Here is a 57,671-nt window from a genome sequence, read left to right as displayed (position 1 = left end):
TTCGGATCATGTTCGCCGCGCAGCGGAGTTTGCGAATACGACGTCGCTCGCGGCCGATACCAGCATGGCGGAGGTCGAGCAGATGAGAGTCACGATGGACGACATCTTCGCAAGCTCGGACAAGATCGTGGAAATTACGGCGCTTATCGAAGGAATCGCTTTTCAGACCAACATTCTGGCGCTGAATGCAGCCGTCGAGGCAGCGCGTGCAGGCGAGCACGGGTGGGGTTTCGCGGTTGTCGCCGGAGAAGTCCGCAGCCTCGCACAGCGTGCAGCTATCGCGGCGAAGGAGATCAAGGTTCTGATCCGAACCTCGTCTGACGCCGTTTTAGGTGGGGCGGAGAATGCAGACCGCGTCGTGCAGGCCATGACGGAGGTCCGGGGGGCAATCAAACGTGTGGTCGAAATCAACGGCAACATCTTCGATGCTTCAGAAGAGCAGCTTGGGGGAATCGGGCAGGTCAACGAAGCGGTGAGCCGCATGGGGCAGGCAATTCGCAGGAATGCGGCGGTCGTTCGGCAGGCTGCGGAAGCGGCAGCCTCGCTAAAGGAGCAGGTGGCCGCCCAGCGGCATGCGATTGCCGTATTCGAGGTTCGTTCGCGAACGGACGGTGTATTCGCGCAACAGTAGTGAAGGTAGACATTGATCAATTGCACGAGCAACGGATTGAAAAATGCGGCGACGATGGGGTGGACGCGACGCGTTCCGGCCGCACAGGAACCGAGGCGACGTCCGTTGCCCGATCCTTATCGCGTGGCCGAAATTGTCACTAGATGGTCCGGTTTCGCCACGGGAATCTGGATCGATCGCAGCTACCATCGTTCTCGTTTGGTTGGCGGCGATGGCGCATTGCTTCGCGACGCAGATCCTGCCGTGTGCAGGCGCGTTCGAATCAGTCCTCGGCGCAGCACATGACAACAAGGGCGCACTGGCCCCGATCGAAGACCAGTTCTGACGCAGGGGATGGCACGGTGACTGCAACAAATCTGATCGAGCAATACGGCCCACGCGAGTCGATGGAATACGACGTGGTGATCGTAGGCGGCGGTCCGGCTGGCCTGTCTGCAGCGATCCGCCTGAAGCAGCTGGCGCAGGAAAAAGGCGCCGAGATCGGCGTGTGCGTCCTGGAAAAAGGCTCGGAAATCGGGGCGCATATCCTCTCGGGCGCGGTCATGGACCCGCGCGCACTCGGCGAACTGATCCCCGACTGGAAGGAACAGGGTGCGCCGGTGACCGTCGAGGTCACGGAAGACCGCTTCCTGTTCCTATCGGAAACCGGCGCGAAAGCGGTGCCCAACTGGGCATTGCCGGACAACTTCAAGAACCACGGCAACTACGTCATCAGCCTCGCGAACGTCACGCGCTGGTTGGGCCAGCAGGCCGAGGCGCTCGGCGTGGAAATCTTCCCGGGCTTCCCGGCCGCCGAAGTCCTCTACAACGAAGACGGCTCGGTCAAGGGCGTCGCCACCGGCAACATGGGCATCGGCAAGGATGGCGAGCCGACCGGGAGCTTCCAGCTCGGCATGGAGTTGCACGCGAAGTACACGCTCTTTTGCGAGGGCGCGCGCGGGCATCTGGGCCGGCAGCTCACCGAAAAGCTCAAGCTCGGCGAGAACGCGGACCCGCAGGTCTACGGCATCGGCATCAAGGAACTGTGGGAAATCGATCCGGCGAAGCACCAGCCTGGACTCGTGGTCCACACCGCAGGCTGGCCGCTCGACGCCCACACCTATGGCGGCTCGTTCCTCTATCACATCGACAACAACCAGGTGATGGTCGGTTTTGTCGTCGGCCTCGCGTACACGAACCCGTACCTGTCGCCGTTCGAGGAGTTCCAGCGCTACAAGACGCACCCCAAGATCCGCAAGTACCTCGAAGGCGGCAAGCGTGTCTCGTACGGCGCGCGCGCACTCACGGCGGGCGGCCTGATGTCGCTGCCGAAGCTCACGTTCCCCGGCGGCGCGCTGGTGGGCGACGATGCGGGCTTCCTGAACGCCTCGCGCATCAAGGGCAGCCACGCGGCGATCAAGACCGGCATGCTGGCCGCCGAGGCGGCGTTCGAAGCCGTGCAGGCAGGCCGCCAGCACGACGAACTCACGGCTTACCCCGAAGCGTTCAGGCAGTCGTGGCTGCACGAGGAGCTGTACAAGGCGCGCAACTTCAAGCAGTGGATGGCCAAGGGCCTGTATTTCGGCACGCTGATGGTCGGTATCGAGCAGAAACTCTTCGGCGGCAAGGTGCCCTGGACGCTGCATCACCAGCATCGCGACAACGAGATGCTGAAGCCCGCGTCGCAGTGCAAGCCGATCGAGTATCCGAAGCCCGACGGCAAGCTCACGTTCGACCGCCTGTCCTCGGTGTTCATTTCCAATACGAACCACGAGGAAAACCAGCCCGCGCACCTGACGTTGAAGGACCCGGGCGTGCCGGTGAACGTGAACCTGCGCACCTATGCGGGCCCGGAGGCGCGTTTCTGCCCGGCTGCGGTGTACGAGTTCGTGAAGAACGACGACGGCAGCGACCGTCTGCAGATCAACGCGCAGAACTGCGTGCACTGCAAGACCTGCGATATCAAGGACCCGACGCAGAACATCGTATGGGTCACGCCCGAAGGCGGCGGCGGTCCGAACTACCCGAACATGTAATTCGCCGCAGCATGCGCCTGTTATCAGGGCGCTCCGGCAACCAACCGAAGGACAAACCATGCAGAGAGAAGTCGTTGTAGTCGGCGGTGTGCGTACCGCCATCGGAAAGTTCGGCGGCAGCCTGAAGGACTTCGCACCGACCGAACTCGGCTCGATCGTCGTGCGTGAAGTGCTCGCGCGCGCGCAGGTGGCGGGTAATGAAGTCGGTCACGTCGTGTTCGGCAACGTCATCGCAACGGAACCGAAAGATCTCTATCTGTCCCGCGTCGCCGCGCTGAACGGCGGCGTGCCCGAAGCGACGCCGGCCTTCAATGTGAACCGGCTCTGCGGATCGGGCCTGCAGGCCATCGTGTCCGCCGCGCAGACGATCCTGCTCGGCGACGCCGATGTTGCGATCGGCGCCGGTGCGGAGAGCATGAGCCGGGCTCCGTACATCACGCCCGATGCGCGCTTCGGCGCGCGCATGGGCGACGCGCGCCTGATCGACATGATGCTGGGCGCACTGCACGATCCGTTCGAGTCGATGCACATGGGCGTCACGGCGGAGAACGTCGCGCAGAAATACGGCATTACGCGCGAGCAACAGGATGCGCTCGCAATCGAATCGCACCGTCGTGCCGCGCGTGCGATCGCCGAAGGCCGCTTCAAGGAGCAGATCGTTCCGCTGACCCGGAGGGTGAAAGGGAAGGAAGTCGTCTTCGATACCGATGAGCATGTACGCGCGGACGTCACCCTGGCCGAACTCGCGGGGATGCGCCCCGTGTTCCAGAAAGAGCAGGGCACGGTGACGGCTGGCAACGCATCCGGGCTCAACGATGCGGCGGCGGCTGTCCTGCTGATGGAACGCAAGACGGCTGAGGCGCGCGGGCTCAAGCCGCTCGCGCGGCTCGTGTCATACGCGCATGCGGGCGTCGATCCGCGCTACATGGGCATCGGTCCCGTGCCCGCCACGCGCATCGCGCTCGAACGTGCCGGGCTCGCGATCGGCGACATCGACGTGATCGAAGCGAATGAGGCATTCGCGGCGCAGGCCTGCGCGGTAACGCAGGAGCTGGGGCTCGATCCCGCCAAAGTGAATCCGAACGGCTCCGGTATCTCGCTCGGCCATCCGATCGGCGCGACTGGCGCGCTGATCACCGTGAAGGCGCTCGCAGAGTTGCAGCGCATTCACGCTCGCCACGCGCTCGTGACAATGTGCATCGGCGGCGGACAGGGCATCGCAGCGATCTTCGAAAACCTTCAATAAGTGGCACGCAACATAGCGATTGCAACGAAACGCGAACATGGAAATTAAAACGGTAGGGATCGTCGGCGCGGGCACGATGGGCAATGGGATTGCGCAGACTGCCGCCGTCGCCGGACTGAAAGTCGTTCTGATCGATGTGACCGACGCGGCACTGAAGAAAGGTGTCGCGGCGATCGAAGTTAGCCTCGGACGGTTGTTGGCGAAGGAAAAACTCGATGCAGCAACGCGCAATGCCGCACTCGCGTGCATCGAGACCTCGACCGACTATCAGCGTCTTTCCGCCGTCGATCTCGTGATCGAAGCCGCGACCGAAAACGTCGAACTCAAGCACCGGATCCTGAAGCAGATCGAGACGGTAGCCCGCCCCGATGCCATCATCGCGACAAACACGTCGTCGATCTCGGTCACGGCCCTCGCGGCAACGCTCGCCGACGCATCGCGCTTCATCGGCATGCATTTCTTCAACCCGGTGCCACTCATGCCGCTCGTGGAGATCATCCGCGGGTTGCAAACGAGTGACGCCACCGTCCAGGTGATTCGCGCGCTCACGCAACGCTTCGACAAGTCGCCGATCGGTGTGCGGAACTCGCCGGGATTCGTCGTTAACCGGATCCTCGTGCCGATGATCAACGAGGCGTTCTTCGTGCTGGCCGAAGGCGTGGCGAGCGCCGAGGAGATCGACGCAGGCATGAAGCTCGGCGCGAACCACCCGATTGGCCCGCTCGCACTCGCGGACCTGGTCGGGCTCGACGTCTGTCTGTCCGTGATGGAGGTGTTTCTGAAGGACTTCGGCGACGCGAAATATCGTCCGTGTCCGTTGCTGCGCGAACTCGTGGCGGCGGGCCGGCTCGGCCGCAAGACGGGTCAGGGCGTCTACCGCTACGAATGAGTGGTGAGCAATGCAGGTCCGGCGCTCGACCTGCCCAGGACACGCTATCCCTAGTCGGGATCTACACAAAAAATAACGATAGCGACTAGATCGGCTCCTCATGCGAAGCAGAGGGGCCGACGTATTCATAGCGCGCAGTATTCACGCGCGAGATACGCACCTCGACCGGCGCCTGGTTATAAGAGTACGCAATGCGCCGTACTTCGAGTAACGGCGTGCCCGGCGCCACTTCGAGCAATGCACTTTCTGCGTCATTGGCCACGGCGACGCGCAATCGCTCTTCCGTCTCGACCACATTGATGTGGAACGCGTCCTGGTAGAAGTTGTAAAGCGTGCTGGGCCGCTCGCGCAGCGCCGTTTCATTGAGCCCGGGAAAACGCTCTTCGGCGACCGTGATGCTGTCGATCATGACGGGCTCGCCGTGCAACGCCAGGCGATTCACGAACGAGTAAACCCGCGCGTGCGGCTCGATGCCAAGCATCGCCGCGACTTCCCGCGAGGCCTTTCCTTTCATGAAAGAAACGAGGCTCACCGTGGGATATGTCTTCTCGCCGTCCTGGCGCACGACCCGGAAGAAACGGAAGAAGTACCGGTCGCGCTGATGCTGCGCGACAAACGTGCCGAGTCCCTGATGGCGCACGAGGATGTTGTCCGCCACCAGTTCGTCGATCGCCTTGCGCAGCGTCCCGATGGAAACGCCAAAGCGTTCCGACAAGCGCCTTTCGGAAGGTATCGCTTCGCCGCCCTTCCATTCTTTCGCTGACAGGGCGGCGAGGATCCCGTTCTTCACTTCCTTGTATCGGGTTCCCCCGATGATGGGCGTGCCCGCGACGCCCGTTTCATGGGCCGTGCCGTTCTTCAACGTGTTCATTGAGGTGTGCTCCTTTCCGGCGCTTTTCTGACTTTGTCACGATCTTACTTCATCTGGCTCGTTTAACACATATAGATGATATGGTTGACATGCATGAATGTGGTCACTATTATTCGCAACATGGCCCACGCGCCAGCCCCCCCGTGAACAAAACTGGAGACACTCAAATGAGCCAGGCAGCTCAAGCATCGCAGCAGGCTGATTCAACGGCGGCCCATGCCGATCCGGCAGGCAGGACGATCCACATCGTGCTGCACGAGGCCAAGGACACAGTTGGTGTCGCGGTCGTCGAGGGCATCAAGGCGGGCACGCAATTGAACGCGTGGATCATGGACGAAGACGAAATCGTGGTCGTCGCGGCGAAGCAGGACATTCCCATCGGTCACAAGGTGGCGCTCAAGGACATGGCCGTGGGCGACACCGTCTACAAGTACGGCGTCGATATCGGCAAGGTGGTGGTCCCGATCAGGGCCGGTGAGCACGCTCACGTTCACAACATCAAGACGAAGCGCTGGTAAGCCCTGGCCCGCACCGGTCACCGCCGGCCCGAACCAGCCCGCACCGGGTCGTGCCGGCGGCGGCGATTGAGCTTGCCCGTTGAACTCCTTCCAATCAGAGAGACATCATGAGCGTGATTGACCAGAACACCACTTTCCGCGGCTATCGCCGCTCGAACGGCCGCGTCGGCGTGCGTAACCACGTCATCATTCTTCCCGTCGACGATCTTTCGAATGCCGCCGCGCAGGCGGTCGAGAACAACATTAAAGGCACCATGGCGCTGCCGCATCCGTACGGCCGCCTCCAGTTCGGCGCGGACCTCGATTTGCATTTCCGCACGTTGATCGGCGCGGGGTGCAATCCGAACGTCGCCGGCGTGATCGTCATCGGCATCGAGGAAGGCTGGACGAAGCGCGTGGTGGACGGCATTGCGAAGTCGGGCAAGCCGGTGATGGGCTTCGGCATCGAACTGCATGGCGACCACGACACGATCCTGCGCGCCTCCAAGGCAGCGAAGGAAATGGTGCAGTGGGCGACGACGCTCGATCGCGAAGAGTGTCCGATCTCCGACCTGTGGGTGTCCACCAAGTGCGGCGAGTCGGATACGACGTCGGGATGCGGCTCGAACCCGACGGTCGGCAATGCGTTCGACAAGCTCTACGGGCTGGGCACGACGCTCGTGTTCGGCGAGACGTCCGAGTTGACAGGGGGTGAACAGCTCGTATCGGCGCGCTGTGCAAACGATCAGGTGCGCGAGCGATTCGAGTTCATGTTCGGCCGCTATCAGGACATGATTAACCGCTGGAAGACCGATGACCTCTGCGAGTCGCAGCCGACGAAGGGCAACATCGCGGGCGGCCTGACGACGATCGAGGAGAAAGCGCTCGGCAACATCCAGAAGATCGGCAAGAAATGCCGCGTGGACGGCGTGCTCGACAAGGCTGAGGAGCCGACGCATTCAGGGTTGTGGTTCATGGATTCGTCGTCCGCGGCAGCGGAGATGGTGACGCTTTGCGCGGCTTCGGGTTTTGCCGTGCACCTCTTCCCGACGGGGCAAGGCAACGTGATCGGCAATCCCATCCTGCCGGTGATCAAGATCTGCGCGAACCCGCGCACGGTGCGCACGATGAGCGAGCATATCGATGTCGACGTATCGGGCCTGCTGCAGCGTGAGCAGAACCTCGACCAGGCGGGCGACAAGCTGCTCGAAGCGATGCTCGCGACGGCGAACGGCCGCTGGACCTCGGCGGAAACGCTGGGCCATCGCGAGTTCGTGCTCACGCGTCTGTTCGAAAGCGCCTGATCGCGCAGGTATTACCCCGGAAGCCCGCTCGTGCAGCGGGCTTTGCGAACGCAGTTTCGCTACAGCTTCGCGCACCGCTGCGCAAAAGGCCATGCAGGCGTGGTCGCAAGACCAGCGCCCAGGAAGACCGCGCCGCGGAGCACGAAGCTGTCTCATCAGGCAGCAGCGAGTGGAGGAGACACCATCTTGCGCGTGCTCAGACATCTTTATGCCCAGGTCCTGATCGGACTTGCGGCCGGTATCTTCGTTGGTTATTTCTGGCCGCACTTCGGCGTGGAAATGAAACCATTGGGCGACACGTTCATTCGCCTGATCAAAATGCTCATTACGCTGGTGATTTTCTGCACCGTGTCGCTGGGAATCGCACGGATGGAAAGTCTCAAGCATGTCGGGCGCGTGGGCGTCAAAACGCTCGTCTATTTCGAAGCCGTGACGACGCTCGCGCTCGTGATCGGTCTGGTCGTGGCGAACGTGCTGCGTCCGGGCGACGGGCTCAATATCGATCCGGCCACGCTCGATACGCAGGCCGTCAGCCACTACGTGAGCGAAGCGCATGTGGCGGCGTCGCAAAGTTTCCTTGAAGAAATCGTGCCGAACTCGGTGGTCGGTGCGTTCGCGCACGGCAACCTGCTGCAGGTGCTGCTGTTTTCGGTGTTGTTCGGCGTGGCCTTGTCGATCATGTCTCGCCGCAGCCGCTTCCTGTCGCGCGTCATCGAGCAGAGCGGCGAGGCGCTCATGCGCATCGTCGAGATGATCATGCGGCTTGCGCCGCTCGGTGCATTCGGTGCGATGGCGTTCACGGTCGGCAAGTACGGCATCGGCACACTGCAGCAACTCGGCTTGCTGATCGTGTGTTTCTACCTCACCAGCATCCTGTTCATCGTCCTCGTGCTCGGCACGATCAGCCGCTGGGCCGGTGTCGGCCTGTGGCCGCTGCTCAGATATCTGCGCGAGGAGCTGCTTATCGTGCTCGGCACGTCGACCACGGAATCGGTGCTGCCGCGCCTGATGGACAAGCTCGAACGCCTCGGCTGCCCGAAGCCCGTCGTCGGTCTCGTGCTGCCGACCGGCTATTCGTTCAATCTCGACGGCGCGGCCATCTATCTCACGATGACTTCGCTCTTCATCGCGCAGGCCACGAATACGCATCTGTCTTTGCTGCAACAACTCGGCCTGCTCGCGGTTCTCCTGCTCACATCGAAGGGCGGCGCGGGCGTAGCGGGCGCGGCGCTGGTCGCACTCACGGCCACGCTCTCCACGCACAACATCATTCCTGTTGCGGGCATCACGCTGATTATCGGCATCGACCGCGTGCTCAACGAGGTTCGCGCGATCGTGAACATGATCGGCAATGCCGTGGCGACGATCGTCGTCGCACGCTGGGAAGGTGCGTTCGACGCCGAGGCGGCGCGCAAGGTGCTGGCCGCGCCGCGCGATCGTCGTGCCGTGAACGATGCGATGTCCGAACCGGTCGATAGCGTCGATGCAAGAACGCCGCCCGCTTACGCACAGGAACGCCCGAATTGAAAACCGCCCGCAAGAAGATCGTCATCAGCGAGTTCATGGACGCGGCGGCAGTGGATTCCCTGCGGCGTCATTTCGACGTGCACGCGCACGCGTCGCTCGTCGATGAACCCGACCGGCTGCACGAACTGCTGGCCGATGCCGACGCGCTGATCGTGCGCAACCGCACGCAGGTCACCGCTGCGTTGCTGGACGGCGCGCCGCGTTTGTCGGTGGTCGGGCGGCTCGGTGTCGGGCTGGACAATATCGCGCTCGGCGCATGCAGGGATCGCGGCGTGCAGGTGTTTCCGGCAACGGGCGCAAACGCGGCGGCCGTGGCCGAGTATGTGATTGCCACGTCGCTGATGTTGCTGCGCGGCGCCTATCTGTCGAGTGCGGCTGTCGCGCAGGGGCAGTGGCCGCGCACGGCGCTCTCGAACGGGCGCGAGGCGGCGGGCGGCACGATGGCCGTGATCGGCTTCGGCGGCATCGGGCGGCTCGTCGCGCAGCGCGCGCACGGCATCGGCATGCAGATCGTGGGCTACGATCCGCAGATTCCCGCGGATGCGGACTGCTGGCAGGAGACGGGTGCACGGGGCATGTCGTTCGACGACGCGCTGCGCGCGGCGGACGTCATGACCGTTCACGTGCCGCTCGTCGAGAGCACGCGCAATCTGCTGGGCCCGGCGCAACTGAAGCTGCTCAAACCGCACGCCGTCGTGATCAATACGTCACGAGGCGGCGTGATCGACGAAAGCGCACTGGCCGATGCGCTGAAACAGGGCCGCGTTGGCGGCGCCGCGCTCGATGTGTTCGCCGACGAACCGCTCAAAGCGGGTTCGCCGCTTGCGGGCGTGCCGAACCTGATTCTCACGCCGCATATAGCGGGCTTGACCGTGCAATCGAACGAACGCGTCAGCACGCTGGTCGCGTCGCGCGTGATGGATGCGCTGCTCGCGGGCGAGCATGACTCAACGACAACGAGGCAACTTTGACATGACGCGGATTTCGTCCGGCGATCTTTACGATCTCGCCACACGCACGATGCTGGCCGCGGGCGCCACGTCGCACACGGCGGCGGCGACTGCGCGCGCACTCGTCTATGCCGACGAACGCGGCTTGTCTTCGCACGGTGTCGCGCGCTTGCCGATGTATATCGCGCAGTTGCGCAACGGCCGTGTCGATGCGAAGGCCAAACCGGTGATCGTCGAGTCGCGCAACGCGGCCGTCCTGATCGATGCGGGAGACGGCATGGCGTATCCCGCCTGCGAACTCGCCATCGAGACGCTCGTGAAGCGCGCGCGCGAACACGGCAGCGCGGTCGTCAGCGTGAAGCGCAGCCATCACCTCGGCGCGGGCGCCTGGCATCTGGAGCCGGTTGGTGCGGCCGCAATGGTGGGGCTCGCGTTCAGCAATACGCCCGCTGCGATGCCAGCGTGGGGTGGCCGGCATCCCGTCTTCGGCACCAATCCTGTGGCGGCCGTGTTTCCGCGCCGCGACGGCAAGCCGCTGATGATCGACCTGTCGTTGTCGAACGTCGCGCGCGGCAAGATCATGGTGGCGGCTCGTGAAGGCAAGCCGATTCCCGAGGGGTGGGCGACATCGCGCGACGGCAGGCCGACGACCGATGCGAAGGCCGCGCTCGAAGGCATGATGCTGCCGTTTGGCGGGGCTAAAGGGGCGATGCTCGCACTGATGGTCGAATTGCTGGCGGCGGCGCTGGCCGGAGCGAACTTCGGCTACGAGGCTGGTTCGTTCCTGACCGAAGAGGGCGAAAAGTCGCGCGTGGGCCACCTGTTCTGGGCGATCGATCCGGGTGCGTTAGCGGGTAACGCCGTCTATCTTTCGCGGGTCGAGGCGTTGATCGAAGCGATGCTGCAGGACGCCGACGTGCGATTGCCTGGACAGCGGCGGCTCGATCTCGCGGATGCTGCGGCGCGCGACGGCATAGACATTCCAGACGCCTTGCTCAATCAGTTGCGAGCGCTGGCGGGATGACCGCGTTCGGCGCACGCCGGTTGCGTTACACCGCGGCAAAGTAGCTTTTGATCGCGTCTGTGAACGCCGTGCGGCTGTGCCTGACGCGTTCGAGCAGCCCAACGTGGCGCCGCACGTCGACGCCATCGAGGGGCATGACGCTGATCGCGCGATCGTTATCGAAATCGACGTTCGCGAGTTTGGGCACAATCGAAATGCCAAAACCCTGACGCACGAGCGCGATGATTGCCTCGACGGAGTTCAGTTCCATGGCCTCGTTGACTTCGATCTTGCATTGATCGAGCACGTTCTGCACGAGATGACCGGTCCACGTGCTGCGGTCGAAGCGCATGAAGGGCGCATCGCGGAGTATTTCATCCTGTACCGGCGGTAAATCGAAGTGGGGGGCGGTGGGCATGATGAGGATCATCGGCTCTGAATAGAGCGGCGTCCAAAGGAGCGTGGACGACAACGGGTGCGGCGATTGCGTGACGACCGCCGCATCGAGTTCGCCGACTTCGACCTGGCGCGCGAAATCGCTGGACAGGCCCGCAAGCAGACGTACATCGAGGCGGGGATGCTGGCGGCGTATCGACCATAAGGCATCCGCGAATGAACCCATCAGCGCGGAAACGAGTGCGCCTGTCACGACCGTTCCGGACATTTCGCCGCCGCCGACGGCGTTTTCCAGAAGCTCATACCGGCGAACGATTTCTTCGATCTCCGGAATGAGCGCGCGGCCAACCGGATTGAGTACGGCGGCTCTGGCGTTGCGGTCAAAAAGCTGAACGTTGAGGTCGCATTCGAGCGAGCGGATCTGAAGGCCGATGGCGGCAGCGGTGAGGCCGACCTTGTTGCCGGCGGCGGCAAAGGTTCCGCTTTGAGCGACGCAGAGAAATATTTTGAGGGTGCGAATGGACGGCATTGCTCGCGTTTGCGGAGAAGGCATGATCGATTCGATACCCGAAATGATACGCAACTTAAAGTTTTTCCTGGTGTCAGGAAAACCATTATTGGGTTTATCTTTATCAAGCCGCACGCGAAAATGGACGCGGCAGTGCGGCCGAAATTCAGGGACAGCGCAACAGGCGTGCCGCGCGACCGCTCCACAACGCCGAAAGTCGCACCGAGGCCCTTCCCAATGACAGCCTGGTTGAATGCGCAAATCGCTGCTTGTGCGATTGGAATGGGTGTCAGTTCGATCGCAGTGGCGGGAGGCGTCGTGGCGATTGCGTATCTGGTGTACGGACTGACGGGTTTCGGTTCGTCCATCGTTGCCATCCCGTTGCTGACACAACTGGTCCCTTTGCGCACGGCGACACCGGTGATGCTGGTGCTGGACCTCGTAGCCGGAATGCTCGTTGGCATGCGCAACCTTAAGTCTGTTCAGATGCGGGAATTGACACGGCTCGGGCCATGGTTGTGCATTGGCCTACTGCTGGGCGTCAGTGTGCTGGTTTCCGTACCGGAGAAACCGCTCGAACTCCTTCTGGGCGTGTGCCTGCTGACCTACTCGCTCTGGAGGGTCAGTTCCCGGGGCGAATTTCGCGAGATCGGCGGGCGCTGGGCGCTCCCGTTGGGTTTTTTTGGCGGATGCCTGACTGCAGTGTTCGGCACCGGCGGCCCCGTCTATACAATTTATCTGGCCGGCCGATTGCGCGATCCCGACCAGAGACGCGCCACGATCAGCACGCTGCTTACCGCAACGGCTGTCGCCCGGCTCATTCTCTTCACCGCTTCCGGGCTCTATAAAAACCCCGCTGTCCTGCCGCTCGCCAGCTTTATGTTGCCTTGTGGCGCGATGGGGTTGTTCGTGGGGGCGAGGTTACGCAGCGTCATTTCGGCGCCGCGTGTCCTGACGCTCCTCTGGAGCGTACTCATCGCCGCGGCGGCTAACTTGATCATTCGTTCAGTGCCTGTTTTGTTCGGTTAGGCTATCTCGTCGCAAAGCCTGCTGGAGCCGCTTACTCACCGAAGTCGCACGCACGCGATGCGGGGTGAGAATAGGGAGACACCATGTTGCGTTGCCTTTGCAAGCACATTTATGTTCAGGTCCTGATTGCCATCCTGATCGGGGTCGCCGCCGGTCACTTTTTTCCGGCGTTCGCCCAATCACTGAAGCCGCTATCCGACGTGTTCATCCGGCTGATCAAGATGATTACGCCGCCGTTGATCTTCACCACGATCGTATGCGGCGCCTCGCAGATCGGCGAAATGCGTACGTTGGGCCGCATCGCGGGCAAGACCATCATCTATTTCGAGGTGGTGACCACGCTGGCCTTGCTCATCGGAATGTTGATGGTGAACCTGATCGGGCCGGGTGTCGGGATGAATATCCAGCCAGGCAACGTCGACGTTCATGTGCTGGCGCAATATCAGTCGGATATCCATCACGGCGGCGGCCTCACGGCGTTTCTTCTCAACATCATTCCTTCGAGCTTCCTGAGTCCCTTCGCCTCGGGCGACATGCTTCAGATCGTTGTCATTGCCTGCCTGTTCGCGGTGGGATTGTCCTATGTCGGCGAGAAGGGGCAGCCGGCCCTGACGTTCTTCGAGTCGGTGTCGGAAGTGCTGTTCAAGATTGTCGGTTTCATCATGAAGCTCGCGCCACTCGGCGCATTGGGGGCGATGGGCTTCGCGGTCGGAAAATATGGGCTGTCCGCGTTGAATTCGCTCGGCATGCTGCTCGTGACGATCTACGCGGCGACGATCTTTTTTCTCGTCGTCGTGCTGGGAACCATTTGCCGCATGAGCGGTTTTAGCCTGCTTCGATTACTCAATCATTTGAAGGGGGAAATTCTTCTCGTCCTCGCCACGACGTCGTCAGAATCCGTATTCCCACAATTGATCCGCAAGCTCGAAAGGATGGGGTGTCCGAAGCAGGTTGTCGGCATCGTGATGCCGATGGGCTACTCCTTCAATCTCGACGGCACCTGTGTCGCTCAGGTCATCTGTGCGATGTTCATCGCCCAGGCCTACAACGTGCCGCTGTCCTGGGGAGACCAGATCGCGCTGATGGTGCTGTCGATGATCAGCTCGAAAGGCGCGGCCGGTGTGTCGGGCGCCGGATTCGTCACGCTGCTTGCCACGCTCACGGCGTTCAAACATATCCCAATTGAAGGCGCGGCGCTCATTCTCGGCGTGGACCGGTTCATTTCCGAAGTGCGGGCCGTCACGAACATGATCGGGAATGCGGTTGCCACGCTCGTTGTCTCGGGGCTCGAAAAAGAGCGCGACAACGCTCAGATGGCCACCGTACTAAAGCTTGAGCGGGTGCGCACCGAGACATAGGAAAACTTTACCTGAACGCCAGAATTATTCGATTTTTCCTGTTGAAGAATTGCTGAACAATCGATGTATCAACCTGTTCAATCGTACTGTTTCAGCAGCTATTCGAGAGGCCATGTGGATACCGAAAAACTTCGAGTAAAAGTCTGGAGAAGCGCTACCGAGGGGCTCACGACCTATGACGTACCGCGTTACGCGAGTCAGACGGTGTTGGACGTCGTGACTTTCATTCAGCGGCAACTCCAGCCCGACCTTGCATACCGGTTCGCGTGCCGCGTGGGCATGTGCGGATCCTGTGCGATGAACGTCAACGGCAAGGCGCGCTGGACGTGTCGCACGCACGTATCGAAAGTCGCGCTGAACAACGAGCTGGAAATTGCCCCGCTGTCGAACCTCCCGGTCATCAAGGATCTCGTGACCGACATGAGCCCGTTCTTCGACAAGTGGAGCCAGGCAAAGGGGCAGTTCTCGGGAAGCCGTACACGTCAGGATGACTTCGCCAGGGTGAGTCCCGATAGCGTCCAACGCAAGGCGGTCGACGCGGGGATCGAGTGTATCGGTTGCGGCGTGTGTTATTCCTCATGCGACGTGGTGACCTGGCGCCCCGACTATCTGGGTCCCGCCGCGCTGAACCGCGCATGGACGCTCGTCAACGACGAACGCGACACGCAAACGCTCGAACGCCTGCGGGCGGTCGCGGGCGATGCGGGTTGTCACTCGTGCCACACCCAGGGGGCGTGTGCCGAACGTTGTCCCAAGCATCTTTCGCCGACGGCAGGTATTGCCGGCCTCAAGCGGATGACGATAAAAGCCGCGCGCGAAGGAGGCCTGTAATGCAAGCCATGTCTCTTCGCACTCAGGCTCGTCTCTGGTACTGGCAGCGCGTGAGCGCGACTGTGCTCGCGCTCTGCGTGTTCGTTCATCTGGGCGTCATTATCTACGCGGTCCATAGCGGCTTGAGCGCATCGGCCATTCTCGGCCGCACGCGCGGCAATCTGCCGTTTGGCGCCTTTTATGCCGTCTTCGTGATTGCGTGCGCGATACATGTGCCTGTTGGGCTACTCAGAATCGCGGAGGAATGGTTGCACTGGCGGGGAAGGTCCGCGCATGCCGTTTTCCTGGCTTTTTCCGCCGCCCTCGCACTGATGGGCCTGCGGGCTGTCTATGGAGTCTTCTCGTGATGCGAAAGAACGACTATCGCGCCCGTACTCATCCTGCCTGGTGGGCCTTTCTTGTGCATCGTCTTTCCGGTCTCGCACTGGCTTTGTTTCTGCCGGTTCACTTCTGGGCGCTCGGGCGCGCCATTCACGGAGAGGCTTCTCTCGATGGCTTTCTACGTTTGACCGACCAACCGCTTTTCCGGTTTGCCGAATGGGGACTCGTGGTGCTGCTCTCGCTTCACATGATGGGGGGCATTCGTCTTTTGCTGATCGAATTCCTCCCGTGGACGGGCTTGAGAAAAAACTGGCTCGCCTTCGGTTTGGGGGCGAGCACGTGCACGGGCCTCGCGTTCCTGCTGGCGCTCATCCATTAGGACCGCACCTTGGGAATTCAGGCTACGCCATAAACTCACAATCTGTTTTGCCATTCGGAAAGAGACGGCCATGAAACTAGACCTTGACGTCGTCGAGGAAGCCTCGAAAGAGCTGTATATTCGCGCCCTCAAGTTGCTTCCGCCCGACGTGAAAGACGGCATTGAAAGACTTTCGGCTACCGAAACGTCACCGGTAGCGCAGCGGGTCCTGGAGACGATGCGGACCAATATTCGCGTGGCGGAAAATACGGAAAACCTGCTTTGCCAGGATACGGGCATCCCCATTTACAACGTTGTGCTTGGCCGGAATGTCGAGTTCGACGGATTTGCGTTGAAGGCCGCCATCCGCAAAGGGTGTGAGCGCGCCACGAGGGAGCACCCGCTGCGTTCGTCTGTCGTGCATCCGCTTACACGCAAGAACAACCACACGTCGTGCGGCATCGAGGTTCCGGTTATTCACGTCGACTTCACCGACGAAAACGAGACCGCGACCATCGAGATGGTGCCGAAAGGAAGCGGCTCGGAGAACAATTCATTTCTGAAGATGGCCGTTCCGGCCGAGGGCATTGATGCGATCAAGATGTTTGTCGTCGATTGCGTTATCTCCGCCGGCGGCAAGACTTGTCCGCCGACTATCGTGGGCGTCGGCCTTGGCGGCACGTCCGATCTGTCGATTGCGCTGGCCAAGCGTGCCGCTACGCGCGCGCTTGGCACCACCTGCACGGACGCTGCGGGCGCCGACCTCGAACGCGAACTCACTGAGGCGGTGAATCGCCTCGGCGTCGGACCGCAAGGGTTAGGCGGAGATAGCACGGCGTTTGCGGTGCATATCGAACTGGCGTCGACGCACATCACGATGAATCCCATCGCGGTCAACATGCAATGTCATTCCGCGCGACGTGCGAAGGCTCGGCTTACCACAGACGGTCTCACTTACGGATTCTGAAATGGCTCACTATGACCTTTTCACACCTGTCGACGAGTCGCAGATCCGCAAGCTGCGGGTGAACGATACGGTGACATTGCATCAAACGCTTTTCGGTATCCGCGATGCGACGCAGATTCATCTGTTCGACAAGGGGCGCACGACGGAATTCGACCTTCGGGGGCACGCGGTCATTCACACGGCGCCCAACGTGCGCAAGGTCGCGCCGAGCGACGAATTCCCGGCGGGATATCAACCGGTCTGCATTGGCACAACCACATCGGACCGCATGGAGCGCTTCACGCGGCCGCTGATGGAACAGTATGGCGTGCGCATGATCGTTGGAAAGGGCGGCTTGCGCGAAGCATCGAAGGCGGCGTTTCAGGATCTGGGCGGCGCATATCTGGCGATCATCGGCGGAACGGCTGCGCTCGAAACGACCTGGATCGAGAAAATCGAAGCCGTCGATCTCGACGACCTCAATCCCGAGTCGCTATGGAAATTCAGGATCAAGGGCTTCGGTCCGCTGCTAGTGGCTATGGACAGTTGCGGTGGCAGCCTGTACGACGAAGTCAAGAGCGACACAGCCTCGCGGCGCGACGATGTTCTGAAAAGTATGGGAGTGCAAACAAGATGAATATTGGGCGCGTCAAGACGGATATCCTGATTCTCGGATCGGGTGGCGCCGGTCTGTTTGCCGCGCTTCACGCGCACAAGCAGGCGCCGGATCTTTCGATCACCGTTGCAGTGAAAGGGCTGCTGGGGAAATGTGGCTGCACGCGCATGGTACAGGGCGGCTATAACGTCGCGCTGGCTCCCGGCGATTCGGTCGAACGTCACTTCATGGACACGATTGAAGGAAGTAAATGGCTGTCCAACCAGGATCTCGCGTGGGCGCTCGTGAGTACGGCCGTCGAGCGCGTACGCGAGCTTGAAAACGAGCTTGGCTGTTTTTTTGACCGTAATCCGGACGGATCGATTCATCAGAAAGCGTTCGCGGGCCAGACGTTCGACCGGACGGTCCACAAGGGCGACCTGACCGGAATCGAGATTATCAACCGGTTAGCCGAGCAGGTGTGGAGTCGCGGTATTCATCGCCTGGAAGAGCACAGGGCGATCGAGCTGATCAAGACAGCCGATGGCAAGCATATTGCGGGCGTCTTGATGATCGATATGCGGACGGGCAAGTTCGTGTTCGTGCAGGCGAGGGCGGTGCTGCTAGCGACGGGCGGCGGCCCGACGATGTACAAGTTTCATACGCCGTCCGGGGATAAAAGCTGCGACGGACTCGCGATGGCGCTGCGCGCGGGACTCACGCTTCGCGATATGGAAATGGTGCAGTTTCACCCCACGGGGCTGCTTGCCGGCAGTCACACACGCATGACCGGCACCGTGCTCGAAGAAGGGCTGCGTGGTGCGGGCGGGCATCTATTGAATGGCTCGAAAGAGCGGTTCATGGACAAATACGACAAGCGCGGCGAGCGCGCAACGCGCGATATCGTTTCGCGCGGCATTTATTCCGAAATGCGCGCGGGGCGAACCTCGCCCAATGGCGGCGTTTACATCCAGATGGGCCACCTCGGTCCCGACAAGGTCAGAAAGCAGTTCAAGGGCATGGTGGAACGTTGCGCGGACTGCGGGTTCGATCTCGCGGGCGGGCTCGTCGAAGTGGTGCCGACCGCGCACTACATGATGGGCGGTGTCGTGTTTCGCACCGACTGCAGCACCGAACTGGATGGCCTCTTCGCCGCAGGCGAAGATACGGGTGGCGTGCACGGCGCGAATCGTCTGGGTGGCAACGGCGTGGCGAATTCCACGGTATTCGGCGGAATTGCCGGCGACAACATGGCGAGGTGGGTGAAAGCGGAAGGCCAGTTTCGAGAACCCGATTCGTTTGCCATCGAAGGCGCAATCGAGGTTGCAGAATCACCGTTTTCAAAAAGCGGAAAAGACCTCGAAGAGATTCGGGAGTCGCTCTACAAATGCATGTGGACGCATGTCGGCATCATTCGCGACCACGATGGACTCTTGCGGGCGCGGAACGTCCTGGGAGAACTCAACGATCGCCTGATGTTGACGGGTGTCGTGGATGGCGCGCGCGCATTCAACGCACAGTGGCACGACTGGCTCAACTTGAAAAACCTGATTTCGGTTAGCCAGATCATCACCGAGGCGGCAATATCCCGCGAGAATTCGCGGGGAGCCCATTTCCGCGAGGATTTTCCCGAGGCCGGCGATCTGGAGAGGTCGGCTTATACGACGATTCGCAAAAGTGAAGGAGAAGTTCAGATCAAACAGGAGCCGGTAACGTTTAGCCGGGTACGGCCGGGCGAGACGATTCTTTGCGAGTAGATCGCTAAATGAGGGATGCCGCATTGCACGCGCATTTCCGAAAACTGCATTTCTGCCGAGCTGGAATTTCGCCCGTGCCGATCCACATTATTTTAAACGGAGACAATGCAATGCCCTCCCATATCATTCGCACGCTCAGACGCGGGCTCGTGCTCGCTGCCGCACTTTCCGCTGTTTTTCAGGCGCAGTCGGTCGCTCATGCAGAAGACGCCTGGCCTTCTCAGCCGATCCGGATCATCGTACCTTTTACAGCGGGCGGTTCGACTGATGTGCTGGCACGCACGATTGGCCAGGGATTGGGGACGCTATGGAAGCAGTCCGTGGTGATCGACAATCGGCCCGGTGCGGGCGGCATGATCGGCGCCGAGGTCGAGGCGAAGTCCGCGCCGGACGGTTACACGTTGATGCTGGCATCGGGGAGCATGTTCACCGTCAACCAGTACATTTATAAAAAACTTCCGTACACGGCCAAGGACTTCACCTATATCACCACGGTTGCGAGCAACCCGATGGTTGTCGCGGTGGCGCCGACTCTGCCGATTTCGAATGTGAAAGAGCTGATCGCATACGGGAAAACGCAACATCCAAAGCTGAATTTTGGTTCCGCCGGCATCGGGAGTCAGGTCCACATGGCCGATGCAGCCTTCGCGGGTGCAGCGGGCATTCCCATGGTTCACGTGCCCTATAAGGGCGAGGTGCTTGCACTGAACGATTTGATGGCGGACCGCGTACAGGTTGTATTGCCCAACATCGCGGCAGCGCTGCCGTTCATGAAGGGCAAAACGATCAAGGTGCTTGCCGTGACCGGTGACCATCGCTCAAGCGCATGGCCCGATATTCCGACCGTGGAGGAAGCCGGGCTGCCCGGATTCAATGTAACGGGCTGGTTCGCACTCGTGGCGCCGGCTGGCACGCCTGCGAACGTCATCCAGAAGATTCAGCAAGACACCGTGAAGGTTCTCGCCCAGCCCGATACTCGCCAGCGCCTCGCCGTGCTGGGTATGGATGCAGTGGGCGACACGCCTCAACAACTTGAGAGCAGGATTGCCACTGAATCGGCGAAATGGCAAAAAGTTGTGAACACAAGCCATATCAGCGCGAATTGAAATGCAGCGCCGGTGCGAGGCCGGCGGCTGGGCCGATATGAAAGAAATGCCAGCCTGATCTGATCGTTCTTAAAGCCCGCCCGGTTCACAATATCGCGGCGGGCTTTTCAATTCATCGTCTGATCTTCAACGCCGCATCACTCTCGCGGCAGCCCAACCGAAGTTAGCACGCGATCGAGCGTCGATTCGAGCGTCGATCAACAGCGGTCTTCAGATCGCTGACGTCGTCGTGCAACTCGAGGATCCACCGTGCTGCAGCGGTGATCTGGCGTTGAATTCGTTGGAAGATATCGGAGGAAGTGCGAACGGGCGAGGACGGGGTATTCACGAGCAACCGGGTTATCAGTTAGGTAATAACCCGAATTGTACGCGCGTTGCGGCGATCAGGTAATCGAACGGTGCCGGATATGGCCTGCATGCAACAGATTATTGGACGGTTATGCGCCAGATGCATCGACGCGCATGAGCATGGCTACATGCGCGTCGTTTTGAGCTTCTCACGTCCGTAGTGCTTGAGAAAATTGGGGCGCGTTGAGTCCTCTATTGCGTATCCGTTCAATCGCTGCTTGTCCGCGGCATTTCGACGCGTGATCCGCCCTCGTGCATGCGTTCCGTTTTGTTCGCGCGACGGCGGTTTCGTTGTGCGGACAGCGTGACGAATATCAGAAGCAATAGCGATGCGATGAGAAATCCGCAACTGATGGGGTGACTGATAAAAATCGATATATTCCCGTGCGAAATGAGCAGTGCGCGGCGAAAGTTTTCTTCGATCATCGGCCCGAGGACGAACCCGAGCAGGATGGGCGCGACCGAGAAACCAAGGTAATTGAAGACGGTACCGAGGAGACCAAACGCGAGCACCTGCCACACTTCGAAAAGGCTGTTCTGGGTGCTGAACACGCCGACCGCAATAAAGAACATCGCGGAAGGAAAGAGATAGCGGTACGGCAGCCTTAGCAATTTGATCCACACGCCTATCATCGGCACATTCAGCAGAACGAGCAGAATATTCCCGATCCAGAAACTCGCAATGAGTCCCCAGAAGATATCGGGGTGCTCAGAGATCAACTGTGGGCCGGGTGTAATGCCCTGAATAATGAGCGCGCCCAGAATTAACGCCATGACGGGGTCGCCTGGGATGCCGAGGCTCATCGTCGGGATGAAGTCGACTTGCGTTTTCGAGTGCGATGACGCTTCGGGCGCCGCGACGCCGGCAATCACCCCCGTTCCGAATGCCTGCGGATTTCTGGAGAGCTTGCGCTCAAGCGCGTAGGCCACGAAGGTCGTGATCGTCGGGCCGGTTCCCGGCATGGCGCCGAACAGCGCACCCACGGCCGTGCCGCGCGTCATTGGCCAGAATGTGGCTTTGAGTTCTTCGCGCGTCGGGCGCATATCCTTGAAGCGCACGTTGAGCGACTTGTTTGATACCTGCATTCTGTTGACGTTGCAAAGAAAGTCGGCGACGCCAAAAAGCCCCATGGCGATAGCGACCAGTTCCAGTCCGTCGTTCATGTCGGTCAGGCCGAACGTGAAGCGAAACGTGCCCGTATTGACGTCGGTGCCAACCATGCCGCAAAGCAGGCCGAAAAGCGTCATGGCAATGCCTTTCAGCGCGGAGCCTCTCGACATCGTCGAGCCCGCGAGAAGACCCAGCAACATGACCGAGAAAATTTCCGGCGGGCCGAATTTGAATGCCATCGCCGTGAGCAATGGCGAAGCGAAAATCATCAGGACGATGCCGAACGATGCCGCGAAGAACGAACTCAACATCGTGATGCCGAGTGCCGCGCCGCCTCGGCCTGCCTTCGCCATGGGATACCCGTCGAGGCAGGTAATCGCATGGGGAGGGTGAGAGGGAAGGTTGAGCAGAATCGCGCCGATCGCACCACCGTATTGCGATCCGTAGAAAATGCCGGCGAGCATCAGAATTGCCGGGACAGGGTGCATGACATAGGTGAGCGGCAGCAGGATGGATATCGCCGAAAGCGCCCCCATGCCCGGCAACACGCCAACCATGTTGCCCACGAGGACACCGAAAAACGACCACATCAAGTTGGTGCCTTGAAGCGCAACTGAGAAGCCGTAAAAGAGGTCGTGCAAGGATTGTTGGATCATGTTGCTCTCTATCCCCAGGCAAACGGCGCCAACTGAAGTTTTAGCGCCCATGAGAAAACGACGAGGGCGATCGCGCACATGACGATCGACAACGCGGCTGCGCGAAACAGGGTGTTGGTTCGGTCACCGAGCGCGGAAATGAACACGATCGCGAACGTAGCGGGAATCAGGCCGCCATATTTGCCGAGAAGGATGAAGGCCAGCGTGCCCGCGATAATGCACACGGCGCCACGCAGGTCAGGCAGGCGCGAATGCGCGTCCGTTGTGCTGAGAGCAGGCGCGGGCAGATCTTTCGCCGACATGGCAATCAAAATGCCGATAAAAGCCAGAAGCGTGCCGACAGCGACGGGAAAGAAACCCGCACCCATGTTCGTCAGGGTTCCAACGTCATAGGTCGTGCCGGCGTAGGCGGCGCTCAGGCCAATCACGACCATCAGTGCGCCAGAGTAGTAATCCTTGCTGAAAGCCAGTCTGCGGTTCAATGCACACCTCCGCCATCCGGGCAATCGATATCCGCAGTGCGGCCCGGCTTATGAAATCTGGAGATCGGGAGCCGACAGCGTTGCCCGGCCCGTGTGTGGTCGAGGAAAAACAGCAGTGCGTAACGCGTCCCGCTGTGTCTCCGGTGCGGACGCGGGGTCCGCAGAAAGCGTTGTCTGCCTGATACGGTCATACAACTCATATGTATGAGTTGCAATGTAGTGTGTTAGCCTTAAAAACACCATCAGGGAAAACATGGGTGTCAGCTCATTGTCGAGTGCGAGAAGAAGCGATCCTTTCGTTGACTTCAAGAAATACTGACTTTTCACCGCGATAGAGGGCGCGAATAATCCACTCGACACCAATGAAATGCGGGAATCAAAACGTCTTGAAGAGGAGATATCGCAATGTCGATTGCATGCCGCGGTGCTGACGCGCTGGTAAAGGCGTTGTCGAAGGCAGGGGTGAAACATATCTTCACCCTGTCGGGCAACCACATCATGCCGGTGTTCGACGCTTGCATTGGCGCGGGAATTGCGTTGTTCCATACGCGTCATGAGGCTGCGGCCGTGCATATGGCGGATGCCTACGCGCGGTTGACAGGGCAGGTCGGCGTGGCGTTGGTGACCGGCGGTCCCGGTCACGCGAACGCAGTTTCGGCCCTGTATACCGCTCAAATGGCTGAATCGCCCGTTCTGCTTCTATCGGGCCATAGTCCGCGCGATCAATTGGGCATGGGTGCGTTCCAGGAAATGCGTCAGGCGGATGTCGCCGCGCCATTGGTCAAGATGGCGGCCACGGCACAGCATCCCCATACCCTCGTTGATGAGGTCGTCCACGCGATGCGCGTCGCGCAGTCCGGGCGACCCGGGCCTGTACACCTGAGCCTTCCAACGGACGTATTGGAAGGCTCCGCTCACATGCCTGATGAAGTCAATGCCGAGAGCTTTTTACCGATGCGGCAAATGCTTGACGATACAACGCTCAGGCGCCTGGTCTCGAGCCTGGCCGACGCGTCGCGCCCGCTGATCCTCACGGGGCCGGCGTGCATGACCCGCGCGGGACGCAAACGAACAGATACGCTTGCGGCGGCACTTGGCGTTCCGGTCATTGGCATGGAGAGCCCGCGAGGCATCAACGATCCGAGCCTCGGCGCTTTCGCCGAAGTCCTCGCGCAGGCCGACCGCGTGATGCTGCTCGGCAAGCGGCTCGATTTCACGCTGGCATTCGGGAGAGCGCCCGCTTTCGCGCCCGGCTGCACTTTCCTGCAGATCGACCCGGAGCCGCAAGAAATCGCGCGGACGCGTCGCGCCGTGGGTGAGCGCCTGATCGGCACCGCTGTCGCAGACAGCTTCCCTGCGCTCGAAATGCTCGCAACCGCTTGCCGCAATGTGCACAGGTTCGATGAACGATGGGCGCGCGATGTGCAGAGAGCGATCGCATGGCGGCCCGAGCAATGGCGCACGGCGTCATCGTCGTTCGAAAAACGTGTTCATCCTGTGCAGGCGCTCGCGCCGTTCCAGGCGTTGCTCGACAGCCATCCCGATGCGGTTTTCGTCGCGGACGGCGGCGAATTCGGGCAGTGGGCGCAAGCCTGCCTGCGGGCGCCCAATCGCGTGATCAATGGCGTCGCAGGAGCGATCGGGGCCGCGCTTCCGTTCGCGCTGGCGGCTCGCGTAGCGCACCCTGATTCGCCTGTGGTCGCCGTGATGGGAGATGGGACGTTCGGATTTCATGCTGCGGAGATGGATACCGCGGTGCGCTACGGATTACCCTTCGTGGCCGTCGTTGGCAACGATGCGCGATGGAACGCCGAGTATCAGATCCAGTTGCGAAGTTATGGCCCAGAGCGGCTGATTGGCTGCGAACTGCTACCTGTACGCTATGATCGCGTGACGGAGGCTTTCGGTGGAACTGGTGCGTTTGTCGAACATGCAGACGACATGAAAGACGCGATCGAACAGGCGCAGGCCGCGCGGCGCTTGAAGCTGCCAGCATGCGTGAACATCATGATCGAAGGTATTCCTGCACCGTCTTTCAAACGCTCAGCGTCGTAACCGGCTTTCACGCCCGCACATTGCGCCGGCGAAGTCGGCGTTTCGTGCTGCGTGCAATGCGATGCCTACGTTAAGGGCTCGTATCAAGTGGCACGCCAGAACCGGACATTTCAAAAAAGCCGTAACACTCAAATTGACGATAAATTACATTATGTCCAATTACGCCCAGAGAAAGAGATTGGGCAACGAAAACGAAAGCCCTGGTTTACTTGAGGTTCCGCACCTGCTGGCAGCCTCGAAAGCCAGGCCCATTCGATAGCCGTTCTCGCCGCCCCCGTCAACGTCCGGAACTACGGCCCCGTTCGGATGCTTATGTACAACCTGCACAAACGCCCGTTCATGTGGACGGCGACCGCCGATTCCATCATCGAGAATATCGGGCTTCTATGCAAAGTTATTCCTGGGACAGAACACTGCCCACGCCGGGCCAGGGCAGCGCGCTCGCGCGTGCGCCCACTTTGCGCCCGACGATCTCGTAGATCGACACCTCGTCGCGCTCGAACGCAGTAGCCCAGTCGCGCAGATATTTGCACCAGGTTTGATACTTGCGATCGTCCACGAGTTTCCGCAATGCGACTTCCTTCGTGCGGAAGTTCGCCTCCCACAAGTGCAGCGTCCTCACGCAATGCCGCCGCAGGTTCTGGATGTTCGACACTTCGATCCCGCCTTCACGCATGGCGGTCAATGCGTAGCCGAGGTCCGGAAGGTCGTCGTCGGGAAAGAGATAACGCGCCAGGTACCCACCATTGTCCAGCCCGAAGCGCGAGTCGATGCCGCCCGGTGCCGTGGACACGATCCCGTGCGTCACTAGCACGCCGTCCGCCGCAAGGTGCTGCTGCAATACCGTGACGTAGTCCTGCAGATCGTTGCGGCCATCGCATTCGAACATACCGAGACTCGTGATCCGGTCGAAACGGCCTTCGACATCGGCATAGGTCTGCAAGCGGATTTCGACACGGTCGGCAAGGCCCGCCGCCGTCACGCACTCGTTGGCCCATTCGAGCTGATTCTTCGACATCGTAATGCCCACGCAACGTGCGCCGAATTTTTCAGCAGCCCGAATGACCAGCGCGCCCCACCCGCAGTCGACATCGAGCAGGCTGTGACCAGGCTGGAGTCCGATTTTCGCGAGTACGTGGTCGATTTTCCTGAGCTGCGCGGTAGCGAGGTCTTCTTCGCCGCTTTCGAACCATGCGCACGAATAGACCATTCTGGGGTCCAGCCACATGGCGTAGTATTCGTTCGGCACGCCGCCCAGATGCGTGTCACGCTCGGAAAGCACGTTCGCCGCAACCGATTTCAAGAAAGAGCCGATACCGCGTTTCGCTTTTCCCTGCGCCTTTTCCTTTTCAGGCATCTATCTCTCCGTTGCGGGCCATATGCGCGCGTTGTTCAACGCTTCCTTCAGCGCTTTGTGTCGGCGGGCTCGTCCGTTGTCGTGCCCGGCTGCTTGCCGGTCGGGGCGTAGCGCGTACTGCGCGGAACCCACACGCGCCGGAACTGTTCGCGCTCGCGCTCCTCTGTGAACACCGACAACGACGGCTTGACCAGGTCGTGCCGCGAAACGATACCGAGCAGGCGCCGGGTCTTTTCGTCGTCGACCACGGGAACGCGATCGAGGCCCGTAATGGCAAGACGCGCGGCCACATTCCGGCAGGTCTCGCCGGGCAGTGCGATCTCGGGCCGCGCCTGCGTGAACAACTCGCCGACGGGCGTATCGGCGTTCCCCGAAGGCGTGCTGTCAAGCAACGCCCGGTCGACCATGCCCACGAGCACGCCGTCGGCGACGACCGGAAACGCGCGGAACTTCTGCTGCGTGCCGAAATGGCTGCGCAGCACGTCGCCCACCGTCACGCGTGCGTCAATCGTCTGAACGCCTTTCGTCATCACCTCTTCGACGTAGTGACGCTCGAGCGGGTCGATACTGTATTCGCGGTAGATGTGATAGCCGTGGCGGGCAATTTTCTCGGTCAGGATCGAGCGGCGCATGAGCAGCACCGTAAAGCCGTACGCGACCGCAGCCGAGGCCAGCAACGGAAGCAAGGCGTTGACGTCGCCCGTCAATTCGAACGCAAACACTGCGGCCATGATCGGCGCGCGCATCATGCCGCCCAGCGCGGCCGCCATGAAGATGAGCGGCCACACCGCGGGCTCGCTGCCTGGCATGTACGGGCCGACAAGCGCACCCACGCCGGCGCCCATCATCAGCAACGGCGCCAGCACGCCGCCCGAGGTGCCCGAAGCCAGCGCAATCACCCAGATGATGGCCTTGACGACGACGATGCCGATAACTACCTGCATGGCGAGGTGATCGTGCAGGAGGTCGCCGATCACGTCGTAGCCGACGCCGAGCGTGCGCGGCTGAAAATACCCGCCTATGCCCACTGCGATAGCGCCCAGCGCGGGCCACCACATCCAGTGAACCGGCAGCTTGCCGAACAGGTCTTCGACCTTGTAGAGCCATGTGGAGAGGCCCCACGACAACGCACCCGCGATCAACCCCGCGATGCACGACGACACCATGCCGACCGTCCCGAGCGGCATGGTTTGCAGCGGAAATAACGGGCCACTGCCCAGTAGCAGCGGACGCGTGAACCCTGCCACGGCACAGGCAATGGCGACCGGCAACAGGCTGCGCGGCCGCAATTCGAACAGCAGCAGCTCGATGGCGAGCAGCACGGCGGCGACCGGCGTGCCGAACACGGCGGTCATGCCCGCTACCGCGCCCGCCACCAGCAGCGCCTTGCGTTCCGCACCCGAGAGATGAAAGAACTGCGCGATGAGCGAGCCGATCGCGCCGCCCGTCATGATGATTGGGCCTTCCGCTCCAAACGGGCCGCCGCTGCCAATCGCGATAGCAGAAGCAAGCGGCTTGAGCACGGCAACCTTCGGCGACATCCGGCTCTTGCCGAACAGAATGGCCTCGATGGCTTCGGGTATGCCGTGGCCGCGAATCTGTTCCGAGCCGAACCGGGCGATCAACCCCACGAGCAGACCACCTATCACGGGAGCCGCGACGACGAATACGCCAAGCGCGTTCTCCGCAGGAGAACGATTCGCCGTGGATAGCGTCTGGAAGAAAAAGAGGTTCGTGAAGAAGCGGATGAGGTGCAGGAGGAAGTCGGCCGCAACGGTGCTGAGCGCGCCGCCAGCGGCCGCGATGGCGCTAATGCGCAGTAGCCGGACATCGGTAGCGAAATCGCCCTTGTGATCGCTCATGATTCCTCTTGCCGGGCGAGAAGACGATGGCGCCCTTCCGCACTTTATATCACATTATGATGCAATGGGTGAGTTCACGGGAAAGAGCGCAACGGCATGTCCCGAGCGCTTGCGCGGCAGGCGCAAGAGGATGCCCGAATCCCGTGAAGCCGGCACGCTGCCTGGCGGCCAGATATCACAGGCGAACAGGAGCCGCGACGTCCGATCTATGGCAGACATCGGCACGCCCGCGACGTTGCATGGCAGGCAGATTCTCAAACCTGTCTTTGTCGTCGCGCAGCAGATCAAGCCGAGAGCCGCGTAGTCGGCCTGCAACCGTATCAGCTTCGGCGGTACGGCACGCCGGGATACCTGGAACGGCATCGCGTCCCGGAGAAAAGTTCGGAATTGCGCGATCATGCATTCCTGAACTACGTGACCGATATGGTGTCCAGTCCGGAGATGCTTTATCTCGACGGTGCCAATCCGAACGTAAAGGCAAATTTCTGTTCAACTAGCATCGTCGCGACAATGCCATTCGATTGCAATCGAGTCCGGCAGCGCCATCAAGTGCGCCCCTGCGCCCCGCTCCTACCCCGAAACCCGCCGCCTCACCCGTTCTGCGACAGCGCCGCATAAAGTCTGGTCAACACATGCGGCAGGCGCGTTGCGTCATGGACGACCACGTAGTTGTGGCTGCCAAAGAGGTGTGGCAGGTAGTCGCCCGCCTCGCGGTCGATGGTGACGCAAAACGGCACCAACCCCGCCTGGCGCGCCTCGATCACGGCCTGTCGGGTGTCTTCCACACCATACCGGCCTTCGTAGTGATCCAGGTCGTTGGGCTTGCCGTCCGTCACCAGCAGCAGCAGGCGCTTGTGCGCGGGCTGTTCCTTGAGGATACGGGTCGAGTGGCGGATAGCCGCCCCGATGCGGGTGTAGAAGCCTGGGCGCAGCGCCGCAATGCGGCCCCGCGTGGTCGCATCGTACGGTTCGCTGAAGTCCTTGAGCAGCAGGAACCGCACTTCCTTGCGCCGCAGCGATGAGAAGCCGTACAGACCAAAGCTGTCGCCCGATGCCTGCAGTGCTTCGGCAAACAACATCAGGCTGTCGCGGATCACGTTGATGACGCTGCTGGCCTGCTCGCCCCGGCCCACCCACGCCTCGGTGGAGAGCGACACATCGGCCAGCAACAGGCACGCCAGACTGCGCTCGCTACGGGGCCGATCGACGTACAGGCCGCCATTCGATTCCGCCTGACCCGCCTTTACGTCCGTAAAGAAGCGCACTACGCGATCCAGATCCAGATCCTGCCCGTCCACCTGCCCGAAACGGCGGCTGCGCTGGGGCATCAGCGCCTGGAATTGTCGCCGCAAGCGGTGCGTCGCCCGGATCAGGTGTTGCGGAATCTCGCAGGGTCGCGCATCGTGCGGCAGCATCGGTTTGATCACGCAGTAGTCCGGCAGGAGCACCTGCTGGCGAAAATCCCACTCCGGTACCAGGATGCCGGGCCCGATGGGCGTGCCGTCTGCCTCCGCACCCGGCAGATCCAGATCGAAACGCAGCCGCGACGACCGCTTTTTGGTGTCGCGCGCCACGCTCAGCGTGTCCATGTCGTCCGCCGGGCGAGTGTCGTTGTCGCCGTCGTCTTCGTCGCTGCGATTGACCTTTAGATAGTTATCCCAGGTAAAGATGGATTCCGCGCGAAAGACAATCAGCGGGCCGTTTTGCCGCTCGTCAGGCGCGGCCTTCTGCGCACGGTAGCGGCGACGCTTGCGGGTCTCTTCGGACCGGTGCTGGTCGTTTTCGCCATCTCGCCCGCTACCGTCGTCGGATGCGGCCTGCCCTGCATGCGCAGGCGGTGTGGGGTGCATCCAGAGATGAACGGGCGTGATGCCGACGCTCTTTTTGCGTGTCTTGCTGCGTGTCTTGCTGCATGAGCCGGCCTGCACAGCCGTTTCCACCACATCCGTCATCTCCGCAGCGGCGGGGTTTTCAGGGTTCTGCAGCGTTTGCCGGATGTGTTTTTCTATCTGCTGCTCCTGCGCCGACAAATCCCAGAGCGCACCGCGCAGCGGAATGTAGTCACGCACCAGCAGGGCGTATATCTCCCCTAACCCCGGCATCGCCCGCAGGCAGCGCACGGTGGCGATCCGGTTGCGCTCGAGCCAGTCGGCCTGGGCAAATTCCGCATCGGCAAATAGCGTGGCGTATTCGGCGCTCAACGCCAGCAGCCAGAAATAGAGTTGTTTGTTGCGCTCCTTGTCCGGGAAGAGGTCGATCTTCTCCGGCAAGTAGAGGGACCTGGCATCGCTCCACGTCAGTTCCAGCGTGGTGTTGGTGCCCGCTATCCGCTCCAGCAGGCTGCGCCGGCCTGCGTGCTCCGTTCCAACCGTACTACGCAGCCCCAGGCCCGCCGCACCGCCCATCGCGCGGAAAAACACGGGCGCGAGCTTGTCGATGTCCGCCAGCTGCACGGCAGCCCGCGGATGCCCGCGATACGCCGCCTTGCGGATCAGCACGTCCCACCAGCCGCCTACGGTATCTTCCATGAAGTGCTTTCTTTCGTGCGATATTGCGCCTGGCTTACGCCGGGAACTGCGTATCCACCACCGCCATCAGCGCGGCGATCGTCCCGGGTTCGTCCGATAGCGGCTCCACGACGGCCGAACGGCAGGCCACGCGCGGGTCCATGCCGGCAGCAATAAGCTTGGCTGCGTAGACGAGCAGACGCGTGCTGACGGCTTCGTCCAGATCCACGCCCGCCAGGCGACGGATGCTGCTGGCCAGCCCCACCAGGCGCTCGGCCATCCCGGAGGCCACGCCGCTTTCGTTCACCACCACGGGGGCTTCCACCTCGGGGCGCGGAAAATCGAACGTCATCGCCACAAAACGCTGGCGCGTGCTGGGCTTCAGCGTTTTGAGCACGTGCTGGTAGCCCGGGTTATACGAGACGACCAGCATGAATCCGGGCGGGGCCTGCAACACCTCACCCGTGCGCTCGATCGGCAGGATGCGGCGATCGTCGGTCAGCGGATGCAGCACGACAGTCGTGTCCTTGCGGGCCTCGACAACCTCGTCGAGATAGCAGATGCCGCCTGCGCGCACGGCCTGCGTCAGCGGCCCATCCACCCACACCGTGCTGCCCGCGGTGATGAGGTGGCGGCCGATCAGGTCGGCGGCGGTCAGGTCGTCGTGGCAGCTCACGGTAAAGAGCGGCACACCCAGCCTCGCAGCCATATGCGCCACAAAGCGGGTCTTGCCGCAACCGGTGGGGCCTTTGATCAGCACGGGCAGCTGTTGCTGCCAGGCTTGCGTGAAAAGCTCGCGCTCCTGCCCTTGAGGCTGGTAGTACGGGACTTTTCTATCGGCGCCGGCCTGCACGCCTCCGCCAGAGGCAAAACTGTATTCGGTTCTCATGCTTTGCTTTCCTGCTCGTTTTTCACGCCCAATCAGTACAAGTCAGTACAGGTGAATCTTCATCCGTTGCAGCCGGGCAATTTCAAGGTCAGCAAAAACGGCCCTCTGCAACCGAACCACAGCAAAAATCGCAAAGAGGCGGCTCCTCGATTTTCCCGGAACGTCATGTCAGGAGGCTCAGTGCCAGCCCGCCGCACACCAGTGTGGCCCAGCCCAGCACCACCAGCCGGGGCAGCATCGGTGCATGACGCAGTTCCATGAAGTGGTCGGCAACCAGCACACACTTGCCCCACGCCAGCGCCAACGCCCCCACGCCCAGCCAGCGGCCGGCGACTGCCGGGTGTGCCGTCAGCCACGCCATCGCCACCGTCAACAGCAGCAGCACGCCCGTTACTTTGAGCAGCGTATGAAACGTGCGGGATTGAATCGGGGTATCCATCATGCAAGTCCTCAAATCGAATGCGATGCCTGGCGTGCGATGCCTAGCGTGCGATGTACACCAGCGCGAACAGCACCAGCCACACCATGTCCACCATGTGCCAGTAGGAAGCACCCGATTCGACGGCGTGTGCCTGTTCAACCGTACAGCCTGCGCCGTCCTTGCCTGTCAACTTGCGCAATGGCCAGTACACGTAGAGCAGGATCACCATGCCCAGCAGCACGTGCATGAAGTGGAAGAAGGTCAGCGAGAAATAGAACATCCAGAAGTCGTCGCTGTCCACATCGTGCCCCGCCTTGAAGAGCAGGCCGAAGTCCGTGAGCTTGCACACGACGAACACCAGCCCAAAGGCACATGCCGCCAGCAAGCCGCGCCGCGCCAGACGGAGTGCCCGCGCCGTGGCTTGCGTGCCGTTGCCGGCCACGGCAATCGCCGCACGCGCCTGCTGCGCAGCCGTGGCGGCGCACAGCCCACCGAGGATCAGCACGACGGTATTGAACGCGCCCAGTCCGATGTGCAACTGCGCCTGTCCGCGCGTGAACACAGATGGCTCACTCGCCCGATGCCAGCCATATGCAATGAAAAAGCAGGCGAATACCAGCAGTTCCGCCACGATGAAGAACCACATGGCCACATCGCCTGGCAAGTACCGGTCATCCGGCGTAGCTTCGGGAATGGCGGATGCTGTCACGGAAGGCGCATCCTGGGCGGAGATGGATGCGGATGCAACAGCATCGGAAGATGCAGTAAAACGCTCGGCGGAACTCATGGTTTGACGGATCAGGCTAGCGCTGCCGTCCGGGTTGATGATCGGAAAATCCGAAGAAATTTCTCCACCCAACCCGGGTAACACGGCAGCGTGAAGGGATTCCTTGAAGAGGAAAAATCAGGAAAGGAAGTGCATCGAAATGCACCGGACGACGGAGCCCGCTTGCGCAGGCTCCGGCACCTTTCCTCACGGAATCAGCGCATCTGTTCAGCGCGACTGCAACCGTCCAGCTCCCCGGTTATCCACGAAGAAGCTCGAAATATAGGTCAGCAGCCCGATGAAGAACATTACGCCCGAAGCCAGACGCATCCAGAAGAAGAACGAGATCCGGTCGACCACGACCATGAACGGCAGCGGATCGGGGCTGTAGCGTTGCAGCCAGACCTGCAGGATGCCTGCTCCGGTCAGGGCCAGCGTGATCAGCACCATCCCGATCGTCATGAGCCAGAAGCCCCACATTTCCACTGCCTGCGATCGTGCGCTGTTGGCCTCGCGTCCGCGCATGATCGGCATCGTATAGGAGATCATCGTCAGCACGACCATGGCATAGGCGCCGAAGAAGGACATGTGCCCGTGGCTGGCGGTAATCTGCGTGCCGTGCGTGTAGTAGTTCACCACCGACAACGTGTGGATGAAGCCCCATACGCCGGCGCCCAGGAAGGCCATGACCGAGCAGCCCAGCGCCCACAACACGGCGGCGCGATTGGTGTGCTCGCGGCGGCGCTTGTTCACCACGTTGAACGCAAACAGCGTCATCATGAAGAACGGGATCGGTTCAAGCGCCGAGAAGATGGAACCCCACAGGCGCCAGAACGGCGGCTGTCCCGTCCAGAAATAGTGGTGGCCCATGCCGACCAGACCGGCGATCAAGGTCATCGCCACGATCACGTACAGCCACTTCTCGATCACTTCACGGTCCACGCCGGTCACTTTCACCAGCACGAACGCCAGCATCGCGCCCATGATGAGTTCCCACACGCCTTCCACCCAGAGGTGGACGACCCACCACCAGTAGAATTTCTCGCGCGCGAGGCTGTCCGGGTTGTAGAACGAGAACAGGAAGAAAATCGCGAGGCCCCACAGGCCGATCATCATCACGAGGCTGATGGTCGTCTTGCGGCCCTTCAGCATCGTCATGGACAGATTGAAGAGGAAGGCCAGCGCCACGACGACGATGCCGACCTTCGCGGGCAGCGGCTGTTCGATGTAGCCACGTCCCATCGTTGCCAGAAAGTCGTTGCCCGTCAGGTGCGCCAACTCCGCATAAGGCACCAGCAGGTAGCCGAGAATGGTGAGCACACCGGCGACAAGGAAGACCCAGAACATGGCCCGCGCCAGCCTGGGGCTGTGCAGCTCATGCTCGCATTCTTCGGGAATCAGGTAGTAACCCGCACCCATGAAGCCGAACAGCAGCCACACGATCAGCAGGTTGGTGTGAGTCATGCGGGCGACGTTGAACGGAATATAGGGGAACAGGAAATCCCCGATTACGTACTGCGTGCCGATGATGAGACCAAAAACGATCTGCCCCACAAAGAGCGTGATCGCGACGATGAAATACGGCTTGGCCACCGCCTGCGAGGCGTATCGCAGGCGGGCGGGCTTGGGAGGCAGATGGGTTGCCGCGGAAGCGGACAATTGCCCATCGCTCAGAGGCGCAACAGAAGTCATTAAATTCTCCGGAAATACATTTGCGACTCGCCGGCAGCAGAGTGCGGGAATCAACCTTCCTTGTTCGGCGGCCAGTTGCCGCTATTGATGCCGTTGGTGTACTTGAGGAATTCCACCAGATCGTCAACCTGATGTTCATTCAGATTGAAATTGGGCATCTGGCGGCGATGGGTGTGAACGGGGCTGGCAGCTTGCGCCTTGAGCCACTGTTCATTGGTGGGGCGAGACATGATCCACATCTTGATGAACGCAGGACCACGGCGCGTATAGACGTTGCCCAGCTCGGGCGCGAAGTAGGCCCCTTCACCCAGCAGCGTATGGCAACCGCCGCAATTGTTGACCTCCCACAGCTTCTTGCCTCGCACCGCCGCAGGTGTAAGGTTGGCTGAGTTGTCGTATTTCGAAATGGTGCGCTCGGTCTGGAACGTCATAGCCAGAAACACGAGCACGAAAAACAGCGAGCCACCGTAAAAGATGTTGCGCGCCGTGGACTTGGTAAAACTGGCAGCCACGAAGCCTCTCCTTTTTTATAAAAAAGCAAACTAATAAACCGGATAACGATAAATACGTATCACCTTGGCTGACTCTGGCAGAAGTCGAGCGAGTAGACTATTTGCGTACGTCCGCACGCGTTTCTTTGTGCGCCAGCCCGCTGCTTGAATCGGGCCTCGAGCGTGTCGCAAATCGAGGTGCGTTGATGGATAACGGACGATTGACGGTAGCCCGGCTTTTCAGCGAGCACCCCCGGTATGGTCCGCTCTTGACGAGTCGGCGTCTAGAAGCAGGCGATGAGAAATTCACCGCAGCAGATTAAAAGCCACGGCTCCGGCGTTCTTGCTACGGCCGTAAAAAAACGGCCCCGACGCTTGCGTGTCGGGGCCGAAGGCTTGCCGTTTTACGGACAGGCCGCTACGGACGAGTGAGAATTTCAACCACTGCGGGCCTGGGGGGCCATTCAGGCACTCGCCCAGTCATCCCGCAGCATTCCGGCGAAAGAACCCCGGAAGTCAATACTCATAGGCTTTATGATCCGCCCTTGCCGAGATGGCGTCTAGAAGCAGGCGATGAGAAGTTCACCGCAGCAGATTGACGTTCAGGACCGGTCGGACATGCGCAAAATCAAACCGCATTGTGCCGGGCCTTCCCTGAACGCTGCGCCCTGCTAGCGAACGGCTCCTTTCATCGAATAACCCGACGTTTGCGCTTTCTCGATTCTTCAGAGACCCGCAACTGCATCGCGTCCTTCCCATCCTGGTCGTACGCCAGCCGATCAGAAACGCGGTGCTGTGGCCGGTTTTACTGCGCCTTCGCAACCATGTAATCGACGGCCGCCTTGACTTCATCGTCCTTCAGGCTCGGGTTGCCGCCGTGCGCGGGCATCGTGCCGTTGTTGCCGGTGAAGCCTTCCAGCGCGTGCTTGTACAGCGTGTCCTTGCCCTTCGCGATACGCGGTGCCCAGTCGGCCTTGTTGCCGAAGAGCGGCGCGCCGGCAGCGCCGGTCTGGTGGCACATAAAGCAGGTGCCCTTGAACGTCTTCTCGCCAACCGCCGCGTCGTCGCCACCGGCTGCGGCAGTCGCCACAGCTGCAGCGGGTGCCGCGTCGCTGGCGGCTGCCGCTTCGGGCGCTGCGGGCGCTGCGGCCGACGCGGACGCCTCGACCGCGACGGAAGCGACAGGCGCCGCGGCCGAAGCAGCGCTGGCCGATTGCGAAGCATCGTCACTCTTGCCGCAGGCCGAGAGACCGAGGGTCAGTGCGAATCCAAGTCCAACAAGCATCAGGTTACGGGTTTTCATGGTCCTCCCACATTAATAATCTTCAAGATGCGTCCGTTTGCGCGCCCTCGGGGTAGCGGTGCAAACGAAGGCGTCCAGCCCCGCAACGGTTGCACAAGCAACCGTTCGATCAGCGTGCGACGTTACGCCACGGTTCGGCGCCGATCACGTAGCCTGCTTCGCACGATATGCACGTTGACGCGTTACTTTTCGACAATCATCCGGGAACGCATTTCCAGGTGCAGCGCGTGGCAGAAGTTCAGGCAGTAACACCAGTACACGCCCGGCTTGTCAGCGATGAACGTGACAGACTGGGTCTGCTGCGGATGCACGACGAAGGAGATGTTGTAGAAAGGGATCCCGAAACCGTGCGTCAGATCTTCGACCTTGTCCAGGTTCGTGAGAATGATGGTGACCTCATCGCCTTTCTTCACCGTCCATTCACGCAGACCGTACGCCGGCGCCTGCGAGGTCAGATGGATCGTGACCTTCTTGCCGTTACGCTCGATGCGGTTGTCCTTCACGCTCTTCGTCGCGAGCGGGAAGTCGTCCAGGTTGTAGATCTGCCGGGTCTTGATGATGTCGCGGCGAACGATGATCGAATCGTGCGGCTCCGGATAGAGCGGGTGATCGGCGACAAGCACCATCTTCTCGCCGGTGATGTCGATCAGCTGCGAACTGTCCGGGTGCAGCGGGCCGACGGGCAGGTAGCGGTCCTTCGAGAACTTGTTGTCCGAGAGGAAAAACTGACCGTCCGGCTGGTTCGTCTCGCCCATCGACGTGAAGCCGTGGCCCGGCTGGTAGTGAACGTCGATGCGGTCGATCACGACCTTCGCGTTCTTGTCGCCCTGGTACGCCTTCTTCGCGGCTTCGAGATCCCACTTGACGATCTGGCTGTCAAGGAAGAGCGTGGTGTAGATGAAGCCCTTGCCGTCGAAGGCCGTGTGGAGCGGCCCAAGACCGATCTCCGGCTCGGCGACGACCGTGTCGCGCGGGTCTTTCAGACCACCCTCGAACCACTTCAGCACCAGATCGTGCTGGATCACGGTGGCGGTCGGCGACAGCTTGCCGGAGCACGCGTAGTACTTGCCGTCCGGCGTAACGTTCACGCCGTGCGGGTTCTTCGGAACGGGCACGTACAGGACGAGCGCCGTCTTCGGGTCGGTGTTGCCGGCCTTCGTGCCGTCGACGACCGGCACCTTCGAGTCGCCGATGTGGATGAACTTGCCTGCCTTCACGGCTTCTTCGATACGCGCAATGTTGAAGAACACGCACGCATCGCGCTCGGCGGCCATCATCTCTTCATAGTGGACGCCGTTCTCGGTGTTGTACTGGTTCGAGCACGCGAGCTTGCCGTCGTACGAGGTCGCGACGAGGTCGATGTTGCCGTCGATCTTGATCTGCCAGCGCGTCTGCATCGTCTGCGTGTCGACGCAGGTAAACAGGCAGAAGTACTTCGACGGATCGTTCAAATCGCGGCCGTCGTTCGGCTGCGGAATATGGAATTCCATGCCGCAGAACACGCGGGTCGTGTAGTTGATCTTCTCGTCGACCGGGTCGCGCTTGTCCGGGAAATTGCCATGGTACCCCTGCACGTTCGGCAGTTGCGTGATCGCGTCGCACTCCATCGTGTCGAGCCTCACGCGCGCAATACGGGCATTGAGCTTGTCATTGACGAAGATGTACTTGCCGTCATAGACGCCGTCCGTGTACGAGCCGTGGACGTGATGGCTATCGCCATTGGTGTAGTTCAGCTGGCCATTCGGCTTCGTGCCGATGATCGCGCGCGATTCGTTCGTGATGCCCCAGCCGGACATGCAGTCGACGTTGAACACCGGGATACGGCGGATTTCACGGCCGGACGGCACGCCGTGAATGCGCACGTCGCCGGAGTGGCCACCGCTCGAAATGCCGTAGTACGCGTCGAGCTTGCCGGGATGCACTTCATACTTTTCCCAGTTGATGCTCGCCTGCGGATCCGCACCGCTTGCCGCGCTCGCGGCACCTGATGCCGTGGAAGCAGCATCGCTGCTCTTGTTGCAACCGGCCAGGCCCAGCGACAGGCTCGCGCCCGCGAGACCCGCCACAGCGGACGACGCCAGGAACCGGCGACGGCCCGGGACTACGGTTTCTTCAGTTTTTACTTTTGCATTCGTCATGACAATCTCACTCACCAATTCATTTCAACGCCACGCAACCGTCAGTTTTCTTCCGGCATCAGAAAAATATCTCGCGCTTGCGAGGCAACTCGCCGCACTGCGGAGTCAATTCACAAACTCCGGCTGCATCGCAAAAAATATCCCGCTTGGCGACCCCTTCGGTGTTTGAAGCTTTGTTTTGATGGCTTCCTCGCGATTTGAATGAAAAACCCTGCACATGGCCAGACGGTTTGCCATCGGACTACTAAACACCGATGCTCGCATTGACGATTTGAACGCCTTGTCTATTAACCGATGTGCGACCAGAAAGCAGCCGCGATTTTTTTCAAGCCTGCGGCCGGAATGACCCGCACGCAGGGCGCCATATGTAAGTACCCGCATTTATTAAGTGCAAATGCTAAGGTAAGACATCGCCCATACAAGGCCATCAATACCCCCTTTTTGCGCGTCATCTCGCCGCATCGTAGTCTGGTTCGAAATAGCGCCATATGTACGCATCCACTTCTCTTAAGTACGCGTGCTAAAGTGCGGCATTGCCTGTGCAATCAAGAACGATGCGTAATCTCCATAAAGTGCCCGCCGACTCCCCTCCTTCCTGGGCGTCACCGTTCCTGGACGCCGATGGTCCACGCTATCTGCAAATCGTCGGTTTTCTGGAGCGTGCAATCAGCGCCGGCATGCTGAATTCGGGGGACCGCCTGCCACCCCAGCGGCAACTCGCGACGCAGCTCGGCGTCGACCTCACCACCATCACCCGAAGCTTCAATGAAGCGCGACGACGCCATTTGATCGAAGCGCGCGGCGCGCTGGGCACCTTCATCGCAATGCCGAAGGCCGAGTTTGCGCAACGAATCGATTTGAGCATGAACATTCCGCCGCCACCTGCCGGCGTGGATCTGAAAAGTCTCCTGCGCAACGGAATTTCACAGGTCATGATGCGCAGCGACACCGATCTGCTGATGACCTATCATCTCGGCGGCGGAAGCCAGGCGGACCGCGAGGCCGGCGCAGAGTGGCTGAAACCGATGCTGGGGTGTGTCGACAGTGCTCGCGTCGTCTCGTGTCCCGGTACGCAGGCAGCACTGGCCGCACTGATTCTCGCGTTGACCCAGCCAGGCGATGCGATCCTGACCGAACCACTTGTTTATCCGGGTCTACCACTCGCCGCCGAACAACTGGGGCGCCGCGTCGAAGTTGTCGCGGCGGACACGCACGGCATGCGTCCCGACGCCCTGGAAGCGGCTTGCCGCCAGCATGACGCAAGGCTTGTCTACCTGAATCCGACGCTTCAGAACCCCGCCGCAGCGACGATACCCGAAGCTCGGCGGCACGAGCTTCTGGCGGTTGCCGCGCGCTGCGACTTGAAGCTTATTGAGGATGATCCGTACTGGCTCTTTGCGGATGATCCGCCGCCGCCATTCGCATCGCTGATGCCCGATCTGGTGTATTACCTGTCGACAATGTCGAAATGCCTGACACCCGGTTTGCGCACAGCGTTCCTTGTGTTGCCCGACTCGCGGGATGCGGATGGTTTTCTGACCGTACTGCGCTCGTTTTCGCTAATGTCGACGTCTTTGACAAGCGCGCTCGTCACGCAGTGGGTGCACGATGGCTCGGCCGCGCAAGTGCTCGCAGGCGTCAAGGCGGAGGCGCAGGCGCGTCAGGACCTCGCTGCACTGTTGCTGACCGGAAGAGCGAGCGAGTCCCCTTGCCGTGGCATTCACGTCTGGCAAATCCTCCCCAGCTACTGGACCCCGAACGATCTCGCAGCATCGGCGAGGGAAGCAGGCCTCGTCGTTGCGCCATCGACTGCCTTCCACCGTGGGGCGAATCCGCCCAATGCGGTCCGTATATCCCTTGGCGGCAGTGCGGACCGATCACAGCTCGGCACGGCTTTGAAAAGGCTTTCCGCACTGCTTGCGCAGCCTTCTCTGGCCCACCAGCGGATCCTCGTCTAGCGAGGTTAACGACGGCGCGGCGCTTTATGCCTTTACGAAAAAATGAGCCGCCGCAGCCGTCAGTTCGAGTCGATGTTGGGAGCGCCATTGTCAGACCGCATCGTCGCGGCAGACCCGCTGGCTGCGGGCACAAGCTCGCCCAGTTCGCGGATCGCCGCCTCGATCCGCGTCGACCACGGATGACCGTAGTTGAGCCGGATGCAGTTGCGAAAAGCACGGCTCGCCGAGAAGATGGCGCCAGGCGTAATGCTGATTCCTTTGGCGATCGCGAGCCTGTGCAACGTCATCGCATCAATTTCATCCGGGAACTCCAGCCACACGAAGTATCCGCCGTCCGGATACGAACGCACGACCGCCTGTGGTAGCCAGCGACGGATCGCGATCAGGATCAAATCGCGCTGCGTGCTCAGGGCACTGCGTACCTTGCGCAGATGGCGGTCGTACCCGCCGTGCTGCAGATAGTCGGCAATGCCCGCCTGGGCAGGGATGCTCGCGGAGAGGGTCGTCATCAGCTTGAGCCGCTGGACCTCCTGCGTGTATCGCCCGGTTGCCGCCCAGCCGATCCGGTACCCCGGCGCAAGCGTCTTGGAGAACGAGCTGCAATGCATCACCAGGCCGTGACGGTCGAATGCCCGAGCCGGCAGCGGATAGTCCGCCTGATAGTGCAGTTCCCCATACACGTCGTCTTCAATCAGGGGCACGTCGTTGCGCGCAAGCAGCTCGACCAGCGCCTTCTTCTTTTCCGTCGACAGCGTGACGCCAGTCGGATTCTGAAAGTTCGTCATGAACCAGCACGCCTTGATCGGATGGGTATCAAGCGCACGCGCCAGTGCATCGAGATCGAGACCGGTGACAGGATCGACTGGAATTTCCACGGCACGCAAATCGAGCCGTTCGATCGCCTGCAACGCGGCATAAAAACCCGGTGCTTCCACCGCAACGACGTCGCCGGGCCGCGTCACCGCCATCAGGCACAGGTTCAGCGCTTCGAGCGCGCCGTTCGTGACAACGATCTCATCCATTGGCTGGGCAATGCCAATTCCCATGTAGCGGAGCGCGATTTGCCGCCGCAGCTGCTCATTGCCCGGAGGCAGGTCCACAACGGTGCTCCACGGGCTGATCAGTTTCGTGGACTGCGCAAGTGATTTGGCGAGCCGCCGCAATGGGAACAGATGTGGCGAAGGAAATGCAGATCCCAGCGGCACGATGCCCGGGTGCTTCGCCGCTTCGAGTACCGAGAAAATGTGATTACTGATTTCGAACTTTCCTGATTCGAAATCTGGCCGCACTTTGCGCTTGACATCGACCGCAATCCCCGCGCCCTGCGTAACGTAGTAGCCGGAGCGTTCCTGAGCGCGCACAAGCCCCCACTCTTCCAACAGGTAATACGCATGCGACGCAGTCGACTGGCTCACACCGTGCTGGGCAATCACGTGACGCAACGATGGCATCCTTGCTCCGGCCGGAATGTTCCCGGAGCGGATTTCCTTGGCCATCGTTTGTGCGAGGGTTTTGTAACGCGTCATTGGCGTGGATCCACGCACGCAGCAACTGCTGCGATAAAAAATAAATTAACTGCTACTCGTTCTTGGCGGCCTATTGTCGTATGGTTCGTGCAAGATTGAAAGAATAACCCCATTGACCGCACTACCGTTTCACATTTCCGACGCAACCTGCCGGTTATCGGATAATGCATCGCTGGGAAAAAAGCGGCGAGCGGGCAAATCCGCCGCCGCAAAGCGGGAGAACGTCAGGCGAAGGCGGGGCTACGCGGAAATAGGGAACCGGTAAATCAGAAGCGCGTGCGGATACCCGTCGCCACCTCAAACTGGTTGTTGTGGCCAAAGGTTCCGGCTACCGTATAACCGCCGTGCAGCCTCATATAGTCGGCTGCCAGATACACCTCGGTGCGTTTGGTGAGGTGATAGAACGTCGAGGCGTAGAGCGTTTCCTTATAGCCGTTGTGAACCGTCGTAGCCGCCGGATCGAACAAGCCGGAGTTGGCGTTCGGAATGTTGCCGTCGCTGTCGTAGGCGGCATTCTTTACATGCATCTGTTGATAACCGAGTTCATAGTCCAGCGGGCCATGCGGCGCGAGCCTGAACGACACCGTCCATGCGTTGTCCTGGCGCTCCGGCAGCGCACCTTGTTTGCCCGTGTAATGGAAGTAACCGGCGTTGACGCGGCTCATGCCGAAGCGATACGTGCCGCCCACCGAATACGTCTGACCGGTAAAACCATCGTTGTTCGTGTGATTGTAGAAACCGCCGATGGAGGCCGGTCCGACGTTCCAGCCAAGCGCGCCCTGATAACCCGAGCCGTTGGCGAACTGCGTCGAGTTGCTGAATTGATAGCCGGCGGCCGCATAGATGCCGTTGCTGAAAAGCTTGCGCCACTGGATACCGTTCTCGTTACGCGTACCCGTCGGGCCGGCCGAGTAAAAAATCAGTTGCTTGAAATTGTTGGAGTTCGTATACGCACCTTCTCCTGGCGAGAATCTCATGCTGGTGTACGGATCGCCATAGAGACCTGAAAAGTCCTTCGCTATCGTGTCCCGGAAGCCGGCCGACAACTGGCCGATCGTTGCGTTCTCTATACCGACCCAGGCATCACGGTCGAAAATCTGACCGGGATCTTCCGAAGCGCCGTTCGCGGCGACGAATTCGCTTTCCAGGTCGAAGACGATCTTCGAGCCGCCGCCGATATCCTCCTTGCCGCGCAAGCCCCAACGGCTGCCGCTGAACCACGGCTCACCTTCGTGGCCCATGCCGATCACGTGATTGCCGGCTGCGTCGGCGTTAGTCGTGTACGCGACGGCGGAAAGATCGATAAGGCCATAAAGCTGGACGCTCGATTGCGCGTGTGCGCCACTTGCCGAGAACGCGCCAGCGGCAACAGCGAGCGCGAGGTATTTCTGTTTCAAGTTCATCTCCTCAGAAGGCTACGTTTAATTTCTGATTTGTCCGCTGCCAAAACGGATGAGATGAATGCTAGTTACCTCAATCCTTCACGCTCCTTTCGCGTCATATACGCACAACTAAGTGATATCACTTACTCGGCCGATTGAAAGCGCCTCGTCGCTATGCTGCGCCCCTGTCGCGCAGGATGTAGCCAAGACCGCGCAGCGTCATGATCTGCGCGCTCGACGCCGCAAGGTGCTTGCGCAGACGGTGGATGTAGATGTCGATGGCGTCCGCGCTCGGCTCCTCGTCCAATCCGAACACGCTATCCATGAGGGTATTCTTCGACACCGTTTTTCCTTGCTTGAGCATCAGCGCCTCGAGGATGGCGTGCTCGCGGCGACGCAAGCTCAGCGGTACGTCATTGCAGTGAAATTCCCGCGTGTCGCAGATGTATTGCAGATCGCCGCACATGAGCCAGCCTGACTTGTCGCTCAACTGTCTGCGGATCAGCGCCTTGATGCGCGCGACCAGTTCGCGGCCGTCGAATGGCTTGACGACGTAATCGTCGGCCCCCGCGCTGAAGCAATCGACCTTGTCATCGATCGAGCCGTGCGCAGTCAACATCAGCACGGGCACGTTATCGCGGCGCCGCCGCAAGCGTGCCAGCACGTCCTTGCCGCTCATGCGCGGCAAGCGCATGTCGAGCAGCACGACGTCGTAACGTTGCGTGCTGAGCACCAGGTCCGCCGATTCGCCGTCCGGCATGCAATCAACGGCAAAATTCTCGGCTCGCAGCAGGTTGACGACCCAGTGCGCGAGTTCAATGTTGTCTTCGACAAGCAAAAGCTTCATTGCGTTACCTCAGTCGTGCCATGCGGGCAAGCGAACCGTGACGACGAGCCCCGCCCGTCCGGGACCCGGCATGATCGCAACCGCGCCGCCGTGTCCATGTGCGATCTGGTGAACGATCGCGAGGCCGAGACCCGAACCCTCCGCATCGTCGGACACACGGTAAAAACGCTCGAATACGTGCGCGCAGGCTTCGGCCGGTATGCCGGGGCCGTTGTCCACCACCCGCATCACGACATCGTCGCCCTCGTGAAGACAAATCACCGTCACGCGCCCCCCTTCCTGCGTATAGCGGATAGCGTTATCGACGAGGTTCGCCACGAGCGCACCGAGCAGACTTTCGTTGCCCTCGACATACATGCCCTCGCCAAGCTCCGCGCCAAGATCCATCTGACGTTGCAGCGCTGCGACCACAAGCTCCTCGAACACGCCCGAGACCACGGCGGAAAGATCGACTTTGGCCCGCTTGCGCGACAGCGAGACGGACTCCGCCTGGGCGAGCAGCAGCAGCTGGTTCGTCATGTCGGCCATGGTCTTGCTGGTGCGACGGATGCCGCTCAACGCTTCGGTTAGCGCTGAATCGTCGCATTCGCATTGGCTCGCGCAATGAACCTGAGTGTCGAGCAGCGTCAGTGGCGTGCGCAACTGATGTGCGGCATCGGCAATGAACTGGCGCTGGGTCGTCGCGTGTACCTTCAGACGTGCGATGCATTGGTTGATCGCATCGACAATGGGCCGCAGCTCGGATTGCAAATGATCCACCCGGATCGGCTCGAGTTCCATCGGCTCACGATCGGCCACATCTTCCTTTAGCTTCATGAGCGGGCGCAACTCCACGGTGAGTCCGAACGGCACGAGCACCATGACGAGAACCAGCATCAGCCACTGGCGGATCAATTGCGGATGCCAGAGATCTTCCAGCATGGCTTGGCGCGACGCCTGCGTCTTGCCCACGATCACGGTGACCCGCTCCGCACGGCCGGAATCGTAAAGCTCGCGCTGGTAAGCGACGGCGCGAATCGGCACGCCGCCAAGCGAGGTGTCGTAGAACACCGGAAAGTGGCGGCGGCCCTCGGGCACCGGCAGTTCGGGATTGCCGCTCAGCAGCCTGTCGCGGTCGGCGACGACTTTGTAGAACACCTGATCCCGATACGGGGACTCGAAAATCTCCAGAGCCGCCGGCGGAATGTCCGCCGTCAATGCGCCGTTCGTCCACTCGACATCTTCGATGATGGTCCGTGCGGAGGACAGCAGTGCATTGTTCTGCAGCAGGTCGGCTGTCGCTCGCGCCGCATCGTAGGACATCCAGCCGGTCACGAGGACAAACAGCACCAGCGGCAGAAGCAGCCACAAGAGCAGGCGCGCGCGCAGGCTAAGCAACATTGCATGCTCTCCGACATGTATGCGACAACGTCCTTGCCCGCGGGCAAAGACGTTTTATCTTCGGTTCCGGATACCCTAGAACGCCGCCGGCTTCCATCGCAGCAAGCGCTTTTCAAGTGCGGTCAGAAGATAATCGGTAGTGAGTGCGACGACGGCAAGGACAATCATCGCCGCGAATACACCGCTTGCGTTGAAAGCGCCCTGCGCCGTCGAAATCAACAGGCCGATGCCCTGCTTCGAACCGAGGAATTCACCGACGACTGCGCCGACCAGCGCAAAGCCAAAGCTCACGTGCAAGCTGGCGAGAATCCAGGAGAGCGCGGACGGGATGACCACTGACGTCGTCAGCTGACGTTTCGAGGCGCCGAGAATCTGCGCATTCGCGATCATGTAGCGGTCGGCTTCACGCACGCCCTGAAAGGCATTGCCGAATACGACAAAAAACACCATGACCACCGCGAGCGCGACCTTCGAGGCCATGCCAAGACCGAGCGCGATCACGAACACCGAGCCGAGCACCACGCGCGGAATCGAGTTGGCAATCTTGATGTAGATGTCGAACACGTCCGCGAGCAACTTGTTGCGCCCGAGCACGACACCGCAGACCACCCCGGCGACCGAACCGATCAGGAAACCGAGCAGCGTCTCTTCGAGCGTCACCCAGACCTGCACGAGTAACGGGCCTTGCGACGTGCCATTCTGGAACCAGTCGACGATCTGCAGAAAAATCAGCGACGGCATCGAGAAAAAGAACGGATCGATCCATTTAAGGCGGCCGGAGATTTCCCAGCCGCCCAGCACGACGACCAGCACGAGAATCCGCAAGCCGATGATCAGCGCACGCCGTTGCCGCAGGCGGCGTTGGGCCATCCGTTCGATCTGCTTCTCCGAGGCGGAGTCGAGATTCATGTTCAAAGCGCTTTCCCGGGAGGCCATGAGCGTATTCCGTTGTACTGTCGAGTTAGGCAATTTGGACCTCCTCACGCAGGTCGTGCCAGATATCGCGCGAGATCTCGATGAAGTGCGGGTCATAGCGCACCTCGGAAGTAATCCGCGGACGTGGCAGGTCGATCTCGTAAACCTTCTTGAGCGTTGCGGGTCTCGCCGTCAGCACGAACACCCTGTCCGCGAGCGCAACCGCCTCCTCGAGATCGTGCGTGACGAATACCACCGAGCCCGCATTGCCCGACCACAGTTGCAGCAGTTCGTCCTGCATCAGCGTGCGCGTCTGCATGTCGAGCGCGGAAAACGGTTCGTCCATCAGCAGAATTTCGGGCTTGTTGATGAAGGTCTGCGCGAGCGCCACGCGCTTGCGCATGCCGCCCGAGAGCTGATGCGGATAGTGCTTGCCGAATTTCTCCAGGCCCACGCGACGCAGCCACCCTTGTGCCTCGTCGTAGGCTGCCGACTTCGAGCGTCCCCGAAACAGCGGCCCCGCTGCGACGTTGTCGAGCACCGAGCGCCACGGAAACACCGCGTCCGCCTGAAATACGAAGCCGATGCGCGGATCAATGCCGCTTACGGGCGCGCCCATCACGCGCACCTCGCCCGCCGTGGGCTTGAGGAGCCCGGTGATCATGCTGAGCGTGGTGGACTTTCCGCAGCCCGTGGGGCCGACGATCGCGATGAATTCGCCGCGGGCGACCGACATGCTGAAATCGCGCAATGCAACGGTCGGCTTGCCGTCGGGAGAAATGAAGCGACACGACACCGAGCGGAACTCGATGGCCGGCGCGCCTTGAGAAGAAACATGGTTCATTGGAGGCACTTCCGTTAGATGATCGATGCCGCAAAACGCAACACATGAAGCATGACAAAACGTATGGCAACGCCGGCCACGCTGGCGCGACCGGCTCAGGCCGTTTTATTTCGGGCTGACGAATTCGTTCGTGTAGGTCCTGGACAGATCGACGTGCTTGCCCTTGACGGACGGATTGAACGACGACAACACCTTGAGCACCGTCGCCGGGCCGTCCGCAGGCATCTTGCCGTCCGACGTGTACATCGGCAGCGAAGCCTTCAGCGCGCTCACGTAGAGCGTCTTGTCTTTCTGATAGTCGTTGGGCATCTTCGCCGCGATTTCTTCCGCGCTATGCGTGTGGATAAACTGCATCGTGCGGGCAAATGCGTGCGCGAGCCTGGCCGCCTCGGCCTTGTGCGTGTCGGCCCACGCCGTCTGAACGTAGAGACTCGAGGCCGGATAGGTGCCGCCGAGCGCGGCACGGGTGCCTTCGACGGAGCGCATGTCGACAAGCACTTTCGCTTCGCCCGACTTTTCTAGCGCGGAAACGGTGGGCTCGGTCGTCATGCCCGCGTCGATGCGGCTTTGCTTGATCGCCGCAATAAAGCTTGCGTCCGCACCGACCGGCAGCATCGTATATTGCGTCGACGCAATGCCATGCTGACCGGCAAGGTATTGCGTGAGAAAGCTCGTCGACGAGCCGAGACCCGTCACCCCGAGCGTTTTGCCCTTGACGTCGGCCATCGACTTGATCGAGTCGGCCGCTTTGGTCGAGACCATCTCGACTTCGCCCGGCACCTGCCCGAACACGACAATCGCCTTCACTTCCTTGCCCTTGGTCTGCAGATCGATGGTGTGGTCGTAGAAACCGACAACAGCCTGGACCGCACCGGCCAGCAACTCATTTTCGGCATCGACGCCAGCGGGCTGCGACAGCAGTTCGACGTCGAGCCCTTCGTCCTTGAAATAGCCGAGCTGCTCGGTCAGGCGTGCCGGCAAATAAATGAGTTTGGTAATTCCGCCGACCATGATCGTGATCTTGCCGCCCTCATCGGCCATCGCGTGCTGCGACGCAATACCGAACAGCAGACTGGAAGCGAGCGTGATATGGCGCAGCGTATGGAAGGTCAGTCGCATCGATTGTCTCCTTTCTGTTGGGGCGGAAGAATGCCGCCCGTCTGTATTAATGGAAGGATTCTAGAAGTGCGAATCCTTCTCCCCGCTTTCACGAGGAATCCTCTTGCACGCGGGATTTCCCTGATCGGGCGAACGGCGTGATGACGACCGGCAGCACGCGCCACAGGTGAAACAGCACCGCTTGTGGCAGACATTTGCGCTGCCCGGATCGCCCTAAACAGCGTGGTTTCCAAATAACTTTTTGTCGTCCTAATCGATCACCATTCACCGCAATACGAATGGCCCGATCAGCTACGATTCTTCTGGCACGAACAGATATTCGGGTTTTCAAGGGACGCCAGGCAGGGCCGGTCGCGCCGGTCCCATCTGAAGCCCTATCCGCCGCTTGCGTGCTCAGACCTCTTTGTCGCCGTCCTTCTCTTCGCCATGCGAATCGCGGGCCGCGATCTTCAACTGGCGCAGCTTGTGGTAAAGGGTCTTTCGCGGCATCCCGAGTTCGGCGCTCGCATCCGCGACGTTGCCGTGATGGCGCTGCAGCGTCGTCTCGATCAGCATCTGCTCGAAGTGTGCAAGCTGCTCCGCAAGCGTGTCCCCTCCCGCCGAGATGGCGCGCGCGGAGAACAGGCTGTCGCCGGTTAGCCCAAGCACGAAGCGATCGGCGACATTTTGCAACTCGCGCACGTTGCCGGGCCACGGGTGCGTCATCAGTTCGGATATCTGCGCGGCAGTCACGACTGGCGCAGCCGTGCCAAAGCGGCGCGCGGCCGCGAGCACGAAGTGCTCGAACAACAGCGGCACGTCCTCGCGACGCTCGCGCAGCGGCGGCAGCTCGATCTGCGCAACGTTCAGGCGATACAGCAGGTCGGCCCGGAAGCCGCCTTTGGCGGACAGATCGACGAGATCGGCCTTCGATGCGGCAACGAACCGGCAGTCCACGGGAATCAACTCGTTTGCGCCCAGCCGCTCGACCACGCGCTCCTGCAACACGCGCAGCATCTTGACCTGAAGCGGGATCGACATCGTCTCGATTTCGTCGAGAAAAAGCGTGCCGCCATTCGCCCACTCGATCTTGCCGACGCGCTTTTTGATCGCGCCCGTGAATGCGCCCGCCTCGTGACCGAACAGCTCGCTCTCGAACACCTGCTCCGGGAGGCCGCCGCAGTTCAGCGCAACGAAATGCGCGTCGCGCCGGGCGCTGAAATCGTGCAGGCTGCGTGCGATCAGTTCCTTGCCCGTGCCCGTCTCGCCGGTGATGAGCACCGACACGGAAGTGTCTGCGAGGCGCAGGATTTTCTTGCGGACTTCCGCCATCGCGGGCGAGTTGCCGAGCACCAGCGCCTCGATCCCCCGCCAGTTGTGCAGCGACGCGCGCAGCCCCTCCACTTCGAGCGTGAGGCGGCGTTTTTCAACTGCGCGGGCGACGCGGCCCGCAATCACGTCGGACGAAAACGGTTTTTCGATGAAATCGTAGGCGCCGACGCGCATCGCGCCGACCGCCATGGAGATGTCCGCGTGGCCGCTGATCAGCAATACCGGAATCTGCGCGTCGACGGACATCACGTGGTCGAGCAGTTGCAGGCCGTCGATGCCCGGCATGCGCACGTCCGAGACGATCACGACCGGCGCGCCGGGCGCGACTTCGGCATAGGCATCGGCGGCGAAAGCGTACGCGCTCACCGGAAAGCCGGCCAGCGCGACCGCCTGCTCCACGCCAATGCGGACGTTTTCGTCGTCCTCGACAACCAGCACCCGAACTTCATCTTTCATGCTCTGTTCCTGGCGGCTCGGCAGCCGCGAAATCGATCGTGAAGCGCGCCCCGCCTTCTTCGCGGTTGGCGGCGGCAATCCTCGCGCCGAAGCCTTCGACAATGCGCGACGTGATTGCGAGACCCAGTCCGAGACCTTGCCCACGGGGCTTTGTCGTAACGAACGGCTCGAACAGGTGGGCGAGTACGTCCGGGGCGATGCCAGGGCCGCTGTCGTCGATCGTAAAACGCAGGCGGCCTTGCGCATCGGGCTCGCTCGCCTCCATTGCGATCACGCGTGTGGTGGCGCCGCACACGGCGTCGAGCGCATTGCCCAGCACGTTGACGATCACCTGCTGCAGCTGGCTCGATTCCGCGTAGACGGTCGTGCCGGGCGCAATTCGAACGTCGAGGCGCACCGCCTCGTCGCGGATACGGGATTCGTAGATGACCCGTGCGTGCGCAACAGCCTCGCCGAGCGACACCGCCACGAGCTCGACGTCCGGCTTGCGCGCGAACGCCTTCAGCTCGCTGGTCAGCACGGCCATGCTGTCCACGAGGCGCCCTACGCGCTCGAGATTGGCATTCGCCTGCGCGCTCTGGCCGCGCTCGAAGAACGTGCGGGCATTGTCGCAGAGCGTGCGGATCGCGACGAGCGGCTGATTCAGCTCGTGCGTGAGCGCGGCCGCCATCTGACCGATCACCGCGAGCTTGCCCGCATGCACGACTTCCTGCTGCGTTGCGCGCAGGCGCTGCTCGGTGCGCTCGCGCTCGGCAATCTCGCGCTGCATTTGCGCGTTTGCTTGCGTGAGCGCGGCGGTGCGCTGCGCAACCGTGGTTTCCAGTCGATCGTTCGCGCGGCGCAGCGCCTCCTGCGCCTTGAGCTTCTCGACGATCACGCGGCGGCGCTGTGCCGCGTACAACGCATAGAGCGCGGCGATCAGGAACACGCCCGTCACGAATGCGAACGCGATGCGCTGCTGCCGCCGCGCGCCGACGGTATCGAGCAGCACCATGATCGTGTCGTGTCCCTGCGGCGCCGGACGCGACATCACAAGAAAGCGGACCGTGCGGCCCGCGCGACGCAGATCGGGAAAGACGCCGAACCACGCGGCGTCGTTCCAGTCGCCACCATGCCGGTACGGCAGCGCCTCGACGACGCGGCCCGCGTACTGTCGCGACGCCTGGATCTCGCGCTGTTGCTGCGCGGTCATCGCACGCATGGCGGTGAATTTCCATTGGCGCTCGGTCGAGATCACGATCACGCCGTTGCCATCCACGACGAGCGCGACCTCGCCTGGCGTGCGCCACGCCGATTCGAGCGCGTCGACGCTGACCTTCACGGCCGCCGCCCCCATCGCCGTGTCGCCATCATTAATCGCATGCGCAAAGTACAGCCCTGGAATGCCGGTGTTCGTGCCGATGCCAAAGAAGCGGCCGCGCCCCTGCGCGAGCGCATCCTTGAAATACGGGCGATACGACACGTTGGTGCCGATAAAACTGAGCGGCTGGTTCCAGTTGCTCGCCGCGATCACCGTGCCGTGCGCGTCGATCACGTCCACGGCGCCGCTGCCGACGTCACGGTTCACCGCTTCGAGATAGGCATTGACGGTGGGCAACAAGGCGCGCGCTTCGCCGGGCGACGCTTTCAGCAAAGCACGTACGCTGCCCTGCCGCGCCACGAGCGCGGGCACCATCTCGAAGCGTCCCAACTCGCTCGTCAGGCTCGCCGCGTAGAAATCGAGCCGATGCGCGCCGACGTCGGCCAGTACGTCGATCGCGCGGCTCCACGCGAACTCCACTGCGACGGCGGCCGCGACGACATACAGCACGGCCGCCGCCGCCCATCCCCACCATGGAATGCCTTTGTAACGCTGGTGCACGTTCGCCCTCGTCGATGGTCCGCCGCCTGGCGGCGGGATACGCGCAAGTCTCACGTGGAATGCGCCGCCGCAAGGGGGCGGGCGACGCACATCATGCGCCGAAGTGCGCGAGCACGATCAGCGTCACGGTCACGACAATCGCCCCGCCAATGCGCGTGGCGATCTGCGCGAACGGCATCAGTTGCATACGGTTCGCCGCGGTGAGGATCGCCACGTCGCCCGTGCCGCCCTGGCCGCTATGGCAGGCATTCACGATTGCGACGTCGACAGGGTACATCTTCATCAGGCGGCCCACCACGAACCCCGTGCCCATGAGCGTCACGACGGTCGCGGCGATGGTCACGACGTTGGCGAGCGTGAACGCGGCCATGAGCTTGTCCCACGGTGTCATCGCCACGCCGATTGCGAACAGCAGCGGGTAAGTCACCGCGGTCGAGAAGAATTTGTAGACGACGAACGCGCCTTCCTGCAGCGGCGGCGAAACCGCACGCGCAAGCTTCACGAGCACGGCGAGGAACAGCATGGCAACCGGCGCGGGAAGACCGAACAACTTGTTCGCCATCAAGCCGATCAGGTACAGCGTGATTGCCGTGATGCCGGCTGCGGCGATGTGACTGACGTCCACGTGTCCGCGGATTTCGTCGTTCGACGCGGTCAGTTCATCGGTGGCGCCCACTTGCAGGCGGCCATTGCCGGTCAGGTGCGGGAGGCGCTTGCCGAGCATGTCGAGCATGCCGGAGAGAAGGATCGCGATGAGACTGCCGAGCATCACCGGCGGCAACACCTGCGCGAACAGGTCGCCCTGCGCCACATGCATGATTTCCGAATAGCCGACCGAGAGCGGAATCGCACCTTCGCCCACGCCGCCCGCCATGATCGGCACGACGATATAGAGCAGCGTGTGCTTGACGCCGAGGCCGAGCGCCGCGCCGACCGCGGTGCCCACGATCATCGCGGCAACCGTGCCCGCGGCAAGCGGGATGAAGATCTTCAGAAAGCCCTGAATCAGCACGCGCCGGTCCATGCTGAGAATGCTGCCGACGATGATCGACGCGATGAAGAGATAAAGGAAGTTGGTTTGCTTCGTGAACTCGACGGTGAGGTGCTTCACGGGCGTGGGCAACACGTGGTAGTACACGAGCGCCGAAGGCACGAAAGTCGCGAGAATCGCGGCTGCGCCGATATTGCGCAGGAGCGGCAGGCGCTTGCCGAGTTCGGCGCACGTGAAGCCGCAGAATGCGAGCACCGCGATCGCCATCGAGATTTCACCCGGCACCTTGCCCGTGACAGCGAAGCCGCTGATCAGCGCGAACAGGATCACGTAGATCGGCAACGGAATGATGCCGATGCGGATTTCCATCAGCTTCCACCAGCCTTCCGGCCAGAAGCGGGTCTGCTGCGTCGAGGACGGCTCGGGGTTTGCCTGGGACGGGATGGGGGCTGCCGCGGAGGCGGATACGCTGTTCTGCACGGGATGTCTCCTTCGTTTTCGCTACCGGATTGCTTCGTGTCTCCGGCGCGCTTTTAATAACAGCGCGACCAAAAAGTCGCTGGGCCTTACTTAGCAGCAATCGTGCCAGCGTTCGAGCACCCGAGAAAACCGGATCAACCCCTTGATTTATCGACATTTCAGTTGTGAAACGCCGAACGAAAATTTTTCACCGCTCCGAAAACTCAGAATTGGCGCAGGGCGCAGGCTGAGATTTCAGCCAACGACCCGTCGCGGCTCCCCGGCATGACACGGCCGGCTTGCCATTCGCACTGGAGCGCAAATGGGAAACCAGCCGGAAGGGCAGTGTCAAGTTGAGTGCGCAGTCAAATGCAGGCACGAAGAGGATCAGATCGCCCTGTCGCGGTTTTCGTTTTTCAGCAGCGATTCAGGTTGAGCACGCAGCGCGGCAAGCTTGACGTACAGCGTGCTCCTCGAAATCCCCAGCGCCCGGGCGGCCATGGACATATTCCCATGAGCATTCGCGATCGCATCGCGTATCGCCTGCCGCTCCATTTCCTTCAGGTTTCCAGATGAAATGGGCAGGGCGGTCGAGGTCGACAGGTGGGCTGTCTGCGCGATGGCCGGGGGGAGCAGCGACGTATCGATGACGCTGCCTTCGGTCAGCGCGAACATCACCTCGAAGACGTTGCGCAGTTCGCGCACGTTGCCGGGCCAGCTATAGCCGAAAAGCGCCTCGCGCGCATCGGGATCGAGCCGCTTGGGCTCGCAGCCGTACTTGCGCGCCATCTCACGGTTCAGGTGATCGATGATCGGCCCGATGTCCGCAGGACGCTCGCGCAGGGACGGCAGTTGCAGGCTGACGACGCAAAGACGGTGGTACAGATCTTCACGAAAACGTCCCGCCGCGACTTCCTTGCCGAGATCCCGGTTCGTCGCTGCGATCAGACGCACCGACACGCGCCGCTCACGCGTATCGCCAAGGCGGACCACGACGCCATCCTGTAGAACGCGCAGCAGATGAGGCTGCATATCCAGCGGCATTTCTCCGATTTCATCGAGAAACAGGGTGCCGCGGTCCGCCTGTTCGAACTTGCCCGGCAGACCGCCCCGGCGAGCGCCCGTGAACGCCCCTTCGGCATAACCGAACAGTTCGCTGGCCAGCAGTTCCCGTGTCAGCGCCCCGCAATTGACGGCGATGAACGGGCCTTCGTCGCGATGCCCCGCCCGATGCAAAGCGCGCGCGAAAAGCTCCTTCCCGGCGCCGGTTTCGCCGAGCAGCAGGACGGGCAGATCCAGACGGGCGATGCGGCGCGCGCGCGCCTTGGTCGCCTCCAGCGCCTCGCTCTCGCCGATGATGTTGCCAAACGCATCGTCGCCTGCGGGCATCGTCACCGCCGCCGGGGGCAGCGAGATCGCCGTCCGCCTGTTGCCGCCAGCTCCGAGCGGAATCACGAGCATCGTCCCCAGCATGCCGTCGTGATCCGTTACCGGGTGCAGCCATTCGGCGCGGAGCCAGGCCGGATACTGGCTGCGCCGATTCAGCTCCGGCAGGGCAAGGTCGAGCCCCGGCAATGGACTGCCGACCTGTACGGGCAATCGCACGCCATACAGATCGCGCATCGCCTGCGCATCGCCGTTGATGCGCACGACGCGGCCCCGGCTGTCGACCAGCACGACGTAGTCGCTGGCGTAACGGATGAAATTGTCGATCGCCCGGGTCAGAAGCCGCTCGTGGAGCGCAGTATCGCGGCGACTCAGTTCGCACTCGATCTGCCTCGCGGCGGCCATCACGAGGCCTAGCGTGTGCCCATGAAGCGTTTCCTTGACGCCGGAGACATCCACGACGCCCAGCAAGGTGCGGTCAAAAGGATCGAAAACGGGCGCTGCGGCGCAGGTCCAGCGCTTGACGTCCAGGCAGAAGTGCTCATTGGCATGGATCTGAACCGGAGCCGCCATCGCGATGGCGGTGCCGATGGCATTGGTGCCGATGACTTCCTCGTTCCAGCAGCCCCCGGTGGCCAGGTTGATCTCCTCGCCGACGCTGCGCACCCGGGTTTCGCCGTTGAGCTGAAGTATCGTGCCGCCCCGGTCGCCGAGCATGATGAGCGTGCCGCATTCGCGCAGGATGTCGCGTAGATCTTCGAGTGCGGGACGGGCCGCATCGCAGAGATCCTGGTTTTGCCGCTGCAACTGGTGGACATATTCGGCAGCGGCCCCGGGGGCGAAGTGCGTGCCCGGATCGACAGCGTCGGAACGGCATCGCTGCCAGGACGCAAGGACGACTTTGCGCACACCGCCCGCGGCGAGCGGCTTGTCCTGCACAAAGCGCTCCCACGCCGACGCCACGACGGGTTCGTCGCCGATGTTGGGAATCAGAGAGTCGCAATGAGAAAACCGCATGGGACGACCATCCTCAAATGATGAGGCGACTGGAGCGTCGCATCATCATCAAGCAGCCAATCTCGTTTACATGAACGGCTTGCGCCGTGCAGTCTGAAAACCGGCCAACGTCACCGCCGGAAGGATCGAACGGGTTCGAACGCAGCATCCGTGACTAGACCGATGGGAGAGAACAACCGCGCCGCGAGCGGTTTCAAGCTCGCATCGCGGCTTCAATAGCATGCCTGACGTATTGCGGCGGATGCTTGCGGACATGCGCTGCCGTCCCTCCCCGACCGCTACCGCTGCCTGTCTCCGGGCTGCCGCGGCACCGCTAACTCTAACGCGAAAATTCGCCGGATTGCCCCAGGGGCAACCATACCCAGCCAAGGCGCGATGGGCGTGGGCGCGGCTCTGCAGCCAGGCCGGGACGTGTCCGGTTTCCGGACACGTGCGCGTGAGCGTCTGGAATCCGGACGGCGACGGCGAACCGCGCGCGACCGGCGGCGCGTCCAGGACTGCCCCCTAACCCGTTGATTCGAATCGCGTATCAAGTCCTCCCGCCAGCGCCGGCCCGTCCTGGCATGCCCATTGCCCTATGTCAGACGTGGGACACCCCACCATGACCAGAGCAATGACAGGAGGCAATATGCAGCAGCAATCCACCGTACAGGTGATGGGCATCGATGCCGGCGGCACGATGACCGACACCTTCTTCGTCCGCTCGGACGGCCGTTTCGTGGTCGGCAAGGCGCAGAGCAATCCCGGCGACGAATCGCTCGCCATCTTCAACTCGTCGCAGGACGCCCTCACCCACTGGGGCCGGACCGTCGACGACGTCTACCCCGAACTGGCGACCTGCGTCTATTCCGGCACCGCCATGCTCAACCGCATCCTGATGCGCAAGGGCCTCGACGTCGGCCTGATCTGCAATCGCGGCTTCGAGCAGATCCATTCGATGGGCCGCGCGCTGCAAAGCTATCTCGGCTACGCCCTCGAAGACCGCATTCACCTCAATACGCACCGTTACGACGAACCCCTCGTGCCGGTCTCGCGCACGCGCGGCGTCACCGAGCGCACCGACGTGCAGGGCAAGGTCGTCATCCCGCTGCGCGAAGACGAGGTGCGCGCGGTCACGCGCGAACTGGTGGAGGCCGGCTCCCAGGCGATCGTCATCTGCCTGCTGCAATCGCACAAGAACGAGGCGAGCGAGCTGCGCGCCCGCGACGTCGTCAAGGACGAACTGAAGAAGCTGAAGGTGGACATCCCCGTTTTCGCGTCGGTCGACTACTACCCGTCGCGCAAGGAAAGCCACCGCATGAACACCACCATCCTCGAAGCCTACGGCGCCGAGCCCTCGCGTCAGACGCTGAAAAAGGTCAGCGACCGCTTCAAGAAACACGGCGCAAGGTTCGACCTGCGCGTGATGGCGACGCACGGCGGCACGATCAGCTGGAAAGCCAAGGAGCTGGCGCGCACCATCGTCTCCGGCCCGATCGGCGGCGTGATCGGCTCGAAGCTGCTGGGCGAGGCGCTCGGCGACGAGAACATCGCCTGCTCCGACATCGGCGGCACGAGCTTCGACGTGGCCCTGATCACGAAGGGCAACTTCGCGATCAAGTCCGATCCCGACATGGCCCGCCTCGTGCTCTCGCTGCCGCTCGTGGCGATGGATTCCGTCGGCGCCGGCGCCGGCAGCTTCGTCCGCCTCGACCCCTACAGCAAATCGATCAAGCTGGGCCCGGACAGCGCGGGCTACCGCGTGGGCACCTGCTGGCCGGAGAGCGGCCTCGACACGGTTTCCGTGTCCGATTGCCACGTCGTGCTCGGCTATCTGAACCCGCAGAACTTCCTCGGCGGCGCGATCAAGCTCGACGTCGAACGCGCGCGCCAGCACATCAAGGCGCAGATCGCCGATCCGCTCGGCCTGTCCGTCGAGGATGCCGCAGCGGGCGTCATCGAACTGCTCGACCTGACGCTGTCCGAGTACCTGCGCGCCAACATCAGCGCCAAAGGCTACAACC

General features: G+C 61.6%; 47 protein-coding genes (2 of these 47 cut by a window edge). 21 read left to right on the top strand and 26 right to left on the bottom strand.

The window, feature by feature from the left end; all coding sequences use genetic code 11:
* The 4 genes from Q0L30_RS20110 to Q0L30_RS20095 all read left to right on the top strand — a co-directional run.
* Positions 1-631: the 3' end of a methyl-accepting chemotaxis protein gene (locus Q0L30_RS20110; RefSeq protein WP_296660277.1), read on the top strand. It extends 968 nt beyond the left edge of the window; the window shows 631 of its 1,599 coding nt (coding positions 969-1,599); its start codon lies beyond the left edge, outside the window; it ends in the stop codon at positions 629-631.
* A gap of 341 nt (positions 632-972) precedes the next feature.
* Entirely contained in the window at positions 973-2,646 is a 1,674-nt protein-coding gene (locus Q0L30_RS20105; protein WP_296660275.1) for an electron transfer flavoprotein-ubiquinone oxidoreductase, read from the top strand.
* Positions 2,647-2,704: 58 nt separating this feature from the next.
* A complete protein-coding gene (gene bktB, locus Q0L30_RS20100; RefSeq protein ID WP_296660273.1) occupies positions 2,705-3,892 on the top strand; it encodes a beta-ketothiolase BktB in 1,188 nt (395 codons plus the stop codon).
* Positions 3,893-3,929: 37 nt separating this feature from the next.
* The gene (locus Q0L30_RS20095) at positions 3,930-4,781 is read left to right on the top strand and encodes a 3-hydroxybutyryl-CoA dehydrogenase (protein ID WP_296660270.1); all 852 of its coding nucleotides are present in this window, start codon (positions 3,930-3,932) and stop codon (positions 4,779-4,781) included.
* Between the two features lie 85 nt (positions 4,782-4,866).
* Here Q0L30_RS20095 and Q0L30_RS20090 read toward each other — a convergent pair whose 3' ends face one another.
* Positions 4,867-5,652, bottom strand: a complete 786-nt coding sequence (locus Q0L30_RS20090; RefSeq protein WP_296660267.1) for a GntR family transcriptional regulator — start codon at positions 5,650-5,652, stop codon at positions 4,867-4,869.
* Positions 5,653-5,900: 248 nt separating this feature from the next.
* Here Q0L30_RS20090 and Q0L30_RS20085 point away from each other — a divergent pair, with 248 nt between their 5' ends.
* The 5 genes from Q0L30_RS20085 (at position 5,901) to Q0L30_RS20065 (ending at position 10,954) form a co-directional block, all read left to right on the top strand.
* A complete protein-coding gene (locus Q0L30_RS20085) occupies positions 5,901-6,170 on the top strand; it encodes a UxaA family hydrolase (RefSeq protein WP_367277840.1) in 270 nt (89 codons plus the stop codon).
* A gap of 107 nt (positions 6,171-6,277) precedes the next feature.
* The gene (locus Q0L30_RS20080; protein WP_296660262.1) at positions 6,278-7,453 is read left to right on the top strand and encodes a UxaA family hydrolase; all 1,176 of its coding nucleotides are present in this window, start codon (positions 6,278-6,280) and stop codon (positions 7,451-7,453) included.
* 192 nt (positions 7,454-7,645) lie between these two features.
* A complete protein-coding gene (dctA, locus tag Q0L30_RS20075; protein WP_296660289.1) occupies positions 7,646-8,980 on the top strand; it encodes a C4-dicarboxylate transporter DctA in 1,335 nt (444 codons plus the stop codon).
* The gene (locus Q0L30_RS20070) at positions 8,977-9,951 is read left to right on the top strand and encodes a hydroxyacid dehydrogenase (RefSeq protein ID WP_296660259.1); all 975 of its coding nucleotides are present in this window, start codon (positions 8,977-8,979) and stop codon (positions 9,949-9,951) included. The genes dctA (Q0L30_RS20075) and Q0L30_RS20070 overlap by 4 nt, the downstream gene beginning before the upstream one ends.
* A gap of 1 nt (position 9,952) precedes the next feature.
* Complete coding sequence (locus Q0L30_RS20065; protein ID WP_296660256.1) at positions 9,953-10,954, top strand: Ldh family oxidoreductase; 1,002 nt, start codon at positions 9,953-9,955, stop codon at positions 10,952-10,954.
* A 25-nt stretch (positions 10,955-10,979) separates the two neighbouring features.
* Here the strand turns inward: Q0L30_RS20065 and Q0L30_RS20060 are convergent, their stop codons facing one another.
* Positions 10,980-12,098, bottom strand: a complete 1,119-nt coding sequence (locus tag Q0L30_RS20060; protein WP_296660253.1) for a LysR family transcriptional regulator — start codon at positions 12,096-12,098, stop codon at positions 10,980-10,982.
* On the opposite strand from Q0L30_RS20060, the gene Q0L30_RS20055 reads away from it, so the two are divergent.
* The 9 genes from Q0L30_RS20055 to Q0L30_RS20015 all read left to right on the top strand — a co-directional run bounded on the left by Q0L30_RS20055 (position 12,075) and on the right by Q0L30_RS20015 (position 20,138).
* The gene (locus Q0L30_RS20055) at positions 12,075-12,866 is read left to right on the top strand and encodes a sulfite exporter TauE/SafE family protein (protein WP_296660249.1); all 792 of its coding nucleotides are present in this window, start codon (positions 12,075-12,077) and stop codon (positions 12,864-12,866) included. The two genes, Q0L30_RS20060 and Q0L30_RS20055, sit on opposite strands and share 24 nt — an antisense overlap.
* 83 nt (positions 12,867-12,949) lie before the next feature.
* Positions 12,950-14,224 carry a C4-dicarboxylate transporter DctA gene (dctA, locus tag Q0L30_RS20050; protein ID WP_296660246.1) on the top strand — a complete coding sequence of 425 codons (1,275 nt, stop codon included), beginning with the start codon at positions 12,950-12,952 and terminating at the stop codon, positions 14,222-14,224.
* A 114-nt stretch (positions 14,225-14,338) separates the two neighbouring features.
* Positions 14,339-15,055, top strand: coding sequence for a succinate dehydrogenase/fumarate reductase iron-sulfur subunit (locus Q0L30_RS20045; RefSeq protein WP_296660243.1), 717 nt, complete (start codon positions 14,339-14,341; stop codon positions 15,053-15,055).
* Positions 15,055-15,402, top strand: coding sequence for a succinate dehydrogenase (locus Q0L30_RS20040; RefSeq protein WP_296660241.1), 348 nt, complete (start codon positions 15,055-15,057; stop codon positions 15,400-15,402). Before Q0L30_RS20045 ends, Q0L30_RS20040 begins: the two co-directional genes overlap by 1 nt.
* Positions 15,402-15,755: a succinate dehydrogenase, cytochrome b556 subunit gene (gene sdhC / locus Q0L30_RS20035; RefSeq protein ID WP_296660238.1), complete on the top strand. Its 354-nt coding sequence runs from the start codon at positions 15,402-15,404 to the stop codon at positions 15,753-15,755. Before Q0L30_RS20040 ends, sdhC begins: the two co-directional genes overlap by 1 nt.
* 70 nt (positions 15,756-15,825) lie before the next feature.
* Entirely contained in the window at positions 15,826-16,701 is an 876-nt protein-coding gene (locus tag Q0L30_RS20030; RefSeq protein WP_296660235.1) for a fumarate hydratase, read from the top strand.
* A 1-nt stretch (position 16,702) separates the two neighbouring features.
* Positions 16,703-17,317, top strand: coding sequence for a fumarate hydratase C-terminal domain-containing protein (locus tag Q0L30_RS20025; RefSeq protein ID WP_296660232.1), 615 nt, complete (start codon positions 16,703-16,705; stop codon positions 17,315-17,317).
* Complete coding sequence (locus tag Q0L30_RS20020; protein WP_296660287.1) at positions 17,314-19,032, top strand: FAD-binding protein; 1,719 nt, start codon at positions 17,314-17,316, stop codon at positions 19,030-19,032. The genes Q0L30_RS20025 and Q0L30_RS20020 overlap by 4 nt, the downstream gene beginning before the upstream one ends.
* Before the next feature lie 74 nt (positions 19,033-19,106).
* A complete protein-coding gene (locus Q0L30_RS20015; RefSeq protein WP_296660228.1) occupies positions 19,107-20,138 on the top strand; it encodes a tripartite tricarboxylate transporter substrate binding protein in 1,032 nt (343 codons plus the stop codon).
* A gap of 555 nt (positions 20,139-20,693) precedes the next feature.
* Here Q0L30_RS20015 and Q0L30_RS20010 read toward each other — a convergent pair.
* Both Q0L30_RS20010 and Q0L30_RS20005 read right to left on the bottom strand, forming a co-directional pair.
* Positions 20,694-22,253: a tripartite tricarboxylate transporter permease gene (locus Q0L30_RS20010; protein WP_296660226.1), complete on the bottom strand. Its 1,560-nt coding sequence runs from the start codon at positions 22,251-22,253 to the stop codon at positions 20,694-20,696.
* Between the two features lie 8 nt (positions 22,254-22,261).
* Positions 22,262-22,687, bottom strand: a complete 426-nt coding sequence (locus Q0L30_RS20005; protein WP_296660286.1) for a tripartite tricarboxylate transporter TctB family protein — start codon at positions 22,685-22,687, stop codon at positions 22,262-22,264.
* A 453-nt stretch (positions 22,688-23,140) separates the two neighbouring features.
* On the opposite strand from Q0L30_RS20005, the gene Q0L30_RS20000 reads away from it, so the two are divergent.
* Complete coding sequence (locus tag Q0L30_RS20000; protein WP_296660222.1) at positions 23,141-24,790, top strand: thiamine pyrophosphate-binding protein; 1,650 nt, start codon at positions 23,141-23,143, stop codon at positions 24,788-24,790.
* Between the two features lie 394 nt (positions 24,791-25,184).
* Here Q0L30_RS20000 and Q0L30_RS19995 read toward each other — a convergent pair whose 3' ends face one another.
* The 11 genes from Q0L30_RS19995 to nosZ all read right to left on the bottom strand — a co-directional run bounded on the left by Q0L30_RS19995 (position 25,185) and on the right by nosZ (position 38,216).
* Positions 25,185-26,147 (bottom strand): cyclopropane-fatty-acyl-phospholipid synthase family protein, encoded by a 963-nt coding sequence (locus Q0L30_RS19995; RefSeq protein WP_296660220.1) that lies wholly within the window; start codon positions 26,145-26,147, stop codon positions 25,185-25,187.
* Between the two features lie 47 nt (positions 26,148-26,194).
* Positions 26,195-28,009, bottom strand: a complete 1,815-nt coding sequence (locus Q0L30_RS19990) for a chloride channel protein (protein ID WP_296660217.1) — start codon at positions 28,007-28,009, stop codon at positions 26,195-26,197.
* Positions 28,010-28,063: 54 nt separating this feature from the next.
* Entirely contained in the window at positions 28,064-28,408 is a 345-nt protein-coding gene (locus tag Q0L30_RS19985; protein WP_296660212.1) for a hypothetical protein, read from the bottom strand.
* A 191-nt stretch (positions 28,409-28,599) separates the two neighbouring features.
* Positions 28,600-30,537, bottom strand: a complete 1,938-nt coding sequence (locus tag Q0L30_RS19980) for a VWA domain-containing protein (RefSeq protein WP_296660210.1) — start codon at positions 30,535-30,537, stop codon at positions 28,600-28,602.
* A 34-nt stretch (positions 30,538-30,571) separates the two neighbouring features.
* Positions 30,572-31,405, bottom strand: coding sequence for a CbbQ/NirQ/NorQ/GpvN family protein (locus tag Q0L30_RS19975; RefSeq protein WP_296660207.1), 834 nt, complete (start codon positions 31,403-31,405; stop codon positions 30,572-30,574).
* A 163-nt stretch (positions 31,406-31,568) separates the two neighbouring features.
* A complete protein-coding gene (locus tag Q0L30_RS19970) occupies positions 31,569-31,847 on the bottom strand; it encodes a cytochrome C oxidase subunit IV family protein (protein ID WP_296660204.1) in 279 nt (92 codons plus the stop codon).
* 40 nt (positions 31,848-31,887) lie between these two features.
* Positions 31,888-32,535 (bottom strand): cytochrome c oxidase subunit 3, encoded by a 648-nt coding sequence (locus Q0L30_RS19965; RefSeq protein WP_296660201.1) that lies wholly within the window; start codon positions 32,533-32,535, stop codon positions 31,888-31,890.
* A 285-nt stretch (positions 32,536-32,820) separates the two neighbouring features.
* Positions 32,821-34,284, bottom strand: a complete 1,464-nt coding sequence (locus tag Q0L30_RS19960; RefSeq protein ID WP_296660198.1) for a cbb3-type cytochrome c oxidase subunit I — start codon at positions 34,282-34,284, stop codon at positions 32,821-32,823.
* Positions 34,285-34,334: 50 nt separating this feature from the next.
* Positions 34,335-34,796: a cytochrome c gene (locus Q0L30_RS19955; RefSeq protein ID WP_296660196.1), complete on the bottom strand. Its 462-nt coding sequence runs from the start codon at positions 34,794-34,796 to the stop codon at positions 34,335-34,337.
* Positions 34,797-35,580: 784 nt separating this feature from the next.
* Positions 35,581-36,078, bottom strand: a complete 498-nt coding sequence (locus Q0L30_RS19950; protein WP_296660193.1) for a c-type cytochrome — start codon at positions 36,076-36,078, stop codon at positions 35,581-35,583.
* A 182-nt stretch (positions 36,079-36,260) separates the two neighbouring features.
* Complete coding sequence (nosZ, locus tag Q0L30_RS19945; protein ID WP_296660191.1) at positions 36,261-38,216, bottom strand: TAT-dependent nitrous-oxide reductase; 1,956 nt, start codon at positions 38,214-38,216, stop codon at positions 36,261-36,263.
* Between the two features lie 554 nt (positions 38,217-38,770).
* Here nosZ and Q0L30_RS19940 point away from each other — a divergent pair.
* A complete protein-coding gene (locus Q0L30_RS19940; protein ID WP_296660187.1) occupies positions 38,771-40,174 on the top strand; it encodes a PLP-dependent aminotransferase family protein in 1,404 nt (467 codons plus the stop codon).
* A gap of 59 nt (positions 40,175-40,233) precedes the next feature.
* Here Q0L30_RS19940 and Q0L30_RS19935 read toward each other — a convergent pair whose 3' ends face one another.
* The 11 genes from Q0L30_RS19935 to Q0L30_RS19885 all read right to left on the bottom strand — a co-directional run bounded on the left by Q0L30_RS19935 (position 40,234) and on the right by Q0L30_RS19885 (position 55,590).
* Positions 40,234-41,700, bottom strand: coding sequence for a PLP-dependent aminotransferase family protein (locus Q0L30_RS19935; protein ID WP_296660184.1), 1,467 nt, complete (start codon positions 41,698-41,700; stop codon positions 40,234-40,236).
* A gap of 266 nt (positions 41,701-41,966) precedes the next feature.
* The gene (locus Q0L30_RS19930) at positions 41,967-43,097 is read right to left on the bottom strand and encodes a porin (protein ID WP_367277838.1); all 1,131 of its coding nucleotides are present in this window, start codon (positions 43,095-43,097) and stop codon (positions 41,967-41,969) included.
* Between the two features lie 157 nt (positions 43,098-43,254).
* Complete coding sequence (locus Q0L30_RS19925) at positions 43,255-43,929, bottom strand: response regulator (RefSeq protein ID WP_296660179.1); 675 nt, start codon at positions 43,927-43,929, stop codon at positions 43,255-43,257.
* 9 nt (positions 43,930-43,938) lie between these two features.
* Positions 43,939-45,309, bottom strand: coding sequence for a sensor histidine kinase (locus tag Q0L30_RS19920; protein ID WP_296660176.1), 1,371 nt, complete (start codon positions 45,307-45,309; stop codon positions 43,939-43,941).
* A gap of 75 nt (positions 45,310-45,384) precedes the next feature.
* The gene (locus tag Q0L30_RS19915; RefSeq protein WP_296660173.1) at positions 45,385-46,218 is read right to left on the bottom strand and encodes an ABC transporter permease; all 834 of its coding nucleotides are present in this window, start codon (positions 46,216-46,218) and stop codon (positions 45,385-45,387) included.
* A 52-nt stretch (positions 46,219-46,270) separates the two neighbouring features.
* Positions 46,271-47,068, bottom strand: a complete 798-nt coding sequence (locus tag Q0L30_RS19910; protein ID WP_296660171.1) for an ABC transporter ATP-binding protein — start codon at positions 47,066-47,068, stop codon at positions 46,271-46,273.
* Positions 47,069-47,173: 105 nt separating this feature from the next.
* A complete protein-coding gene (locus Q0L30_RS19905; protein ID WP_296660168.1) occupies positions 47,174-48,187 on the bottom strand; it encodes an ABC transporter substrate-binding protein in 1,014 nt (337 codons plus the stop codon).
* Positions 48,188-48,580: 393 nt separating this feature from the next.
* On the bottom strand, positions 48,581-49,954 hold the full coding sequence (locus Q0L30_RS19900; protein WP_296660165.1) for a sigma-54 dependent transcriptional regulator: 1,374 nt from the start codon (positions 49,952-49,954) through the stop codon (positions 48,581-48,583).
* On the bottom strand, positions 49,944-51,815 hold the full coding sequence (locus Q0L30_RS19895; RefSeq protein WP_296660163.1) for an ATP-binding protein: 1,872 nt from the start codon (positions 51,813-51,815) through the stop codon (positions 49,944-49,946). The genes Q0L30_RS19900 and Q0L30_RS19895 overlap by 11 nt, the downstream gene beginning before the upstream one ends.
* Positions 51,816-51,906: 91 nt before the next feature.
* The gene (locus Q0L30_RS19890; protein ID WP_296660284.1) at positions 51,907-53,250 is read right to left on the bottom strand and encodes a 2-hydroxycarboxylate transporter family protein; all 1,344 of its coding nucleotides are present in this window, start codon (positions 53,248-53,250) and stop codon (positions 51,907-51,909) included.
* Between the two features lie 402 nt (positions 53,251-53,652).
* Complete coding sequence (locus Q0L30_RS19885) at positions 53,653-55,590, bottom strand: sigma-54-dependent Fis family transcriptional regulator (protein ID WP_296660160.1); 1,938 nt, start codon at positions 55,588-55,590, stop codon at positions 53,653-53,655.
* Between the two features lie 706 nt (positions 55,591-56,296).
* Between Q0L30_RS19885 and Q0L30_RS19880 the strand changes: the two genes are divergently transcribed.
* Positions 56,297-57,671: the 5' portion of a hydantoinase/oxoprolinase family protein gene (locus tag Q0L30_RS19880; RefSeq protein ID WP_296660157.1), read on the top strand. The gene runs 770 nt beyond the window's last position; the window shows 1,375 of its 2,145 coding nt (coding positions 1-1,375); its start codon is at positions 56,297-56,299; its stop codon lies off the right edge, out of view.

The sequence above is a fragment of the Paraburkholderia sp. genome, from assembly GCF_024281035.1.
GTDB lineage: Bacteria > Pseudomonadota > Gammaproteobacteria > Burkholderiales > Burkholderiaceae > Paraburkholderia.
Note: the sequence above shows the minus strand (reverse complement) of the source record. Positions and strands in the feature narration are given on the sequence as shown.

What these genes read in the sequence shown, in the direction of transcription:
- bktB (WP_296660273.1), top strand. Translation starts at nt 2,705, where the DNA reads ATGCAGAGAGAAGTCGTTGTAGTCGGCGGTGTGCGTACCGCCATCGGA.
- Q0L30_RS20095 (WP_296660270.1), top strand. Translation starts at nt 3,930, where the DNA reads ATGGAAATTAAAACGGTAGGGATCGTCGGCGCGGGCACGATGGGCAAT.
- Q0L30_RS20090 (WP_296660267.1), bottom strand. Translation starts at nt 5,652, where the DNA reads ATGAACACGTTGAAGAACGGCACGGCCCATGAAACGGGCGTCGCGGGC.
- Q0L30_RS20080 (WP_296660262.1), top strand. Translation starts at nt 6,278, where the DNA reads ATGAGCGTGATTGACCAGAACACCACTTTCCGCGGCTATCGCCGCTCG.
- Q0L30_RS20065 (WP_296660256.1), top strand. Translation starts at nt 9,953, where the DNA reads ATGACGCGGATTTCGTCCGGCGATCTTTACGATCTCGCCACACGCACG.
- Q0L30_RS20055 (WP_296660249.1), top strand. Translation starts at nt 12,075, where the DNA reads ATGACAGCCTGGTTGAATGCGCAAATCGCTGCTTGTGCGATTGGAATG.
- dctA (WP_296660246.1), top strand. Translation starts at nt 12,950, where the DNA reads ATGTTGCGTTGCCTTTGCAAGCACATTTATGTTCAGGTCCTGATTGCC.
- Q0L30_RS20040 (WP_296660241.1), top strand. Translation starts at nt 15,055, where the DNA reads ATGCAAGCCATGTCTCTTCGCACTCAGGCTCGTCTCTGGTACTGGCAG.
- sdhC (WP_296660238.1), top strand. Translation starts at nt 15,402, where the DNA reads ATGCGAAAGAACGACTATCGCGCCCGTACTCATCCTGCCTGGTGGGCC.
- Q0L30_RS20030 (WP_296660235.1), top strand. Translation starts at nt 15,826, where the DNA reads ATGAAACTAGACCTTGACGTCGTCGAGGAAGCCTCGAAAGAGCTGTAT.
- Q0L30_RS20025 (WP_296660232.1), top strand. Translation starts at nt 16,703, where the DNA reads ATGGCTCACTATGACCTTTTCACACCTGTCGACGAGTCGCAGATCCGC.
- Q0L30_RS20020 (WP_296660287.1), top strand. Translation starts at nt 17,314, where the DNA reads ATGAATATTGGGCGCGTCAAGACGGATATCCTGATTCTCGGATCGGGT.
- Q0L30_RS20010 (WP_296660226.1), bottom strand. Translation starts at nt 22,253, where the DNA reads ATGATCCAACAATCCTTGCACGACCTCTTTTACGGCTTCTCAGTTGCG.
- Q0L30_RS20005 (WP_296660286.1), bottom strand. Translation starts at nt 22,687, where the DNA reads ATGGTCGTGATTGGCCTGAGCGCCGCCTACGCCGGCACGACCTATGAC.
- Q0L30_RS20000 (WP_296660222.1), top strand. Translation starts at nt 23,141, where the DNA reads ATGTCGATTGCATGCCGCGGTGCTGACGCGCTGGTAAAGGCGTTGTCG.
- Q0L30_RS19995 (WP_296660220.1), bottom strand. Translation starts at nt 26,147, where the DNA reads ATGCCTGAAAAGGAAAAGGCGCAGGGAAAAGCGAAACGCGGTATCGGC.
- Q0L30_RS19990 (WP_296660217.1), bottom strand. Translation starts at nt 28,009, where the DNA reads ATGAGCGATCACAAGGGCGATTTCGCTACCGATGTCCGGCTACTGCGC.
- Q0L30_RS19985 (WP_296660212.1), bottom strand. Translation starts at nt 28,408, where the DNA reads ATGATCGCGCAATTCCGAACTTTTCTCCGGGACGCGATGCCGTTCCAG.
- Q0L30_RS19980 (WP_296660210.1), bottom strand. Translation starts at nt 30,537, where the DNA reads ATGGAAGATACCGTAGGCGGCTGGTGGGACGTGCTGATCCGCAAGGCG.
- Q0L30_RS19975 (WP_296660207.1), bottom strand. Translation starts at nt 31,405, where the DNA reads ATGAGAACCGAATACAGTTTTGCCTCTGGCGGAGGCGTGCAGGCCGGC.
- Q0L30_RS19970 (WP_296660204.1), bottom strand. Translation starts at nt 31,847, where the DNA reads ATGATGGATACCCCGATTCAATCCCGCACGTTTCATACGCTGCTCAAA.
- Q0L30_RS19960 (WP_296660198.1), bottom strand. Translation starts at nt 34,284, where the DNA reads ATGACTTCTGTTGCGCCTCTGAGCGATGGGCAATTGTCCGCTTCCGCG.
- Q0L30_RS19950 (WP_296660193.1), bottom strand. Translation starts at nt 36,078, where the DNA reads ATGAAAACCCGTAACCTGATGCTTGTTGGACTTGGATTCGCACTGACC.
- nosZ (WP_296660191.1), bottom strand. Translation starts at nt 38,216, where the DNA reads ATGACGAATGCAAAAGTAAAAACTGAAGAAACCGTAGTCCCGGGCCGT.
- Q0L30_RS19940 (WP_296660187.1), top strand. Translation starts at nt 38,771, where the DNA reads ATGCGTAATCTCCATAAAGTGCCCGCCGACTCCCCTCCTTCCTGGGCG.
- Q0L30_RS19935 (WP_296660184.1), bottom strand. Translation starts at nt 41,700, where the DNA reads ATGACGCGTTACAAAACCCTCGCACAAACGATGGCCAAGGAAATCCGC.
- Q0L30_RS19925 (WP_296660179.1), bottom strand. Translation starts at nt 43,929, where the DNA reads ATGAAGCTTTTGCTTGTCGAAGACAACATTGAACTCGCGCACTGGGTC.
- Q0L30_RS19920 (WP_296660176.1), bottom strand. Translation starts at nt 45,309, where the DNA reads ATGTTGCTTAGCCTGCGCGCGCGCCTGCTCTTGTGGCTGCTTCTGCCG.
- Q0L30_RS19915 (WP_296660173.1), bottom strand. Translation starts at nt 46,218, where the DNA reads ATGAATCTCGACTCCGCCTCGGAGAAGCAGATCGAACGGATGGCCCAA.
- Q0L30_RS19910 (WP_296660171.1), bottom strand. Translation starts at nt 47,068, where the DNA reads ATGAACCATGTTTCTTCTCAAGGCGCGCCGGCCATCGAGTTCCGCTCG.
- Q0L30_RS19905 (WP_296660168.1), bottom strand. Translation starts at nt 48,187, where the DNA reads ATGCGACTGACCTTCCATACGCTGCGCCATATCACGCTCGCTTCCAGT.
- Q0L30_RS19900 (WP_296660165.1), bottom strand. Translation starts at nt 49,954, where the DNA reads ATGAAAGATGAAGTTCGGGTGCTGGTTGTCGAGGACGACGAAAACGTC.